The sequence below is a fragment of the Burkholderia sp. BCC0097 genome (assembly GCF_902832985.1).
Taxonomy (GTDB): Bacteria; Pseudomonadota; Gammaproteobacteria; order Burkholderiales; family Burkholderiaceae; genus Burkholderia; species Burkholderia orbicola.
Map to the genome: position 1 here is coordinate 510,245 of NZ_CADFDM010000006.1, position 57,671 is coordinate 567,915.

47 protein-coding genes (1 of these 47 cut by a window edge) are annotated in these 57,671 nt (G+C 62.8%); 26 read left to right on the forward strand and 21 right to left on the reverse strand.

The features are described 5' to 3' along the window. Positions 1-143 precede the first annotated feature (143 nt). Complete coding sequence (phnY, locus tag HWX07_RS22780; protein ID WP_175877757.1) at positions 144-1,598, reverse strand: phosphonoacetaldehyde dehydrogenase; 1,455 nt, start codon at positions 1,596-1,598, stop codon at positions 144-146. Positions 1,599-1,625: 27 nt separating this feature from the next. Continuing rightward, positions 1,626-2,864, reverse strand: coding sequence for a phosphonoacetate hydrolase (gene phnA / locus HWX07_RS22785; RefSeq protein ID WP_175877758.1), 1,239 nt, complete (start codon positions 2,862-2,864; stop codon positions 1,626-1,628). 218 nt (positions 2,865-3,082) lie between these two features. On the opposite strand from phnA, the gene HWX07_RS22790 reads away from it, so the two are divergent. The 7 genes from HWX07_RS22790 to HWX07_RS22820 all read left to right on the forward strand — a co-directional run bounded on the left by HWX07_RS22790 (position 3,083) and on the right by HWX07_RS22820 (position 10,770). Next, positions 3,083-4,138: a putative 2-aminoethylphosphonate ABC transporter substrate-binding protein gene (locus tag HWX07_RS22790; protein WP_175788760.1), complete on the forward strand. Its 1,056-nt coding sequence runs from the start codon at positions 3,083-3,085 to the stop codon at positions 4,136-4,138. Between the two features lie 97 nt (positions 4,139-4,235). Then, a complete protein-coding gene (locus HWX07_RS22795) occupies positions 4,236-5,327 on the forward strand; it encodes a putative 2-aminoethylphosphonate ABC transporter ATP-binding protein (protein ID WP_175877759.1) in 1,092 nt (363 codons plus the stop codon). Next, positions 5,324-7,051 carry a putative 2-aminoethylphosphonate ABC transporter permease subunit gene (locus HWX07_RS22800; protein WP_175877760.1) on the forward strand — a complete coding sequence of 576 codons (1,728 nt, stop codon included), beginning with the start codon at positions 5,324-5,326 and terminating at the stop codon, positions 7,049-7,051. The genes HWX07_RS22795 and HWX07_RS22800 overlap by 4 nt, the downstream gene beginning before the upstream one ends. Before the next feature lie 47 nt (positions 7,052-7,098). Next, the gene (locus HWX07_RS22805; protein ID WP_175877761.1) at positions 7,099-8,229 is read left to right on the forward strand and encodes a 2-aminoethylphosphonate--pyruvate transaminase; all 1,131 of its coding nucleotides are present in this window, start codon (positions 7,099-7,101) and stop codon (positions 8,227-8,229) included. 96 nt (positions 8,230-8,325) lie between these two features. Next, positions 8,326-9,714 (forward strand): FAD-dependent oxidoreductase, encoded by a 1,389-nt coding sequence (locus tag HWX07_RS22810; protein ID WP_175877762.1) that lies wholly within the window; start codon positions 8,326-8,328, stop codon positions 9,712-9,714. Positions 9,715-10,225: 511 nt separating this feature from the next. Next, positions 10,226-10,501, forward strand: a complete 276-nt coding sequence (locus HWX07_RS22815) for a DUF4105 domain-containing protein (RefSeq protein ID WP_175877763.1) — start codon at positions 10,226-10,228, stop codon at positions 10,499-10,501. After that, positions 10,498-10,770 (forward strand): hypothetical protein, encoded by a 273-nt coding sequence (locus HWX07_RS22820; RefSeq protein ID WP_124479649.1) that lies wholly within the window; start codon positions 10,498-10,500, stop codon positions 10,768-10,770. Before HWX07_RS22815 ends, HWX07_RS22820 begins: the two co-directional genes overlap by 4 nt. Positions 10,771-10,895: 125 nt before the next feature. Here the strand turns inward: HWX07_RS22820 and HWX07_RS22825 are convergent, their stop codons facing one another. Both HWX07_RS22825 and HWX07_RS22830 read right to left on the reverse strand, forming a co-directional pair. After that, positions 10,896-11,621, reverse strand: coding sequence for a phosphonate utilization associated transcriptional regulator (locus HWX07_RS22825; RefSeq protein ID WP_175877764.1), 726 nt, complete (start codon positions 11,619-11,621; stop codon positions 10,896-10,898). 208 nt (positions 11,622-11,829) lie between these two features. Then, a complete protein-coding gene (locus HWX07_RS22830; RefSeq protein WP_175877765.1) occupies positions 11,830-14,001 on the reverse strand; it encodes a phospholipase C, phosphocholine-specific in 2,172 nt (723 codons plus the stop codon). Between the two features lie 229 nt (positions 14,002-14,230). Between HWX07_RS22830 and HWX07_RS22835 the strand changes: the two genes are divergently transcribed. Next, on the forward strand, positions 14,231-15,166 hold the full coding sequence (locus HWX07_RS22835; RefSeq protein WP_175877766.1) for a LysR family transcriptional regulator: 936 nt from the start codon (positions 14,231-14,233) through the stop codon (positions 15,164-15,166). A 96-nt stretch (positions 15,167-15,262) separates the two neighbouring features. On the opposite strand, the gene HWX07_RS22840 is transcribed toward HWX07_RS22835, so the two are convergent. Both HWX07_RS22840 and HWX07_RS22845 read right to left on the reverse strand, forming a co-directional pair. Continuing rightward, a complete protein-coding gene (locus HWX07_RS22840; RefSeq protein ID WP_175877767.1) occupies positions 15,263-16,903 on the reverse strand; it encodes an L-lactate permease in 1,641 nt (546 codons plus the stop codon). 129 nt (positions 16,904-17,032) lie between these two features. Continuing rightward, positions 17,033-17,224 carry a hypothetical protein gene (locus HWX07_RS22845; protein ID WP_175877768.1) on the reverse strand — a complete coding sequence of 64 codons (192 nt, stop codon included), beginning with the start codon at positions 17,222-17,224 and terminating at the stop codon, positions 17,033-17,035. A gap of 97 nt (positions 17,225-17,321) precedes the next feature. On the opposite strand from HWX07_RS22845, the gene HWX07_RS22850 reads away from it, so the two are divergent. After that, on the forward strand, positions 17,322-17,639 hold the full coding sequence (locus tag HWX07_RS22850; RefSeq protein WP_175877769.1) for a DUF4148 domain-containing protein: 318 nt from the start codon (positions 17,322-17,324) through the stop codon (positions 17,637-17,639). 75 nt (positions 17,640-17,714) lie between these two features. Here HWX07_RS22850 and gshA read toward each other — a convergent pair whose 3' ends face one another. The 3 genes from gshA to ada all read right to left on the reverse strand — a co-directional run bounded on the left by gshA (position 17,715) and on the right by ada (position 21,851). Then, complete coding sequence (gene gshA / locus HWX07_RS22855) at positions 17,715-19,328, reverse strand: glutamate--cysteine ligase (RefSeq protein ID WP_175877770.1); 1,614 nt, start codon at positions 19,326-19,328, stop codon at positions 17,715-17,717. A gap of 475 nt (positions 19,329-19,803) precedes the next feature. After that, entirely contained in the window at positions 19,804-20,763 is a 960-nt protein-coding gene (locus tag HWX07_RS22860; protein ID WP_175877771.1) for an AlkA N-terminal domain-containing protein, read from the reverse strand. Continuing rightward, positions 20,760-21,851 carry a bifunctional DNA-binding transcriptional regulator/O6-methylguanine-DNA methyltransferase Ada gene (gene ada, locus HWX07_RS22865; RefSeq protein WP_175877772.1) on the reverse strand — a complete coding sequence of 364 codons (1,092 nt, stop codon included), beginning with the start codon at positions 21,849-21,851 and terminating at the stop codon, positions 20,760-20,762. Before ada ends, HWX07_RS22860 begins: the two co-directional genes overlap by 4 nt. 430 nt (positions 21,852-22,281) lie before the next feature. On the opposite strand from ada, the gene HWX07_RS22870 reads away from it, so the two are divergent. Beyond that, entirely contained in the window at positions 22,282-22,695 is a 414-nt protein-coding gene (locus HWX07_RS22870) for a VOC family protein (protein WP_175877773.1), read from the forward strand. A 41-nt stretch (positions 22,696-22,736) separates the two neighbouring features. Here the strand turns inward: HWX07_RS22870 and HWX07_RS22875 are convergent, their stop codons facing one another. The 3 genes from HWX07_RS22875 to speG all read right to left on the reverse strand — a co-directional run bounded on the left by HWX07_RS22875 (position 22,737) and on the right by speG (position 24,871). Then, entirely contained in the window at positions 22,737-23,291 is a 555-nt protein-coding gene (locus tag HWX07_RS22875; RefSeq protein ID WP_006477425.1) for a YaeQ family protein, read from the reverse strand. A 187-nt stretch (positions 23,292-23,478) separates the two neighbouring features. Then, on the reverse strand, positions 23,479-23,826 hold the full coding sequence (locus tag HWX07_RS22880; RefSeq protein WP_006477424.1) for a hypothetical protein: 348 nt from the start codon (positions 23,824-23,826) through the stop codon (positions 23,479-23,481). Between the two features lie 502 nt (positions 23,827-24,328). After that, positions 24,329-24,871 (reverse strand): spermidine N1-acetyltransferase, encoded by a 543-nt coding sequence (gene speG / locus HWX07_RS22885; protein ID WP_175877774.1) that lies wholly within the window; start codon positions 24,869-24,871, stop codon positions 24,329-24,331. Between the two features lie 151 nt (positions 24,872-25,022). On the opposite strand from speG, the gene HWX07_RS22890 reads away from it, so the two are divergent. The 6 genes from HWX07_RS22890 (at position 25,023) to HWX07_RS22910 (ending at position 29,272) form a co-directional block, all read left to right on the forward strand. Further along, positions 25,023-25,193, forward strand: coding sequence for a hypothetical protein (locus HWX07_RS22890; protein ID WP_006489933.1), 171 nt, complete (start codon positions 25,023-25,025; stop codon positions 25,191-25,193). Between the two features lie 114 nt (positions 25,194-25,307). Then, positions 25,308-25,556, forward strand: a complete 249-nt coding sequence (locus HWX07_RS22895; RefSeq protein WP_006477421.1) for a DUF2795 domain-containing protein — start codon at positions 25,308-25,310, stop codon at positions 25,554-25,556. Positions 25,557-25,667: 111 nt separating this feature from the next. Then, entirely contained in the window at positions 25,668-27,026 is a 1,359-nt protein-coding gene (locus tag HWX07_RS22900) for a sensor domain-containing diguanylate cyclase (RefSeq protein WP_175877775.1), read from the forward strand. A gap of 149 nt (positions 27,027-27,175) precedes the next feature. Further along, entirely contained in the window at positions 27,176-27,301 is a 126-nt protein-coding gene (locus tag HWX07_RS37190) for a hypothetical protein (protein ID WP_260525822.1), read from the forward strand. A gap of 370 nt (positions 27,302-27,671) precedes the next feature. Beyond that, positions 27,672-28,073: a hypothetical protein gene (locus HWX07_RS22905; protein ID WP_175877776.1), complete on the forward strand. Its 402-nt coding sequence runs from the start codon at positions 27,672-27,674 to the stop codon at positions 28,071-28,073. Then, a complete protein-coding gene (locus HWX07_RS22910; protein ID WP_175877777.1) occupies positions 28,070-29,272 on the forward strand; it encodes a hypothetical protein in 1,203 nt (400 codons plus the stop codon). The genes HWX07_RS22905 and HWX07_RS22910 overlap by 4 nt, the downstream gene beginning before the upstream one ends. A 5-nt stretch (positions 29,273-29,277) precedes the next feature. Here HWX07_RS22910 and HWX07_RS22915 read toward each other — a convergent pair whose 3' ends face one another. Beyond that, entirely contained in the window at positions 29,278-29,826 is a 549-nt protein-coding gene (locus HWX07_RS22915; RefSeq protein ID WP_175877778.1) for a GNAT family N-acetyltransferase, read from the reverse strand. Between the two features lie 677 nt (positions 29,827-30,503). On the opposite strand from HWX07_RS22915, the gene HWX07_RS37005 reads away from it, so the two are divergent. After that, positions 30,504-30,773 (forward strand): hypothetical protein, encoded by a 270-nt coding sequence (locus tag HWX07_RS37005; RefSeq protein WP_244130019.1) that lies wholly within the window; start codon positions 30,504-30,506, stop codon positions 30,771-30,773. Between the two features lie 289 nt (positions 30,774-31,062). Next, entirely contained in the window at positions 31,063-31,512 is a 450-nt protein-coding gene (locus HWX07_RS22930; RefSeq protein ID WP_175877779.1) for a hypothetical protein, read from the forward strand. On the opposite strand, the gene HWX07_RS22935 is transcribed toward HWX07_RS22930, so the two are convergent. From HWX07_RS22935 to mnmE, 4 genes are all read right to left on the reverse strand, one after another. Continuing rightward, positions 31,452-32,180 (reverse strand): hypothetical protein, encoded by a 729-nt coding sequence (locus tag HWX07_RS22935; RefSeq protein ID WP_175877780.1) that lies wholly within the window; start codon positions 32,178-32,180, stop codon positions 31,452-31,454. The genes HWX07_RS22930 and HWX07_RS22935 overlap by 61 nt on opposite strands. 59 nt (positions 32,181-32,239) lie before the next feature. Beyond that, a complete protein-coding gene (locus HWX07_RS22940) occupies positions 32,240-33,040 on the reverse strand; it encodes an HNH endonuclease (protein WP_175877781.1) in 801 nt (266 codons plus the stop codon). Between the two features lie 410 nt (positions 33,041-33,450). Next, a complete protein-coding gene (locus HWX07_RS22945; RefSeq protein ID WP_244130020.1) occupies positions 33,451-33,678 on the reverse strand; it encodes a hypothetical protein in 228 nt (75 codons plus the stop codon). A gap of 82 nt (positions 33,679-33,760) precedes the next feature. Then, positions 33,761-35,155, reverse strand: a complete 1,395-nt coding sequence (mnmE, locus tag HWX07_RS22950) for a tRNA uridine-5-carboxymethylaminomethyl(34) synthesis GTPase MnmE (RefSeq protein ID WP_175877782.1) — start codon at positions 35,153-35,155, stop codon at positions 33,761-33,763. Between the two features lie 346 nt (positions 35,156-35,501). On the opposite strand from mnmE, the gene HWX07_RS22955 reads away from it, so the two are divergent. Continuing rightward, positions 35,502-35,936 (forward strand): transcriptional regulator, encoded by a 435-nt coding sequence (locus HWX07_RS22955; protein WP_006489946.1) that lies wholly within the window; start codon positions 35,502-35,504, stop codon positions 35,934-35,936. Between the two features lie 113 nt (positions 35,937-36,049). Here the strand turns inward: HWX07_RS22955 and yidC are convergent, their stop codons facing one another. The 4 genes from yidC to rpmH form a co-directional block, all read right to left on the reverse strand. Further along, the gene (gene yidC, locus HWX07_RS22960) at positions 36,050-37,708 is read right to left on the reverse strand and encodes a membrane protein insertase YidC (RefSeq protein WP_175877783.1); all 1,659 of its coding nucleotides are present in this window, start codon (positions 37,706-37,708) and stop codon (positions 36,050-36,052) included. 8 nt (positions 37,709-37,716) lie between these two features. Then, a complete protein-coding gene (yidD, locus tag HWX07_RS22965) occupies positions 37,717-37,983 on the reverse strand; it encodes a membrane protein insertion efficiency factor YidD (protein ID WP_011546514.1) in 267 nt (88 codons plus the stop codon). A gap of 76 nt (positions 37,984-38,059) precedes the next feature. Further along, positions 38,060-38,521 carry a ribonuclease P protein component gene (rnpA, locus tag HWX07_RS22970; RefSeq protein WP_006489941.1) on the reverse strand — a complete coding sequence of 154 codons (462 nt, stop codon included), beginning with the start codon at positions 38,519-38,521 and terminating at the stop codon, positions 38,060-38,062. Between the two features lie 15 nt (positions 38,522-38,536). Beyond that, positions 38,537-38,671: a 50S ribosomal protein L34 gene (rpmH, locus tag HWX07_RS22975; protein ID WP_004198824.1), complete on the reverse strand. Its 135-nt coding sequence runs from the start codon at positions 38,669-38,671 to the stop codon at positions 38,537-38,539. Positions 38,672-39,092: 421 nt separating this feature from the next. Here rpmH and dnaA point away from each other — a divergent pair, with 421 nt between their 5' ends. The 7 genes from dnaA to HWX07_RS23005 all read left to right on the forward strand — a co-directional run. Continuing rightward, positions 39,093-40,670, forward strand: a complete 1,578-nt coding sequence (dnaA, locus tag HWX07_RS22980; protein ID WP_012327525.1) for a chromosomal replication initiator protein DnaA — start codon at positions 39,093-39,095, stop codon at positions 40,668-40,670. A gap of 170 nt (positions 40,671-40,840) precedes the next feature. Beyond that, positions 40,841-41,947 (forward strand): DNA polymerase III subunit beta, encoded by a 1,107-nt coding sequence (dnaN, locus tag HWX07_RS22985; RefSeq protein WP_006490996.1) that lies wholly within the window; start codon positions 40,841-40,843, stop codon positions 41,945-41,947. A gap of 191 nt (positions 41,948-42,138) precedes the next feature. Beyond that, positions 42,139-44,613 (forward strand): DNA topoisomerase (ATP-hydrolyzing) subunit B, encoded by a 2,475-nt coding sequence (gene gyrB / locus HWX07_RS22990; RefSeq protein WP_175877784.1) that lies wholly within the window; start codon positions 42,139-42,141, stop codon positions 44,611-44,613. 50 nt (positions 44,614-44,663) lie between these two features. Beyond that, positions 44,664-44,786, forward strand: coding sequence for a hypothetical protein (locus HWX07_RS37195; protein ID WP_279612776.1), 123 nt, complete (start codon positions 44,664-44,666; stop codon positions 44,784-44,786). Between the two features lie 631 nt (positions 44,787-45,417). Further along, positions 45,418-50,580: a DEAD/DEAH box helicase gene (locus HWX07_RS22995; protein ID WP_175877785.1), complete on the forward strand. Its 5,163-nt coding sequence runs from the start codon at positions 45,418-45,420 to the stop codon at positions 50,578-50,580. Further along, complete coding sequence (locus HWX07_RS23000) at positions 50,577-53,435, forward strand: helicase-related protein (protein ID WP_175877786.1); 2,859 nt, start codon at positions 50,577-50,579, stop codon at positions 53,433-53,435. Before HWX07_RS22995 ends, HWX07_RS23000 begins: the two co-directional genes overlap by 4 nt. Continuing rightward, positions 53,432-57,671 carry the 5' portion of a DNA methyltransferase gene (locus HWX07_RS23005; protein ID WP_175877787.1) on the forward strand. Its footprint extends 47 nt past the window's final position, so only the first 4,240 of its 4,287 coding nucleotides appear in the window; the start codon lies at positions 53,432-53,434; its stop codon lies off the right edge, out of view. The genes HWX07_RS23000 and HWX07_RS23005 overlap by 4 nt, the downstream gene beginning before the upstream one ends.

The window sequence follows — 57,671 nt, forward strand, 5'->3', positions numbered from 1 at the left end:
CGGCGCGCCTGCGCCGTTCGAGAGGTCCGCGAATTCTACCGATGCGTCGAGGCCCGGCAAAAACGCAAATCGGCTAACGATATGAGCCGATCGAATAACGCCCGCACCGGCCGCAACGCCGGCGCGGGCGCCTTACACGCCGCTTACCACGGCAACGAATACGTCTTCGTATTCGTGAAGCTCTTCATCGCTTCCTGCACGCCCTCCTTGTACCCGAGCCCCGAGTCCTTCACGCCGCCGAACGGCGTCAGTTCGAGCCGATAGCCGGGCACTTCGCGCACGTTCACGCTGCCGACTTCCAGCTCGGTGATGAAGCGCGTGATGTGGTCGAAGCGGTTCGTGCATACCGACGACGACAGCGCGTAGTCGGTGCTGTTCGACATCCGGATCGCTTCGTCGATGTCGCGAAAGCGCATGATCGGCGACACCGGCCCGAAGGTTTCATGCTTGACCAGCGGCATGTCGGGGGTCACGCGATCGACCACCGTCGGCGAATACAGCGCGCCGTCGCGCACGTTGCCGACCAGCAGCCGCGCCCCGCGCGCAATCGCGTCGTTCACCTGCTGCTCGCAGAATTTCGCGGCCGCTTCGTCGATCACGGTGCCCATGTCGACCGACGGATCGGACGGATTGCCGTACGACCAGGCGCGCGTCTTCTCGACGACGAGTTCCGTGAAGCGATCGGCCACCGCCTCATGCACGAGCATCCGCTTGATCGCCGTGCAGCGCTGCCCGGAATTCTTGTACGAGCCCGACACCGCGAGCGTGCTCGCTTCGTCGAGATCGGCGTCTTCCATCACGATGATCGGATCGTTGCCGCCGAGTTCGAGCACCGCGCGCCGGTAGCCCATCCGCGCGGCGATCGACTTGCCGATCGACACGCCGCCGGTGAACGTGATCATGTCGATCGCCGGGTTCGTGATCAGCTCGTCGGCGATCTCCTTCGGGTCGCCGGTGATCACCTGCAGCATCTGCGGCGGCAGGCCGGCTTCGTACAGGATGTCCGCGAAGCGATAACACGACAGCGGCACCTTCTCCGACGGCTTCACGACGATCCGGTTGTTTGTCGCGACCGACGGCACGATCTTGTGCGCGACCTGGTTCATCGGATGATTGAACGGCGTGATCGCAGAAATCACGCCGAGCAGCGGATCGCGCTGCGTGTACACGCGGCGCTTCTTGCCGTGCGGCGTCAGATCGCACGAGAAGATCTGCCCGTCGTCCTTCAGCACTTCGCCGGCGCCGAAGGTCAGCACGTCGGCCACGCGGCCGGCTTCGTACGTCGAATCCTTGATGCACAACCCGGCCTCGGCCGTGATCAGCGCCGCGATCTCGGCGGTGCGCGCACGCACGATGTCGGCCGCGCGACGCAGGATCGCCGCGCGATCGTGGCGCGTGAGCGTCGGCCGGTACGCGCGCGCGACCGCGAATGCGCGGCGCACGTCGTCGAGCGTCGCCTTCGGCACGGTGCCGACCAGCGTGCCGTCGTACGGGTTGCGTACTTCGATCACCGCGTCGCGGTAGATCTTTTCACCGTCGATTCGCAGTGCTTCACGATTAGGCGTGCGGACATCCGTCGATGCTGCAATGGCATTCATGAGTGTCTCCTGGCGGATGCGGCCGCGTCACTGCAGATGGTTGAGCGCGATGTCGATGATGTCGAAGTTGCGCAGCCGCGCGCGGCCCGTGACGTCGGTCGCGACCGGCTTGCTGAAGATCAGCGGCACGATCTGCTCGGAGATCCCGCCGTGCGAGCGCAGCGGCACGTCGAGGCCCGACAGGTCGTGCTTGATGCGGCGCGTGCCGAGCACGACGTCCTGCTTCGAGATCACGATCAGGTCGCCCATCCGCGCGGGCGGCAGCTCGAAGCGCGCGCAGCCCTCGACGCCCGTCAGCACGACCTCGATGCCGTCGACCGCGGCGAGCCGCGCGCGCAGCGCGTCGGTGTCGGCGGACGCCGGCACGTAGACGGTCGCGAACGAGCCGAGCGCGCCGTGGTGGACGACGTACGGATCGGTGATCGGCAGGATCACGCGTGCCGCATCGTGGCCGAGCCATTCGTCGAACAGCTCCTGCAGGTAGATCACGTTCGGCTCGCCGGTCGCGTCGTCGTGCTTCGCGTTCATCCCGTGATCGGCGGTGATCGCGACGATCGCGCCGAGTGCGTCGAGGCGCTGCAGGTAGGTGTCCATCATCGCGTAGAACGCGTTCGCGCCGGGCGTGCCGGGTGCGCACTTGTGCTGCACGTAGTCGGTCGTCGACAGGTACATCAGGTCGATCGGGCGCGTCTCGAGCAGGCGCACGCCGGCCGCGAACACGAATTCCGACAGGTCCGCGCTGTACACGCTCGGCACCGGCTTGCCGACCAGCTCGAGCACGTGGTCGATGCCGTTTTCCTCGACATTCGCCTCGTCGGCCTTTTCCGACGAGAAGCAGATGCCCTTGAGCCCCTTGCCGAGCAGGCGGCGCAGCTTGTCCTTCGCGGTGACGACCGCGACGCGCGCGCCCTGCTCGGCGAAGGTCGCGAGCACGGTGGGCGCGACGAGGTACTTCGGATCGTTCATCAGCACCTCGGCGCCGGTGTCGCGATCGTAGAAGTAGTTGCCGCTTATCCCGTGGATCGCCGGCGGCACGCCGGTGACAATCGACAGGTTGTTCGGGTTCGTGAAGCTCGGCACCACGCACTCGCCCTTGAGCGCCGTGCCGGGCTTCAGCAGCGTGCGCAGGAACGGCGCGACGCCGGCCTCGGCGGCTTCTTCCAGATATTCGTATGCGCAGCCATCGACGCAGACGACCACCACGGGCCGGCTCATCCAGTTGTAGCGGCGGCCGTTCACTTCCACGGATACAGGCGTTTCAGTCATGACGTTCATTCCTTTCAGGTCGAAGGGTGTGAGCCGTCGGCGCCCGCGCCGCGCCGAAGGGAGGTGTTTTCCATGCTTGACATTAAAATTGATGATTTGTAGATTGTCAACAACATGCAGAGAACAGAAAGCAAAACTCGAAAGCACGAGGAAGCACAAGAGGGCTGGTCTCCACTCATCCGCCGTGTGCCGCGGCGCCACAGTCAAGGGGTCTGAAGATGAACGAAGTGCCGGTAAACAAGCGTTTGAACGCATGGGCGGCGGGCGCGGCCCGTGTCGCGCTGGCTGCGGCGGTGGCGCTCGGCGCCGCGCAGGCAGCGCACGCGAAGACGTCTCTGCTGGTCTACACCGCGCTGGAAGACGAAGCGATGAAGCCCTACAAGGACGCGTTCGAGAAAGCGAACCCCGATATCGAGATCCGCTGGGTGCGCGACTCGACCGGCTCGGTCACCGCGAAGCTGCTCGCGGAGAAGAACAACCCGCGCGCGGACGTCGTGCTCGGCCTCGCCGCGTCGAGCCTCACGCTGCTCGACCTGCAGGGCATGCTGATGCCGTACACGCCGAAGGGCTTCGACCAGCTCACGCGCAAGTACAGCGACGCGAACACGCCGCCGCACTGGGTCGGCATGGACGTGTGGGGGGCGACGATCTGCTACAACCGCGTCGCCGCGCAGGCGAAGAACCTTCCGAAGCCGACGTCGTGGGAAGACCTGACGAAGCCGGTCTACAAAGGCGCGATCGTGATGCCGAGCCCGGTGTCGTCGGGCACCGGCTACCTCGACGTGACCGCGTGGCTGCAGACCTTCGGCGACGATAAAGGCTGGAAATTCATGGACGCGCTCGACAAGAACGTCGCGCAGTACGTGCACTCGGGCTCGAAGCCGTGCACGCTCGCCGGCACCGGCGAATTCCCGATCGGCATCTCGTTCGAGTTCCGCGGCCACGAACTGCAGTCGCAGGGCGCGCCGATCGATCTCGTGTTCCCGAAGGAAGGGCTCGGCTGGGACATGGAAGGCACGGCGATCATGAAGACGACGAAACAGCCGGACGCCGCGAAGAAGCTCGCCGACTTCATGGCGAGCAAGGAAGCGAACCAGATCACCGCGCGCTGGTGGGCGATCGTCGCGTATCCGGGCGTCGCGCGGAAGCTGGCCGGCATCCCCGACAACTACTCGGACCTGCTCGTGAAGAACGACTTCGTGTGGTCGGCGAAGAATCGCCAGTCGATCCTCGATACGTGGCAGAAGCGCTACGGCGCGAAAGCCCAGCAATAACGCCGCGACCGGCAGCGGGGCCGCGCCGCGCGCCGCCCCGCGCCGCCCTTTCCGTCGTCGAATCCGGCCCCCGGGCCGCCCCTCTCTGGAGGCGCGCATGGCACCTTATCTGAGCGTAGAACGCATCGAGAAGCGGTACAACGACACGCAGGTCCTCACCGACATCAACCTGAGCGTGATGAAGGGCGAGATGATCTGTTTCCTCGGGCCGTCCGGCTGCGGGAAGACCACGCTGCTGCGGATCATCGCGGGGCTCGAGACGCAGAACGCCGGCCACATCATGCAGGACGGCCGCGACATCTCGCGGCTGCCGCCGCAACTGCGCGACTACGGCATCGTGTTCCAGTCGTATGCGCTGTTCCCGAACCTCACCGTGTACGACAACGTCGCGTACGGGCTCGTGAACCGCAAGATGAAGCGCGACGCGATCCACGAGCGCGTGCACACGCTGCTCGCGCTGGTCGGTTTGCCCGACAGCCATCGCAAGCATCCGGGCCAGTTGTCCGGCGGCCAGCAGCAGCGCATCGCGCTGGCGCGTGCGCTCGCCACCTCCCCCGGCCTGCTGCTGCTCGACGAGCCGCTGTCGGCGCTCGACGCGCGTGTGCGCGTGCGGCTGCGCCAGGAAATCCGCGCGCTGCAGCAGCGGCTCGGCGTGACGACGATCATGGTCACGCACGACCAGGAAGAAGCGCTGTCGATGGCCGATCGCATCGTCGTGATGAACCACGGCGTGATCGAACAGATCGGCACCCCGCTCGAAATCTACCGGCAGCCCGCGTCGCCGTTCGTCGCGGACTTCATCGGCCGCGTCAACACGATTCCCGCCGAAGTCGCGCAGGACGGCACGCTGCGCGCGGGCGGCGTCGGCTTCGACTGCCGCCATGGCGCGCTCCGCCCCGCGCAGGGCGCGGCGGTGTCGGTCTACGTGCGGCCGGAGGACCTGCGCATCCGCGTGCCGGGCGAGACGGCCGACAACGTGCTGGCCGGCCGCGTCGAGAAGCTCGAATTCCTCGGCGCGTTCTGCCGCGTGAGCTTCCGGATCGACGGGCTCGACGGCCAGGAGATCGTCGCCGACCTGTCGTATCACGACGTCGACCGCACCGGCGTGCAGGCCGGCGCGCGCATCGACCTCGCGCTCGATCGCGAGCATGTCCGCGTGTTCCCGTGCGCGAAGGAGCGACTGCAATGAGCACCGTCCTGACCGAGCGCCGCCGCGGCGCGTCCGCCCCCGCCGACGTGCGGCAAGTCACGCACTGGCACGACCGCCTCGCGCAATTCGCGCTCGTCGCGATGGCCGCGCTGATGTCGCTGTTCCTGCTGCTGCCGCTCGCGCTCGTCGTGCAGAAATGCTTCGTCGACGCGGACGGGCGTTTCGTCGGCATGCACAACTTCGTCGAGTACCTGGAGGACAGCGGCGTGCTCCGCTCGATGCTGCATTCGCTGACGGTCGGCGCGCTCGTCACGATGATCGTCGTGCCGATGGCGTTCACGTTCGCGTACGCACTGACACGCTCGTGCATGCCGCTGAAGAACGCCGCACGCACGATCGCGCTGCTGCCGCTGCTCGCGCCGACGCTGCTGTCGGCCGTGTCGTTCATCTACTGGTTCGGCAATGCGGGGCTGTTGAAGCCGCTGCTGCACGGCCACTCGATCTACGGGTTGCCGGGCATCGTGCTGAGCATGGTGTACGCGTCGTTCCCGCACGTGCTGATGATCCTCGTCACCGCGCTGTCGCTCGCGGACGGCCGGCTCTACGAGGCTGCCGACGCGATGGGCACGCGCCGCATCCGCAAGTTCTTCACGATCACGCTGCCCGGCGCGAAGTACGGGCTGATCAGCGCGACGATGGTCGCGTTCACGATGTGCATCAACGACTTCGGCGTGCCGGTCGTGATCGGCGGCTCGTACAACGTGCTGTCGACCGACATCTACAAGCTGATCATCGGGCTGCAGGATTTCAACCGCAGCGCGGTCGTGAGCCTGATGCTGCTGTGCCCGGCGCTCGTCGCGTTCGGCGTCGACTACTTCATCCGCCGCCGCCAGCAGTCGCAGCTCGGCGCGCGCTCGACGCCGTACCAGCCGAAGCCGTCGCGCGGCTTCGACGCCGCGATGCTCGCGTACTGCGCGCTGGTGTGCGCGTTCTTCATCGCGGTGGTCGGCATCTCGGTGTTCGCGTCGTTCGTGAAGTTCTGGCCGTACCAGATGACCCTCGGGATGCAGCATTACGAGATGGGACTGATCGGCGCCGGCATCTTCGACGCTTACAAGAACAGCCTGCGGATGGCCGCGACGGTGGCGCTCGGCGGCACGATCGTCGTGTTCGGCGGCGCCTACCTGATCGAGAAGACCCGCGGTGCACGCTGGCTGCGCGGCTTCATCAGCCTGTGCGCGATCTTGCCGATGGGCGTGCCGGGGCTCGTGCTCGGCATCAGCTACATCTTCCTGTTCAACGCGCCCGGCAATCCGCTGAACGGGCTGTACGGATCGCTGTGGCTCCTGGCCATCGTCACGGTCGTCCACTACTACGCGTCGAGCCATCTCACCGCGGTGACCGCGCTCAGGCAGATCGACGGCGAGTTCGAGGCCGTATCCGCGTCGCTGAAGGTGCCGTTCTACAAGACCTTCCTGCGCGTCACGGTACCCGTGTGCCTGCCCGCGATCCTGCTGATCGCGCGCTATCTGTTCGTCAACGGGATGACGACGGTGTCGGCCGTCGCGTTCCTGTACTCGCCGGACACGCAGCCCGCGTCGGTCGCGATCCTGAACCTCGACGACGCGGGCCAGATGGGCCCGGCCGCCGCGATGGCCACGCTCGTGCTCGCGACCTCGTCGTTCGCGTGCGTGCTGTTCGCCTGCATCTCGCACCGCCTGCTGCGTCGCACGCAGGCGTGGCGCCATCCGCATCGCTGTTGATTCCCTGCCGTATCCCCGTGACGTCCCGACTTCATCAAGGAGACACCATGACGCTCGCCGCCCCGCCCATCCTGCTCACCCCCGGCCCCCTGACGACCTCCGACCGCACGCGCGACGCGATGCTGCGCGACTGGGGTTCGTGGGACGGCGACTTCAACGCGATCACCGCGCGGCTGCGCGAACGCCTGCTGCGGATCGTGCACGGCGAAGGCACGCACGAATGCGTACCGCTGCAAGGCAGCGGCACGTTCTCGGTCGAGGCGGCGATCGGCACGCTGGTGCCGCGCGACGGCCACGTGCTGGTGCCGAACAACGGCGCGTACTGCCAGCGCCTCGCGAAGATCTGCCGCGTGCTCGGCCGGCGGCTCACGACGATCGACTACCGCGAGGATCGCCGCGTCGATCCGGCCGACGTCGAGCGCGCGCTCGCGGCCGATCCGTCGATCACGCACGTCGCGCTCGTGCACTGCGAAACCGGCGCCGGCGTGCTGAACCCGCTGCACGACATCGCGCTGGTCGTCGCCCAGCACCGGCGCGCGCTGATCGTCGATGCGATGAGCTCGTTCGGCGCGATCGACATCGACGCGCGCACGACGCCGTTCGACGCGGTGATCGCCGCGTCCGGCAAATGCCTCGAAGGCGTGCCCGGGCTCGGCTTCGTGATCGCGAAGCGCAGCGCGCTCGAACGCTGCGAAGGCAACAGCCACTCGCTCGCGATGGACCTGTACGACCAGTGGGTCTACATGCAGCGCACGACGCAGTGGCGCTTCACGCCGCCCACGCACGTGGTCGCCGCGCTCGACGCGGCCGTCGCGCAATACGTCGACGAAGGCGGGCTCGCCGCGCGCGGCGGCCGCTATCAGCGCAACACCCACGCGCTGATCGACGGGATGCGCGCACTCGGCTTCCGGCCGTTCCTCGATCCGGCGATCCAGGCGCCGATCATCGTCACGTTTCACGCGCCGGACGATCCGAACTACGACTTCAAGCGGTTTTATCAGGAGGTCAAAAAGCGCGGCTACATTCTGTATCCGGGCAAGCTGACCGAAGTGGAGACGTTCCGCGTCGGCTGCATCGGCCATTTTGGCGAAGCGGGCATTCCAGGCGCCGTCGCCGCGATCGCCGACACGCTGCGCGCGATGGGCGTGCGCCGCGTGTCGGCCGAAGCGGCGGCCTGACGATGTGACGCGATGTACCCGGCCGCGTGCGCAGGTGCATGCGGCCGCCCGTTTTTCCGGCCGTGCGCCGCACGGCCCCTTATCGACGAACCTCCGATGCGACCTTTCTGGATCGAACAAGCGCTGTTCAACGACGGCGATCTCGCCCCCGCGCTGCAAGGCGCGACGCAGGCCGACGTGTGCATCGTCGGCGGCGGCTTCACGGGCCTCTGGACCGCGATCCAGGCGAAGCAGCAGAACCCCGCGCTCGACATCGCGATCCTCGAAGCCGACCTGTGCGGCGCCGGCGCGAGCGGCCGCAACGGCGGCTGCCTGCTCACGTGGTCCGCGAAATTCCTGACGTTGCGGCGCCTGTTCGGCGAAGCCGAGGCGATCCGGCTCGTGAAGGCGTCGGAAGCGGCCGTGCAGCACATCGCCGATTTCTGCCGCGCGCACGACATCGATGCCGAATTGCGGCTCGACGGCACGCTGTACACCGCGACGTCGCGCGCGCAGGTCGGCACGCTCGCGCCGGTGCTCGACGCGCTCGCCGCGTGCGGCATCCACAGCTACGAGCCGCTGCCGCCCGCCGAGGTCGCGCGCCGCTCGGGCTCCGCGCGCAATCTCGACGGCGTCTACTCGCCGATCGCCGCGACCGTGCATCCCGGCAAGCTCGTGCGCGGGCTGCGCCGCGTCGCGCTTGCGATGGGCATCCGGATCTACGAGCGCACGCCGATGCTCGACTTCACGCCCGGCCAGCCCGCCGTCGTGCGCACGCCGTCCGGCAGCGTCACGGCGGGCAAGCTCGTGTTCGCGATCAACGCGTGGATGGCGAGCCGCTTCCCGCAATTCGAACGCACGATTGCCGTCGTGTCGAGCGACATGGTCATCACCGAGAAATGCCCGGAGCTACTCGAGAAGACCGGGCTCGTGGACGGCGTATCGGTGCTCGATTCGCGGATCTTCGTGTACTACTACCGCACGACGGCCGACGGGCGGCTGATGCTCGGCAAGGGCGGCAACACGTTCTCGTGGCGCAGCCGCATCGCGCCCGTGTTCGATCGCCGTTCGCCGTACGAGGCGCAGCTCACGCACGGCCTGCGCGAATTCTTTCCGTCGCTTGCGGGCGTGCCGATCACCGCAAGCTGGAACGGGCCGTCGGATCGTTCGGTGACGGGCTTCCCGTTCTTCGGCCGCCTCGACGACGCGCCTAACGTGTTCTACGGCTTCGGCTATTCGGGCAACGGCGTGGGGCCGACCTACATGGGTGGGCAGATCCTGTCGTCGCTGGTGCTAGGCCTCGACAACGCGTGGACGCGCAGCCCGATCGTGCGCGGCCCGCTCGGCCTTTTCCCGCCGGAGCCGATCCGCTATGTCGGCGCGCACGTCGTGCGCAACGCGATTCGGCGCAAGGAGCGCGCGGAGGACGAGAGCCGGCAGCCGTCGGCCGTCGATACGTGGCTCGCGAAGTTTGCGAGCGCGGCGGGGAAGGCTGACAAGGCGTGACTGGCGAGTGCAATGCCGCGGGGGCAGGAAAGGCCAGCGGCTCGCCAGCACCATCACGTCGCCAGCTTCTGTCGAACCCGCACATCGACCGGACAACAAGTGAGAGAATCCCGCTAATAGAACAAGTCCAATCCCTGGTGCCGCGTTTGTTCCTAAACGAGATACTCCCCGTGAAAACAATCACGCATGGATAAGACAAGTCTCATATAAAATGGAACTTATAAAACAGCATACTGCATTACGTATTTTATTTTTGCCGTTTCAATATCTCGATTTTATTATATAAATCCGCATGATAGAATTTCAAAAATTCGACCAATAGAAATCCTTCTTTTCCTTCATGCACTCATCAACAACCATCGAAATTTTGATTAGCGACTCCCGCTCCGTCTCAAGAGGGTCACAGTTCGGACATGCCGCGATTGCAGTCGATGGAGTCGTATATGGTAGAGCGCACCCCGGATGGGACGTCGATAACATCCTGAACTATCTAAATCGCCAGCAGACCAAGATGCAACGCGATACGATCGGCTATCTCCTCCATACATCCAAGGATGAGAAAAAGATCATCGTTTCCGAGATAAAAAGACGACGACACGAAAACAAGCCATACTCTCTCGTCGACAATAATTGCTCATCGAACATAGCCGAAATACTTGGCAAGGCGGGAATCCTGGCTTACGACCCACGGTGGCAACTGCCGGGTATCATAGCCCCCGTAGACTTGATGACAGGTCTGCGCCATTCGAAACGCCTGATTGGAATCCGACGATATCCGAAGAAATGAAACGCCTCCTGCTATTGACCACACTCACTGTGATGATCAGCGCGTGCTCGAAATACAAAGATGAGGAATGGACGGCGCTTCAGGATATGCCTGCGTTTGCCGAACCAAACGACGACAGGACCCAACCGATCTTTACGATCAGGAAAGGCGAGTCTTGTGTTCCACTGACGGATCGTGTTGCCAAAATCTATGCATACACGCAAGTGGACTGCAAATCTGGTACCGGCTGGGTGCTGGATGATGCCTTCGATAAACGACACCGCAAATAATCACCTGCTGGCGATCATGGTATTTGGCCGGGGCCACGTCGATTTCGACCGAGGCTACGCCCGCCCGGCGTAACGAGCGGCCGGCCCGTAACCGAGCGGTGTGCGACGACACGCACCGTGTCCGTTCACGCGCCGGCCTTCTCCCGCGCCGCCTTGCCCGTCGCCGGCAACCCCTGCTCATGCGTGCGGCGCATCCGCGCAAGACCGTGCGCGACGTGCTCGCGCACGAGCGCGACGGCCTTTTCCTCGTCGCCGGCCGCGAGCGCCTGCACGATCTTGTCGTGCTCCGCCGCCGACACCGCGATCGCATCCTCCTCGGCCTCGATCGCCGCCTGGCGCAGCAGGCCGAGCTGACGCACGAGCCGGCGATAGGTATCGGTGAGGTGCGTATTGCCGACACCGACCACCATCGCGTCGTGGAACTGCACGTTCAGCTCGGTATAGCGCGTGACGTCGTGCGTCTTCGCGGCGTCCTTCATCGACTGGATGATGCCCTTCAGCACCTTCAGCGTCTCGGGCGAGCTGCGCTTCGCGAGCGCGCGCGCGACCGACTCGTCGAGCATCGCGCGCACTTCGTAGATCTCCTCGGCCTCGCGCAGCGGCACGACCCGCACGGTCACGCCGCGGTTCTTCTCATTGCGCAGCAGCCCGGCCTGTTCGAGCGCGCGGAAAGCTTCGCGCACCGGGCCGCGCGACACGTTCAGCTTGGTCGCGATATCGACTTCGTTGAGCTTTTCGCCGGGCGCATATTCGCCGGACACGATCGCACGCTCGAGCATGTCCTGGACGATCATCGCGAGCGACTGGCTTTGCAGGAGTTCGATGGCGCTGAGCGCGTTCGGGGCAGTCATGGTCGGGCAGGCAGCGAGGCTGTGGGTAAAAGCGAGGGCGCCATATCGGCGAATGATCGTTGTATACCCTCGGCCCCGCACATTGTCAACAGTTTTCAGTTTCCAAAATCTCATCCGCGTGCCGGAGTGCAGTGGACATGCAACCGGCACGCAGCGGTCACGCGCGGCGATGGAACTGTCCCGCTTCGCGCGACCGCCTGCGCCGCCGTCAGGCCGTGTGCTTCACCGGCCCCGGGTCGCTCTGACTCGGCCGGCCCGTCTCGACGTGGCCCGCGAAGCGGCGCACGACCTTGTCGTCGCCGCCGCGCAGCGTGGTCGCGGTGATCGTCAGATCGTACCAGCCGTGGCTCGACGACAGCTCGAAGTGCGCCTCGACGCGCTCGCCCGGCTCCAGCGTGTAGGTGCGCGCATGCGCATGGCTGTACGCGTTGTCGACCGTCACGCGGCACGCCGCGCGGCCGCTGTTGCGCAGTTGCAGGTACACGTGGCGATTGCGCACGTCGTAGCCGATCTTCGCTTCGGGGTTCGCGTGGCGACCGTCCGCGGCGAGCCGCGTGTTGCCCTGGAACTCGCACAGATAGCCGTTCGGGCCGTAGGCGGCCAGATGGTACTCGCCGCGCGCGGCCGAGGTGCTCCACGTATCGACGAAGCGGTCGCGCGCGGACACCGCGTAGCGGCGCGGCGGCGTCGCCGGGTTGCGGCGGTCGTACACGTAGAACGCGGCGCCCGCGTCGCCGGTGTTCGCGAAGTCGAGCGACACCGTGTCGTCATGCGCGCCCACCCGGCTGTGCACGAACAGTTCGTACGGCAGCGCACGCGCCGGACGCGTGCCGGGTTCCTGCGCCGGCATCGATTGCTGCGCGGGCACCTGGTACGCCTGGCCGGCGGTGGCGATGTGCTGCGGCACCGTGAAGCTCACCGTGCGCGTGTCGGGACGCGCGGAGAAGTCGAACGCCGACGTGAGGTCGCCGCAGATCGACCGCCGCCACGCGCTGATGTTCGGCTCCTTCACGCCGAAACGCGCTTCGAGGAAACGCAGCACCGACGTATGGTCGAACGTCTCCGAGCAGACCCAGCCGCCCTTCGTCCACGGCGAGATGATGATCAGCGGCACGCGCGGCCCGAGGCCGATCGGCTGGATGCCGCCCGGGTCGGCGCCCGGCACGAGCGGGCTCATTTCGCCCGGGTACTTGTTCAGGTCGAGCAGCTCGTCGCCGAGGTTCGACAGCAGGTTCGACGACACGATGCCCTGCCCGCCCACGCCGCTCGTGACCGGCGGCACCGGCGGCACGACGTGGTCGAACAGCCCGTCGTTCTCGTCGTAGTTCAGGATGAACACCGTCTTCGCCCACACCTCGGGGTTCGACGTCAGCGCCTCGAGCACCATGTTGATGTAGAACGCGCCGTCGGTCGGCGACGCCTGCGGGTGCTCGCTGTACTTGTACGGCGCGACGATCCACGACACCTGCGGCAGCCGGTTGGCCTGCACGTCGGCCTTCAGCTCGGCGAGCGTGTGGTCCGACGCGCCCTTGTCGACCAGCGGGCCGCTCGCGCCTTCCTTCACCTGGAAGCGCTTGAAGAACATCAGCGAGTTGTCGGTGTAGTTGTCGGTCGGGTCGCCCGGGATGCCCGTGCCGCCCTGGTACACCTTCCAGCTGATCTTCGCGTTCTCGAGGCGTTCCGCGTAGGTCGTCCACGTGTAGCCGTTCACGTCGTCGCGCTCACCGATGCCCGGGCCGTTCGGCGGGTTGCCGTAGACGTTGCGCGGGTCGACCGTGCCGGTCCACAGGTAGATCCGGTTCGGCGCCGTGTCGGCATGCGCGGAGCAGAAATACGAATCGCAGATCGTGAACGCGTCGGCGAGCGCGTAGTGGTACGTGAGATCCTGGCGCTTCAGGTAGCCCATCGTCAGCACGTCCTGTTTCTGGTTCACCCACTGATCCCACTGGCCGTTGTTCCAGGACAGGTGGCCGCTGCTCCAGCCATGGTTGGTGCCCGGCTGGAATTCGGTCGTCTGCTTCGGGTCGAGATAGAACGGCAGCACGTACGGCGCCGACGGATCGAGCCCGCGCGAATGGTAGTTCTTCGTGAACACCGACGCCGTCGGCTGTTGCCACACCGGTGCGCCGTTCGGCAGCAGGTGCGGGCGCGGGTCGTTGAAACCGCGCACGCCGCGCAGCCCGCCGAAGTAATGGTCGAACGAACGGTTTTCCTGCATGAAGATCACGACGTGCTCCACGTCGCGGATCGTGCCCGTGCGATAGGCGGCCGGCATCGCCAGCGCATTGCGGATCGCGGGCGGAAAGCCCGCGTAGGCGGCCATCGCGCCGGCCGACTGCGCGGCGAGGCGCAGGAAATCGCGTCGATTGTTCGAAGACATGAAGAGCACCTGTGGTCGGTGGGAGTGGGGGCGCCGGGCGAGCGGACCGGCGATCTGGCGTCGCCGTTATTACCCCGCACCGGCATGTCCCGGCCGTGACCGGTTCCCGCAGGTTTCTTGCGGTCACCCCCAGCTTTTTTTCGAAGTCTCGCACGGCGCGTCTTTCATCCGGCCGACATATGCCTGCGCTACGCTGACGCGCGATGAAGAGGGGGGGAGAAGCCGAGTCGTGTTCGATCAGCTGAAGGCGTTCCACGCGACCGTCCGGCAGGGCAGCATCACGCGCGCCGCGCGCCACCTGGGCGTGAGCCAGCCGACGATCGCCGCGCAGATCCGGCAGGTCGAGCAGGTGTACGGCGTCGAGCTGTTCTACCGCAGCGGCCGCAAGCTCGAGGTGACCGAGACGGGCATCGAGCTGCTGCCGCTCGTCGAGAAGATGATCGCGCTCGAGGCGCAGGCCGACATCATGCTGCGCAACGTCGGCGGCCTGTTCGAGGGCCATCTGCGGATCGGCGCGACGGGCCCGTACTACATCATGGATGCGGTCGGCCGCTTCTCGAACGCGCACCCGTCGATCGCGCTCACGTGCCGGATCGGCAACTCCGAGGAAATCCTGCAGGCGCTGCAGGAATTCCGCATCGATCTCGCGGTCTCGTCGCAGCGCAACGACGCCGACGGCCTCGAACGCAAGGTGATCTCGACCGATCCGCTCGTGCTCGTCGTGCACCGCCATCATCCGCTCGCGCGGTTCGATTCGATCGACGCGGCGCGGCTCGCCGACGTGCGGCTGCTGATTCGCGAGGAAGGGTCGGTCACGCGCCGCTGCACGGAGACGATCCTCGCCACGGCCGGCGTCACGGCGACATCGGTCGCCGAGATCGGCAGTCGCGAAGCGATCCGCGAGGCGATCCTGCATGGCGTCGGCGGCAGCCTGTTTCCGCTCGGCGAAGCTGAACGCCATCCGGACCTGCGCGTGATCGCGCTGCGCGGCGTCGACACGACGATCGACGAATACGTGTACTACCTGAAAGCGCGCCGCCAGAGCCCCGCGATCGACGCATTTCTCGCATGCATCCTGCCGGGCGGCGGCGAAGCGGCCGGCGCGGTCGATGCTGCTGACGCGATCGAAACCGGACGAACGATGCGGCGGGCGAGCGCGCGCTGAGCCGCCGCGCGTTCACCGCTTCCGCGCATTACCTGGCGCTTTTCCCGCGCCTTCCCTCGTTTTTCCTCGTGCCTTCCTTCTGTCGTTGCGCTCACCTCACTTCGGCAGCGCCGGAATCATCCAGGTCAGTACGTGCTGCTGCAGGAACACCAGCACGCCGAGCAACAGCGTGAGGATCACGCTGTGCCAGAAAGTGCGTGCGAACACGACACCCTCCTGCCCCTTCAGGTCCGTCGTCGACACGCCCGTCGCGATGTTCTGCGGCGAGATCATCTTGCCCATCACGCCGCCCGACGAGTTGGTCGCGGCCATCAGCACCGGATCGAGGCCGAGCTGCCGCGCGGCGACGACCTGCAGGTTGCCGAACAGCGCGTTGCCCGACGTGTCGCTGCCGGACAGGAACACCGCGATCCAGCCGAGCGATGCCGACACCAGCGGGAACAGCGCGCCGGTCGACGCGACGCCGGTGCCGAGCGTGTAGCTGATGCCCGAGTAGTTCAGCAGGTACGCGAGCCCGACGATCATCATCACCGTGACGATCGCGATCCACGTCTGCCGCCACGTCTTCACCACGCACTCGACGAACGCGCCGGGGCCGGTGCGCGTCAGCGCGGCCGTGATGATTGCCGACACGAGGATCGCGGTGCCCGTGCCGAGCGGCTGGAAGTCCCAGATCGCCGCATACGGCTTGTGGTACAGCGACACGTATACGGCGTTGTGCAGGCCCGGCCACTTGATCTTCACGTCGCCGATCGCCGCGATGTTCGCGTGCACCCACACGATCACGACCACCGACACGACGAGCCACGGCAGCCAGCCGCCGAAGCCCGCGCGCGCGGCGCCGGCGGCGGCCGGCACGCTGCGCGCGAGCGCGTATTGCGGATCGGGCTGCGGCTTCCACATCTGCAGGAAACCGATCGTCACGATCAGCGACGTGAGCGACGACAGCACGTCGGTGAGCTGGTAGCCGAGGAAGTTCGACGTGACGAACTGCGCGATCGCGAAGCTGCCGCCCGACACGAGCAGCGCGGGCCACAGCTTCGCGATCGAGCGCAGCCCGCCGTACGCGCCGACCACGTAGAACGGCAGCAGCAACGCGAAGAACGGCAACTGGCGGCCGACCATCTGCGCGAGCGTCGCGGGCGGCAGCGACGTGACCGCGCCGAGCACGGTGATCGGCACGCCGAGCGCGCCGAACGCGACCGGCGCCGTGTTGAACAGCAGCGTATAGGTGAGCGCTTCGAGCGCGGGAAAGCCGAGCGCGATCAACAGCGCGCTCGTAATCGCGACCGGCGTGCCGAATCCGGAGATCCCTTCGAGCAGACAGCCGAACGAGAACGCGACGACGAGCAGCACGAGGCGGCGATCATCGGGCAGGTTGTCGAGCATCCACTGCCGGAACTGGTCGAAGCGGCCCGACTTCACCGCGATGTTGTACAGCAGCAGCGCGTTGAAGACGATCCACATCACCGGCACGACCGCGAGCGCCATGCCGGCGCCGACCGCGTTGAACGCGAGCCCGGCCGGCATCCCCCACGCGCCGATCGCCACCGCCAGGCCCGCGACGAGCCCGGCGAGCGACGCCTGCCATGCGGGGCGGCGCAGCACGCCGAGCGCGATCAGCGCGACCGCGATCGGAATCGCGGCGACGAGGAACGACAGGAGCAGCGAGTGGGCGACGGGCGTCAACGGTTGAGCGAAGACGATGCCGGGCGGTAGGGCGTCGGTAGGGTTCATCGTGTCTCCAGAGTCGACCCGGTTCGCATGTCGATGCGCCGGGTTCGGGTCAAGGCGATGTCCTGCAGTCACGGCCACGATCAGGCGCTTGCTTACGCAACGACGTTGCGCGGCCAACCGATCGGTCGCTTAAAAGAGGTTAGGAGGCGCGACGCGCTTGTACAAGGGGGAGAAGCCCGATGCGGGCGAGCCGATGGGAGCCAGCCGCCGCGCGATGACCGGCAGATGGCGCGCGGCTGGCGCTTTCGACAGGAAACCCGTCGCGGCCGGTTCACCGGTGCGCGCAATGTTGCGCGGCAGGAAAAGGTGACTGCCAGCCACGACGATGTTTCGTTTGGCCTCCGAAGCCTAGACTGGCTGCATCGTTTCCGGCCGCGCCGGCGATGGCTCGGCACCGGAACCTCACGGAGCACACACGATGAAGACGATGAAACACGCGGCATGCGCATTCGTGCTGATCGGCGCGGCGTTCGCCGCTCATGCGCAAGCCGCGTCGACGCTCACCCGCGCGCAGGTCCGCCAGGAACTCGTGGAACTGGAGGCCGCCGGCTACCGGACGAGCCTCGCAAGCAGTCCCGACTTTCCGCGGAACATGCAGGCGGTCATGCAGCGTGCCGCGCAGGCGCGCGGTGAAGGCGGCGTTGCCGGTTACGGCAGCGACGGCCGGGCGACCGGGGAATCAGGCAAGCCGGCGCTGCCGCACGCAATCGACCGCGGCACGTATGCGCACCACTGACCGGCTCACCGACGGAACCGGATGGATCGCACGGCAGCGGCGCGGCACACGCCGCGCCGGCCGCATGCGCGATCGTCACACGCTGAAGCGGTTCAGCGTATAGGCGCGATAGGCGGCGACGAATGCGTCGAACGATCCGGCCTCCTTCGCTTCGAGTTCGGCCTGCTCGGCCAGCGACTTGGCGGCAAGCGCCTGCTCGGCGTGCAGCGTCTCGGCCGACGGCGGATGCGCGCGGAAATGCGCCGCATGCGCTTCGCTCTGCGCGAGCCCAAACGCGAGGAATGACTGGCCATTCTCGCGCATCGTGCGCAGCACGCGCGCCGACGGCGTGCGCTCCGGATCGGCGAGCTTCTCGCGTTGCGCCGCGATCGCGCGCGCATGCTCGTCGCCGCCGCGGATTTCGTCGAGCCGGCGGCCGACGATTTCGATATCGGCCATCAGTTCATCGGCCCACTGCTGCAGCGTGACCGATTGACCTTCGCGCGTCAGCGTGAGCCCCGGCTTGCGGCCGTCCAGCGTCACGCTGCCGAAGTTCGCGTTCGCTTCCTTGTACGCGTCGCAGTCGAGCGGCGCGCTTTCGTCGAGCGCGCAGGCGAGCAGGAACGCGTCGATGAAGCGCGCGGTCTCCAGCGCGATGCCGGTCGGCTCGAACGGGTCGATGTCGAGGCAGCGCACTTCGATGTACTGCACGCCGCGCGACGCGAGCGCATGCAGCGGCCGCTCGCCCGAATAAGTGACGCGCTTCGGCCGGATCGTCGAGTAGAACTCGTTCTCGATCTGCAGCACGTTCGTGTTGATCTGGATCCACTCGCCGTCGCGATGCGTGCCGATCGCCTCGTACGCCGGATACGGCTCGCTCACGGCCTTCGACAGCGCGTCGAGATAGCCCGGCAGCGTGTTGTAGTCGACGTGCAGCGCGGCCTGGGCCGTCGTGTTCGAGTAGCCGAGATCGCTCATGCGCAGGCTGGTCGCATACGGCCGGTACAACGTATCGGCGTCGAACGTGTCGAGCTTGTGCGGCTTGCCGCGCAGGAACTTCGTGTCGAGCACCGGCGACGCGCCGAACAGGTACATCAGCAGCCAGCTGCGGCGGCGGAAGTTGCGGATCTGCGCGAGATAGCGTTCCGACTGGTAATCAACGAGCGTCGCCGTCGATTCTTCTTCCTCATGCAGGCGCCGCCACACTTCCTCGTGCAGCGAGTAGTTGTAGTGGATGCCGGCGATGCACTGCATCGTGCGGCCGTAGCGATACGCGAGGCCGCGCCGGTACACCGTCTTCAGGCGGCCGATGTTCGACGTGCCGTAGTTGGCGATCGGGATCTGGTCGTCGGCCGGCAGCAGGCCGGGCATCGAATCGTTCCACAGGATCTCGTCGCCGAGCGATGCGTACACGTAGCGATGCAGATCGTCGAGGCGTTCGAGCGTGAGCGCGGCGTCGCGCTCCGCGGGCGTGATCAGTTCGATCAGCGCTTCGGAATAGTCGGTCGTCAGCGCCGGATGCGTGAGCGCCGAACCGAGCGCGCGCGGATGCGGCGTGAACGCGATCATCCCGTCGCGCGTCACGCGCAGGCTTTCCTTCTCGATGCCGCGCAGGCCGTCGGGCAGATGCTGCCGCGTCGGGCCCGAGCTCAGCGCGTCGAGGCGTTTCAGCAGCAGTTCGGACTGGCGGTGAGTCATGGTGTTCGACATGGAGACGCAAGTGCGTGACGGCCGCGCGCAGAACGCCGCGCGCGGCCGGCTGGATTGTTGGTCGCTTCGTTGGTAGCGGGCACTTTAACATCTCGCCGGAAGCCGCGCTTGAGGTGGCCGCGGGCACGGCGCGCGGGCCGGAGCGGGCGATCGGGCGGGGTGGGCGCGGCGGTCCCGGTCCGTATCACCGGTTCCCGACGAAGCCGATCGGCACGCCGGTCAGCGAGATTCGTCGGACGAAACGTGAGCGGCGAACGGGTGGCGGCAGGTGCAACCGCGCCGCTGGATCGATCGCGAAACGACGCGGGCGCAGTCATCGCACGCGCTACATTGGGCCGGCATCGGAAGTAGTGTAGAAGCGCCGCGACGGCGCCGCGTCACGTCCCCGGCGCTTGCCGCCTACCGCATGCCGGCACCGCGTGCGCAATGGGTTGCGGCGCCGCCTTTCTTGTTGCCGCACCCGGCCGCGGCGCGCTTATCCGCCGCGCGCGCCGCCTGCCCGATCGGCCACTTCGTTCCATAGATGCAACGCCGCATACGCACGCCACGGCCGCCAGCCTTCGGTGCGGTGCTTCTGGCTGGCGAGCCGGTCGAGTGCCGGGTCGCGCGCGGCAATCGACTGCATCAGCACGAGATCGGAGGCCGGCCACGCGTCCGGGTCGCGCCACGCGCGCATTGCGATGTATTCGACGGTCCACGGGCCGATGCCGGGCAGATCGAGCCACGCGCTGCGCAGCGTCGCGAGATCGGCATGCGCGCGATCGACCGGCACGTCGCCGGCCGCCACCGCGCGCGCCACGCCGGTCAGCGCCGCCACGCGCTTGCCGGGCATCCCGATCTTGTCGAGATCGCACGCGGCCAGCGCATCGGGCGTCGGGAAACGCCACGCGGGCGCGCCGTCGTCTTCATGGATCACGCGTTCGCCGGCCCGTTCGACGAGCCGGCCGACGATCGTCGTCGCGGCCTTCACGCTCACCTGCTGGCCGACGATCGCGCGCACGGCCAGCTCGAACCCCGACCACGCACCCGGCACGCGCAGCCCGGGCGCGGCCTCGACGAGCGGCGCGAACCACGGGTCGCGCGCGAGGCCGCCACCGATCGCGGCCGGATCGGCGCCGAGGTCGAACATCGTCGCAACGCGTGCGGCAAATGCATCGTCGACGTGACGCGCGACCGCCCCTTCGACGGTCGCGATTAGGCAATGCTTGCGCGGATGTTTCGTGACGGTGAGCCGGCCCGCATCGCCGTGCAGATCGACGATGCGGCGATACACGCCGTCGGCGACCTGCTCGACACCGGGAATCGCGCGCCCGCTGAAGAAGCGCAGCACGCGCGCCCAATCGTACGGCGCCTTGTAGCGCAGCTCCCTCTGCGCGGACGGCGGCACAAGGCCGCCGTTCGCGAGGGACGTAATCGTTGTCGTGTCGATGCTCAAACCGCACTGCCCTCCGTCTCGGCTTCGGCTTCATCGTGGTGAACATGACGCGCCTCGGCCGCGAGCAGCGTCGCCTTGCGGCGCACGCCCCAGCGATAGCCGGCGAGCGCGCCGCCCTTCTGCACGACGCGGTGGCACGGGATCGCGAGCGCGACCGGATTCGACGCGCACGCGGACGCCACCGCCCGCACCGCGCGCGGCGAGCCGAGCGCCTCGGCGATCTCCGAATAGCTGCGCGTTTCGCCGTACGGGATATGCGTCAGCGCTTCCCACACGCGCTGCTGGAACGCGGTCGGCGCGATGTCGAGCGGCAGGTCGAACGCCTGCCGCGTGCCGTCCAGGTACGCGCGGATCTGCGTGACGAACGGCGCGAGCCGGGCCGACGCTTCGACCAGTTCGGCGCGTGCGAACGTGTCGTTCAGCTCGCCGACGAGCGACGCCGCGTCGTCGCCGAACGCGATCCGGCAGATGCCTTGCTCGGTGGCGGCGACGAGCACCGTGCCGAGCGACGTCGACGCGGTCGCATAGTCGATCCGCAGGCCGGCGCCCTGGCGGCGGAACGCGGACGGCGCCATTCCCAACTCCCTCGGCACCGATGCATAGAGCCGCGACGGCGAGTTGAACCCCGCGTCCACGGCTGCCTGCGTGACCGGCTGCCCGCTTTGCAGCGCCTGCCGCAACGCGGCGCCGCGCTGAGCGGCCTGATATTGCCGCGGCGACACGCCGACCACGCGCTTGAAGAGGCGCTGCAAGTGAAACGGGCTCACGTGCACGGCACCGCTCAACTGCTGCAGCGTGAGCCGCTCGGCATGCGCATCGAGCACCGCGCATGCACGATTGACGATTTCCAGCTCGCGCGGCAGCCCTTCCGGCTGACACCGCTTGCAGGGCCGGAAGCCGGCCGCGCGCGCGGCCGCCGGATCGGCGAAAAAGGACACGTTCTCGCGGCGCGGCTGTCGCGACGCGCAGGTCGGGCGGCAGAACACGCCGGTCGTGCTGACGGCATAGAAGAACGCGCCGTCCGCATGCGGATCGCGCTCGGTCACGGCGCCCCAGCGGGCATCGTCGGTCGGATAGGCGGTTTTCATCTGAACCTCGCACTCTCTAGTGTAGATGGTGCCTACTCTAGCCATCGGCACATGCCGTCGCGCCCTGAATCTTGCTCTGTGATTCGTGCCGGCGAGTCGGGGTCGCATCGTTAAAGATCAAAGCCGACGAAACGCGCGCGGCGGCGGCTGCAACGCCGCTTTCGTCATCGTCCCGTCACCTTTTTGTTGCAGTGCGGATGCGACAAATCGCCGTCCTGACGTTTTTTTGCAATCGGAATATTGCGTCGCACCATCGCCGTGTGTATAGTTGGAACTGTCTCCTCCATGTCTCCTCCTGATATGGATTAAGCCCGTTCCGCTCCGCGTGAACGGGCTTTTTTTCGTCCGTCGATTGTGCCGCGTTCCGGCCGGCAGCGCAGGCGCGATGCGTCTACACTCGATGCTCGTCGACTGCGAAGGAGTCCCGCCCATGAAGCCCACCATCCGCGGAATCGATCACGTCGTGCTGCGCGTGACCGACATGGCGGCGATGACGCGCTTTTACTGCGACGCCGTCGGTTGCCATGTGGAGAAGGAACAGCCCGATCTGGGCCTCGTGCAACTGCGCGCCGGCGATGCATTGATCGACCTGCTCACGGTCGGCGGCCCGATCGACCGGCCCGACAGCGGCCCGCCCGGCACCGGGCGCAACCTCGATCATCTGTGCCTGCGCGTCGAGCCGTTCGATCCCGACGCACTGATCGCCCATTTCGCCGCGCATGGCGCGCGGCCCGGCGCGCCGGCCGAACGCTACGGCGCCGGCGGCTACGGGCCGTCGATCTACCTGTTCGATCCCGAAGGCAACATGGTCGAATTCAAGGGGCCGCCGCCCGCGCTCGGCTGAACGCGGCCGGCGCGCGGGCCCTGACGGGCCCGTACGGCCCCTTACGCGCCCTCGCGCGCCTTCAGTACGGTCCACTCGACCGCGACCGGATCGTGGTCGGCGCTCGAGATCCACGCGGTGCCGTCCTGCACCGTGCATTGCAGGCGCATCGTGCGCGCCGCGAGCCGCCCGAGCGCGGCCGCGACGCCGTCGGCGAGCGACAGCACCTGCACGTTGCGCAGTCGTTCGACCTTGCTGCGCACGCCCTGCCACCAGATATCCGACGTCTTGCCGCCGTAGGCGATCACCGTGACCTGCCCGGCGCGGCCGGCCGCCTTCGAGATGCGCCGTTCGTCCGGCTGGCCGGCCTCGATCCACACGTCGATCGCCCCCGTCAGATCCTTCTGCCACAGGTCGGGCTCGTCGACGTCCGACAGCCCCTTGCAGAATTCGAGCCGCTCGTGCGCGAACAGCGCGAACGCGACGATGCGCACCATCATCCGGTCGTCGGTTTCCGACGGATGACGCGCCACCGTCAGCGCGTGATCGGCGTAGTAATGCCGATCCATGTCGGCGATTTGCAGTTCGGCTTTGTAGATCGTGGATTTCAGCGCCATGCGGATGCGGCCCGGGCGGGCATTCGGTTCGGTCGGGCCGTGATGATACCGAATGCGCGCGGTCCGGCGCGCGTGATGCGCGATCCACAGCGCAACGGCCCGGCAGGCGCCGGGCCGTGATGGTTCGCGCCGCCGGCTGGTCGGCCGGCGCGCTCGCGCGTCGTGCGACTGCGCGGTAAATGGACGCTTACTGCTTGACGAAGCGCGAATCGGTCCAGAGGCCTTGCTGGTCGCTGTTGTCGGCGCTGACGAACTGCACGTCGCCCTGATCGACCGACACCACGCGGAAACGCTGGCCTTCCGGTACCGACAGACAGCGGAAGTCGTCGAAGTACTGCTGCTTCGCCTGCGACTTGCCGTCACGTTCGTGATTCAGTACGGAATCCAGATTGTCTTTCGACAGGCAGCCCCATGCGTTCTTCGTCAGCTGGATTTCCTGCTTCGGCTTGACGGCCGAATCGCCGCCGGCCTGCGCAATCGACACAGCGCAAAATGCGCCGACAAGGGCAAAAAGGACACCGGTACGCTTGATCATGTTCTGTCTCCAGGCTTGCGGGCACCAGGCTGGGTTAGCTATGTGTTTAAAGGTGATCGTGAACCCGCGTTTTTCACTTTAGAAGACCGGCAAACGATAGCAAGCACATTTGTTGTGCGACCGCAATAGCGGCGGATTGTCGCACCCCGTGCGCAGGCTGCTTTTCGCGAAATGGGCGCACCCGGCAAGTGCGGCCAAACTGCGCATCGGCCCGCGCCGCCGGGCGGAGAGCGTTACCAGGCAACGCTTTCAGCAAAGTTACAATGCGGCGATTGAACGGTTTGGATAATCCATTTCGCTATCCGGATCATTTTGATGCGATGCACATAAAGTCATCCGAAACGATTCGACTTTACCGCAGCGCGGAATCGCAAATACCTGATACAAGAAAAATGCCAGGTATAAGCGTATCCGTATTTATCCGTAGCTCCCCGCCTGTATTCGGCGCTTGCGAAGCCTCGTCGCAAGCGCTTTTACCGGTGTGGCGTTTACCCTGCTTTATTCAGGCGATTTGCTGCCGCTCGAAATAATCGCGCTGAAAGATGCACATGCGATAAGCGTTGTGATACGCGCCATTCCCGAAAAATTCCTCCTTCAATTCGGCCTCGTGCTGGAATCCGCATTTCTCGTACACGTGGATCGCCGCCGCGTTCGACGTATCGACGATCAGGTACAGCTTGCGCATGTTCAGCACCTTGAACGCGTACTCGATCGCGAGGCGCGTCGCCTGGCCCGCATAGCCGCGCCCCTGGCGCTGCGGCGCGATGATGATCTGGAACTCGCCGCGGCGGTGGATGTAGTCGAGCTCGATCAGCTCGACGAGGCCGACCAGTTCGTCCTGCGCATCGACCGCGACGAAACGGCGCTCGCGCTGGTCGTGCACGTGGCGGTCGTACAGCTGCGACAGTTCCGAGAAGGTTTCGTACGGCTCCTCGAACCAGTAGCGCATGATCTTCGCGTCGTTGTTGAGTTCGTGGACGAAGCGCAGGTCCTGGCGCTCCAGCGGCCGCAGCGCGAGCGTGTTGGTATCGTTCTGGAGTTGCATGTTCATGTCCTTTTTGAGGCCGGCGCACGTGCGGAACGCCCGCGCGGCGCGGCCGCGTTCAGGCCCGTTTCGCACTGTAAGAAATTGAACGCGGGCGAAGTTCAGAGCCTAGAATGGGAGCAAGGGTTCCTGCCACCGCAAGGAGGCTATCGTGATCGAGCAAGTCATCCTCGGAATTTTCCTCGTGCTGCCGCTCGTCATCGTGGCTGCGCTGTTTTCCGACGAACTGTGGCAGGAGCACCGTCGCCAGCATCCGCGCGACGAGAACGCGCCGCACATCGACTGGAAGCATCCGTGGCGCCGCGTGCGACGCGGACATTGACGTCGATCATCGCCATCCGCGACAAGCCCGGCCGGGGCGACCCGGGCCGCGTAACCTGCCGGACACACCCCTTGCGCTTCGATCCGATTCCCGCCCAACCCGCGAGACGCCGACGTGAACGACAAGCCCACCACTCCTCCGCACGATATCCCGAACGAAACGATCGACCTGCAGATCGCCGATGTGCTGGCGGCCGTCCGCTATCCGGCGAACAAGGATGCGATCGTCGATGCCGCGCGCGACGCCGGCGCCAGCAACGAAGTCCTGTCGATGCTCGACGGCCTGCCCGAACAGGACTACGCGGACGTCGACGCCGTCACGCACTGGGTCGCCGGCAACTTCGGCCCGGGGCTCGGCATTTGAGCGCCGACCAATAACGCGATAGGATCGGGCCGCACCGGTCGCGCCGCGATCGGCAGGCGTGCCGCCCGGCGCAAGATCGGGCGTTCGAGCACGCGTGTCCGGGGGGACTCCATGGAAGGCATCCTGATCCAGCACACGACGCAACGTCAGCTGTGGTTCGGCGCGCTGACGGCGCTCGTCATCCTGCTCACGCTCGGGATCGCCGCGCCGCACGCGAACGTCGCGCTGCCGGCCGTCGAGCCGTTCATGCCGATGTGCGCGCTCACCGTATTCACGACCGCGAGCATCGCCGCGTTCTTCCTCGGCGCGCAGTTCACCGTCACGCGCCAGCCCGTGCTCGGGGCGCTCGGCGGCGCCTATGCGTTCACTGCGCTCGCCGTCGCGCTGCAGCTGCTCACCTTCCCCGGCGTGTTCGCCCCGCACGGCCTGCTCGGCGCGCGCCCGCAAAGCGCCGCGTGGATGTGGGTCTTCTGGCATGCCGGCTTTCCGTGCTTCGTGATGGCCGCGCTGGTCGCACGCGAACGGCTGACGCGCGCCCCGGTCGGCGCGAAAGAGACGCGCCGCTGGACCGTCGCGCTCGTCGGCGGCCCGGCCATCGCGGCGGCGCTCCTGTGTGCGCTCGCGCTGAACGTGTCGCTGCCGCCGGCATTCCACCCGCCCCGCGACGCGGCCGTGCTGCCCGTCAACGGCATCGCGCTCGTCGTGTGGATCCTCAACGTGCTCGCGCTCGTGGCCGTGCTGGTCACGGGCCGGCTGCGCACGACGCTCGACCTGTGGCTAGCGATCGCGGTGCTCGCCTGCCTAACCGATACGACGCTGAACCTGCTGTCGACCAATCGCTTCACGGTCGGCTGGTATGTCGCGCGCGTGTTCAGCATGTTCACGCCCGGCGTGCTCGTGTGCGTGCTCGCGTGGGAAGTGACGATGCTGTATCAGCAGTTGTTCGAGGCGCACGCGACGCTGATCCGCTCTTCCGCGCGCGACGGACTCACCGGCGCGTTCAATCGCAGCCACTTCAACGATCATTTCCACACGCTGTTCCTGCAGGCGCGGCGGCAGGGCGAACCGCTGTCGCTGCTGATGGTCGACGTCGATCACTTCAAGGCGTACAACGACGCGTTCGGTCACGTGAAGGGCGATGCGTGCCTGATCGCCGTCGCGAATGCACTGGCCGGCGCGGTGCGGCGGCCGGCCGACATCGTCGCGCGTTACGGCGGCGAGGAATTCGCGATCGTGCTGCCGAACACCGGCGCGCGCGGTGCGCGGGTGGTGGCTGACGAAGTGCGCGAAGCCGTGCTGCGGCTCGACCTCGCGATGCCCGACTCGCCGGCCGGGCGCGTGAGCGTCAGCGTCGGCTGCGCGACCGTGTCGGCCGACGATCTGTCGACCCCCGACGCGTTGATCGAAGCTGCCGATGCCGCGCTGTATCGCGCGAAGGATGCGGGGCGAAACCGAGTCGTCGTCGCTTGAAACGTCTGCTGTTTGGCGAATTGTTACGGTCATTGTGACCGGAATAATCCGCCGTTACGGATTGCGGCGCGGGGATACGATCGCTTACAGCCTGGGCCGGGGCCGCTCGCTATGCTGGGTTTCATATTGAACCCGAGCAGGTGAACGCGATGAAGAAGGCCCTTTTGCTGATTGCCGGCGTCGCCGTGTTGTTGAGCGGCTGTATCGTGGTGCCTGATGGTGGCGGGTACTACGGGGATGGCGGGTATTACCACCATCATCGTCATTGGGATTGAGGTCTTTCGCCCGAGCAGTGCATTGTCATGCCGGATGTTCGAATTCGTTTCGGCATCCGGCCATGACGCCGCATGAGTGCCCATGCCGTTCGTACTCGACGACACGCCGCAGGCAACGGCAACGTACGGCTCAGTGTCCGCTCACTTCGATACAGAAGCTAGCAAATACGGCCATACCCTTACGCAGAAAGGACATAGCGAATAGAATCATATTTTGTGTACCATAAAAACTGATCTACATCGCACCTCGTCGTACCCCCCGCCTTTTCCCCAGCAAGTGGATCGACGGCATAATTTGCCCCAGATCGACCACTCGACCATGAATGCTTGCCTTCGTCGCTTCCGATAGCCGCAAGCTCCCCTTCCTTTCATGCAAACAACTCTAGACGGATTCGACTCTGCTGCGGCAGTCGTTGTGACGGTAACGCCAACCCTAGTCGGGAAATTGTTGTCGGGAGACAAGCTCGTCGAGTTTCGCAAGGTCTGGCCCAAGGCAAGAGTCCGGACTATCTGGTTTTGCGAGAAAGGAAGCCAGGGCCGCATTGCATTGCGGGCCGCCGTCAAGGAAGTTTTAACAATCCAAGCGGAGGAGGCCTGGGGTCAGTTCGGCGGTGTCTCAGGCGTCAACGAATCAGATTTTTTCAAGTACATCGACCGGAAACGGGACGTTCATTGCCTGATTCTGCAGGCAATCGAGATAGTTCATGATACATTCGTGCAAGATTTGGGGGTGATGCGCCCCCCACAAAACTATGCATATGTAGACCAATGAACTATCCATTTTCGGGGATCGTCGTCAGATATCTTCGGCATCAAGCTGCAGCGGAGATGCACACGGTCGAGCGGCCGATGCCTCCGCAAGATCAGTTGCATGTGAATCTCTGGGATATCGCGGACAAAGCCTATCTCGATATTGGGTTGATGATAAGTGAACCTGAGTCCATTAGTGAAATCTGGATAGATGTGCCATGGCGCGTCGAACCTCGGCAAGTTGTCGACCTTGGTCCAGGACTCGATGGAGACAAGATCCTTACTGCGATCTTCAATGAGGTTGCGTCATATTCCGGGGTCTCAGGACAACATTACGCAGTAGTCACGCTTGGCTCACATCCCAATCAAGACATCCCTTTCCTACTTGTTCGCTTGGATCAATCGAGAATTGTTTTCTCACAGATAGCGATCGACACTCATAGCGAGGTTACTCGCTTACAGATCCGTTGGCCGGCATTGAATTTTTCCGATCCAACACATGAAGGTCTTCGTCGATATATCCGCATAAGATTGACGCACGTCCATATGGATGCATTCTTTTCAACATTTCGGGCAAAAGATAGAAATCTTTTAAGCTCAAGCCCGATCACTCGGCTATTGGATTTTCGAGTAAATGTGCGTCGCGGCGTCCCCGACCAAGTTTTACTTGGCGAGCCGGCGCTGGAGTTTCCCAGTCTGAAGAAGGTTCACGTCTTCGCGATCGTACCGCGAGAAACAGAACTTCCCTTTCAAGGAGAAGGATACAAAGGTTGCCGGTCACTGGAGGACGAAGAAATCTGGAACGGTTACATTAATCTCCCACATCGTAGTCACGCAATGCATGGGGAGTCCGTCAAGGATTACCTTGGGTACCAGTGGACCGCGTCCAGCAAGGACGAGGACCCAGCTAAAGCCCTTGTGGCCTTAGGTAGATTTGTTCATGTCACTTCGTCGCGCTGGACCAACGCGCGATTTCTAGTTGTGGTGATGCTGCTAGGAACTCTTGGAAGTGCGATTTGGGACGAGGTAAAAGCCGTCTTTAATACTGCCCCGAAAGATCAAAGTTGGAAGCAGCTGCCGATTTTGGCAATTGTACCCCTAGGTGTATTGCTCATTCTTCTCATTACGGATCGAGCAACGGCAAGAGCATTTGCCAAGTTTATCAAGCAAATATGGACGAGTCGCACAGAGGCGATCTCGTCCTGGTGGCGTGCACTTTAATCCGGCTATTGACTGAGACCAGTGCCCGAGTTTGATTCAATGGCTCGCGCCACGCGAGCCTCGTCATTTGGGACAAGCAAAACTCCGTTAAAGGCATACTCGGTTCGTCCGGGCCGATAAATCCCTTTATGGGAAGCACCAAGTTCAAAGCCAAAATGATCAAAGAGGCGCTGGAAGACAGGAAGTCTCTCTTCCGCCACACTCAGTAAAGGCGCAGAAGTACCAAGCTGCTCAAAAGACTTTTCGAAGAGACGAACACCAAGTCCGTGACGATCCTCAAAGCCGGGGAGCACGCGAAGGCAGCACAGCTTTTTCTCCTCGTCAGCGTCCTTCAGAATCGCCAATGCAGCAAGTTGCCCTTGACGGTATTCGATCAAAATCGAGCGCTCACCAGTCTGCAGGCCTGGAACAACCCGCTCTACCAACCATTTATCGAACGCAGGATAAAAATCACGCAGATCTTGCACGCGAGCGCATACCTCGGACAACATCCCCGAAGTTTGTTCCGGTTCGCGGGCCAAGCTGACCGCGTCGATAACTTTGCTCACGTTCATCGTCATCCCCTCAGGAGGCGAAAGGTAAATGTAATTATTTTGATGATCGACATCACTGATCGTCAGGCGTTCCCTGCTCGACGTGCCCGCCCTATTTCCTTTTGCAGCGCGTCGCGGACAGGCTTCATATCCAGTACGAACGCAAATGCTCGCTGCCCGGACGACAAGTCTTCTAAGCGACCGCCATCGCGGAAATAGACATTATATCCGTCGGTTACGAAGTAGCGACACGACTCAATGCCTGTCGCAAACGCCCCGCGCTCTCGGTACGCGACCAAGCTCCTACGCAGCCCCAGCACCGAAACACCCTGCTTCAACAACTGCGAAAGCACTCGAAGCAACAGCACATCGCGATACGTGAACGCTCGACGCCTTCCGCGGCCGCGCTCATCGCTAGCGCTTGGTACAACAACATCATAGCGACATAGATAGTTGACCATGCTGAGGGTGAGTCCGGACAGCCGCGCGGCTTGCGCGGCTGAGAATGAATCAACGAGCGGACGTTGTGCATTCTTTCGCATGATTGAGAGTCTAGCTCTAAACTGCTAATTTTAAAAGAAAAAGTAGCGTCGCCGCGCCCCGCTCACTGAGGGCGAGCACGGAAAACCCCAGATGGCGCCGCCTGAAAAGGAACGCGGGGCGTACGATGTGTCCAGCCACCCTCGATGAGTTGCGCCATGAACATCTACCTCGACAACAACACCTTGGCCAACTTGGTCCAGGCTGGCATCGACCCTGTTGCGGCGTTGGCGGACAGCGAGTTCACGCTAGCGGTAACGCCGGACCTCGCCACTGAGTACCAGCAAGGCATCCAGAGCGACAACACAACAGCGGCTGAGAAGGAACTGTGCCGGCGGCTTCTCGCCGCTGCGACGGAGCGCGGCATCTTCGGCTTTGCCGGTGATGGGTCAAGCAATGGCTACTCAGGCTTCGATCACGGCTACTGAGCAGATGAAGGCACGGTGCAGACGCTGCGATCAATCAAAATGACCGAGCGGCCCGGCAAAGCGATCCCGAGGAACCGCACGGACGCGTTCTTGGTCGCACTATCGGAAGGTGCTGTCGTAATCACCAACAACTTGAACGACAGCCACTTCAAGCGCGCTCGGGCAGCAGGACAGCACGTCTATTCCTGGCCGGAAGTCTCCGGCGCTGTCGAAGCCCCCTCCGAGACAGCTCGAAGACTGTCTACCCTTCTCGTGCTCTCGTCCCAGCTCCCTAGCCAAACAAACTCCGATGATTCAGATCACCCTCGATTCAAACATCTATGACCGCCTAGAGCAGGATGCGGAGAGCGTCGAGTTGTTGCGCAACCTGATAGCTCAACAGGCAGTCGAGGTTCTGATGCCGCGTCAAGTAGCTGAAGAGCTATATAAGCGCCAGGCTGGCCTCCCCGATCTATTCCCTGTCAAAGCCATCGGCCACGCTGTCGCACGCCCAGGCGTGATGTGTGCCGGCGACTACTTGGGCTCCGGTGAAGTCTATGACGCTCACCGCGGCACATCCAATAGCGAAGCCGATGCCTTTATCGTTGATGTTGCGACTACGGCCGCCGATTGGTTCATCTCCGAGGACCGTCGCAGTCTACGGCGCTTTCCGACAGGGAAGCGCTGCATCTCTATGCGTTACGGTGACTTCTGCAAAAAACTTCGCGAACTCGTCGAGGAAGACGATCCTTCGCGTTGACGATTCTGCTGGAGCCTTGCGTTCGCCGTGCAGATTGCCTCGCCGAGCCATGTATAGAACTGCTCGAACGTAGTCAGGATAATTGCGAGATGCACCTCCACCGGAGGAATAGCTCTCGGGGGCGTTCCAAACACTACGCGATGCGCGTGTTCATGCTCGCCGAAAGAGCCTAGCACCCCACTCCAGTTTGGATGCGTGAACTCACAAAGCGACTCGTAAACTGCCATCAAACCCGGAACACCGATGCGCCGTTCCGTCTCATCGATCGCCTTCAACACATGAACTGCGGTGGGAGCCTCGTCCTGCATGTTCCTGGCGCCCACAACCGCTTTTGCTATCCGGTCGAACAGGATCTTCTCGTCTCCGGTGGCTTCAAATTTCTCAAAGACGCTTCGGAGGTACCCGAGTATCGACATCGTCTCTAACATCGAGCGTGCGATGATGGCGGCACTTAGCGAACGTGAGGCGTCATGGAGCGCAAAGGCATCATCCGCAAGCGCCACGATTCGATGCAATAACGCCTCTCGGACTACCAAGGCGTAAAACAACGACTTGAACATGATGCCCTGCTGCGCGGCATCGACTGATGAGGGCAACGACGCCCTCAATCGAGACGCCACTTCCTTTGCCTCTTGCAAAGCGGCGTCCACCTCGGCCCGATTCGTCATTCTGCCACCTCGTCAGGCCTCGGTTCCATGTTTCCCCAACCTGTTTGCACGTCTCGTACTCAATCCAATTTTCCATAGTGCATTTTTCGATGGCAGTTCGGACACAAGGCAATAGCGTTCTCAACCGTGTCCTCACCGCCGTCGGCCAGTCGCACTCGATGATGCACCTCTAGGTATGGACTGCCATCACTTTTCCTCGGGAAAGGTGCGGGCTTTCCGCATTCTTGACATTGTCCTTGCGCTATATCCAATACTTCCGCAACCACGTCCGGATTCCGAAGATAGGCATACGTGGAAATAGTAATCCTTTCAGGTAGCTTGGGCGCGACTTTTAGCCGTTTCTGTCGTGCGGCTTGCGAATCGTAACTTGACCTTCTTACCGCTTCATCAAAATCAACCTGAAGAGCGACAAGGTCGACTTCCGGCCTCGCCGCTCTCTCCTTAAATATGGCGATGAGATTATCCGCCTCGAACGCATTTGCAACCGGTAAGCGGGTTCTGATTGGATGGAAGAGGCGAGCCTCCTCCTCGCTGATGCCGTCCCTGACATCGGAGATCACGTATTCCCACCGGACGCCGCGCTCGTGCTGATGTGTCGATACCGATCCAAGCGGCGCACTAACATGCAGCCGGTACGTACTATCTCCCAGCACGCGTCCGGCTCCAACGTAGCCATAGCCACTTGCATAAGCAAGAACTCGGTCGCCCTCGTCCATCGCTCGCAATTGTTTCTCGCCCTCATCATCGGGCTCGCCATCAAAACCTGTCGTGATTACGCCGCGCCGAACATTCTCGGCCCACCATTCGTTGACATCTCCACCATTTTCGAGATTCCCGATATTGAAGCGATGGTACTTCATGTCACGCAACCCCCAAGGTAAAGAAACGTATAGTTCCGATATCGGCCTTCGAGTATGGATCTTGATCTCCTCGGGTCATAAAACCAGCACATTTCTACTTCGCTTCATATTGCAGCGGGTCCGACAGATACTGGTGCATCTGGTCATTTCGCCACACCGTACACCGCGGAGATAGTTGAATCGGCTGCGGTGCACGCCCGGTCAAGCAGAGCTTGCGCCACGTCTCACGGCATACACCCACGAACGGTGCGATTTGCCTCCAGCGCGAGTGGCCCACCTCGGGCAGCGTGTCGACGTGCTTATGCATGGCGCACCTCCGCACCTGCCAGCGCATCACGCCCATAAACCCGCTCCACCACGTCCCGCGCCCATCCCCACGACAAAGCCATGTCGACACGTCGGCGGCCGCCTCACAGTGCGATACGCCGGCTGCCTTCTACCGCTCCAGGTGTTCGGTCGCATATGCGTACCGGAGGCTGTGCGGGCACGCGCTCATCGGTCATGCCGACTTTGCGCACGACATAGTGATAGCGCTCCATCGCCCGTTTCAAATCTGGCTTGCGCACCGGCTTCCCGCCGTACTCGTTCGACAGTCCGATCGCACGCTCCACCAGCTCGGCGGCGCGCTTCCGATCCAACGGCAACTAGGCGACTAGTCCTAGCGAATACGAGGTTTTCAGAGGGATGGCTAGACGACCTTGGACAATCTTGGGCGACTGGTTATTTCCCGATACAAAACCTGCTGAAAATCACCCCCAGCAGATCATCCGACGTGAACTCCCCGGTAATCGCATTGAGCTGTTCCTGCGCGAGCCGCAGCTCTTCGGCAAACAGGTCAAGCGACTGCGCACGCTGCTCCGCGTGATCCGCCGCCTGCGCGAGATGTTCCTGCGCGGCCCGCAGCGCGATCAGATGCCGCTCGCGCGCCAGATACACCCCCTCGCCCCCCGCCTGCCACCCCGCAATCCGCAGCAACTCCGCGCGCAACATGTCGATCCCGTCGCCGCGCTTCGCCGACAGGTGCACCTCGGTCAGATCGCCTTCCGCCGCCGGATGCTCGACGCACGCCGGCACGCCGGTCAGATCCGTCTTGTTCAGCACGCGCACCACCGGCACACCGGCCGGAAACCGCGCGGCGATCGTCTCGTCGTCCGGCGTCATCCCCGTACGCGAATCGAGCAGATGCAGCACGACGTCCGCGCGCTCGATCTCGCTCCACGTGCGCGCGATGCCGATCCGCTCGACTTCATCCTCCGTCTCGCGCAGCCCGGCCGTATCGATGATGTGCAGCGGAATCCCCTCGACCTGGATCGTCTGCGCGACCTTGTCGCGCGTCGTGCCGGCGATCGGCGTGACGATCGCCAGCTCGGCGCCCGCCAGCGCATTCAGCAGCGACGACTTGCCGACGTTCGGCTGCCCCGCGAGCACGACCGACAGCCCTTCGCGCAACAGCGCACCCTGTCGCGCATCGCCGAGCACGTGCGCGAGTTGCGCGCGGATCTTCGCGAGCTTGCCGCGCGCGTCGGCCGCTTCGAGGAAGTCGATTTCCTCCTCCGGAAAATCGAGCGTCGCCTCCACCAGCATCCGCAGCGTGATCACGTCGTCGACGAGCGCATGGATCTGCCGCGAGAACGCGCCGTCGAGCGAACGCCCGGCCGAGCGCGCCGCCGCCTCGGTGCTCGCCTCGATCAGGTCGGCGACGGCCTCGGCCTGCGCGAGGTCGAGCTTGTCGTTCAGGAACGCGCGCCGCGTGAACTCGCCCGGCTCCGCCAGCCGTAGCCCGAAGCCGCGCCCCGCATCCAGGCAGCGCTGCAGCAGCAGCTGCATCACGATCGGCCCGCCATGCCCCTGCAACTCGAGCACGTGCTCGCCGGTGTACGAATGCGGCGCCGGGAAATACAGCGCGATCCCGCGGTCGAGCGGCGCGCCGTGCGCGTCGAGGAACGGCACGTAGCTCGCATGCCGCGGCGCGAGCTTTTGCCCGCACAACGCGTCGATCAGCGGCAGCGCGGCCGCCTCGCCGCCGCGCCCGAACGACACGCGGACGACCCCGATGCCGCCCCGGCCGGCAGCAGTGGCAATGGCGACGATCGGATCGGAATCGGTAGCGAGCATGGGAATCGGAAGAATCAGAGAAATCGGGTAATCAGCGAGTCGGTGGTGCGCCCGCGCAACAGTTCGGGCATCGGAACGCCGGCATTGTAGCGTGCCGGCTCAGATGCCACCGGCTGCGGCGCCCGATTCGGACTTGCCCGAATTTATCCCGCCGGGGATAAGCCGAGTATCAGTCCAGCGGGATGAGCCACCCGCCATTTCGGACAAGTATGTTTGCTGGAGCGGCTCGACACTGCGTCCCTCAATTTCATTGACCATCCTGACCAAGGTCGGGATTCGTCCGAATGAGATACGTTTATCTCTTATGGTTGTCTGAGACGCGGCAATGGAATTGCACAATCTCCCCATGCCGACATCCGAAGAAAAAGCCGCGTTCTCGGAACGCCTGAAATTCGCCCTGCGGCGCAGCCCGGAGAAGGTCACCGGCGCGACGGAGCTGGCGAACCGATTCAATCTGCGTCACCGCGGAACGCACCCCGTTTCGCCTCAAACCGCGCACAAATGGCTGACGGGCCGCACGATCCCGACGTCGGACAAACTCGAAACGCTCGCCGAATGGTTGCGCGTCGAAGTGCACTGGCTGCATTACGGGCCGTCGCCGAGCGTGATCGAACATCCGACGCCGCAACCGCTGCCGCGCGACGAACGCTACCCGCCCACGCCCGAGACGATCGAACTCGCATCGAAGATCGAGGCCTTGTCGCCGCATCAGCGCTACCTCGTGCAGGAACTGGTCGAGCAGTTCTACGGCGATCCGAAACTCGAAGCGAAGAAGGCCTGAGCGGCAACCGTCGCAATCACCGTCGCCGGGAAACAAAAAGCCGCATGGTCACGAACCATGCGGCTTTTTTGCGCGCATCGCGGGCGGCTGGCCACCCGCGAATGCAACGAACGTCAGGCCGGCTTCTTCTTGACGCCGCCGAGCTTGCGCGTGATGTAGTACTGCTGCGCGATCGACAGCACGTTGTTCACCACGTAGTACAGCACGAGACCTGCCGGGAAGAAGAAGAACATCACCGAGAACGCGATCGGCATGAACTTCATCATCTTCGCCTGGACCGGGTCCGGCGGCGTCGGGTTCAGGCTCGTCTGCACGAACATCGACACGGCCATCAGCACCGGCAGGATGAAGAACGGATCGCGCTGCGACAGGTCGTGAATCCACAGAATCCACGGCGCGCCGCGCATTTCGACCGATGCGAGCAGCACCCAGTACAGCGAGATGAACACCGGGATCTGGATCACGACCGGCAGGCAGCCGCCGAACGGATTGACCTTCTCGGTCTTGTACAGCTCCATCAGCGCGGCGTTCATCTTCTGCGGATCGCTCTTGAAGCGTTCGCGCAGCGCCTGCATGCGCGGCGTGATTTCCTTCATGCGCGCCATCGACTTGTAGCTCGCGGCCGACAGCGGGAAGAACACGGCCTTGATCAGCACCGTCAGCAGCACGATCGCCCAGCCCCAGTTGCCGACATAGCTGTGGATCTTCTCGAGCAGCCAGAACAGCGGCTTCGCGATGATCGTCACCCAGCCGTAGTCCTTCACGAGTTCCAGGCCCGGCGCGATGCCTTCGAGCATGCGCTCTTCTTCCGGACCGGCGAACAGGCGCGCCTGCACGTCGGCCGACTGGCCCGGCGCGATCGCGGCGACCGGCTGCTTCACGCCGACGCGGTACAGCGTCGGATCGATCTTTTCAGCGTAGATGTCGCGCTTCGCGCCCTGCTGCGGAATCCAGGCCGACGCGAAGTAGTGCTGCACCATCGCGACCCAGCCGTTGTCGGCGGAGTTCACGTAGTCGGCCTTGTTCTTGTCGAGGTCGCTGAAGTTGATCTTCTGGAAGTGCTTCGCGTCCGTGTAGACCGCCGGCCCGAGGAACGTGTGCGAGAACATCGGCGTTTCGACGGCCGTGTTGTCGCGCACCAGTTCCATGTAGACCGTCGGCGTGACCGGGGCCGTGCCGACGTTGTCGATCTTGGTGTCGACGCCGATCACGTAGCTGCCGCGCGTGAACGTGTAGGTCTTCACGACCTTCACCCCGCCCTTCACCGGCGATTCGAACGACAGCTTCAGCGTGTTCTGGTCGCCCGTCAGCGACGTCGAGCCGGGATTCAGCTGCGTGTAGACGTCGTTGTGGTTCGGGAAATCGCCGCCGAGCAGGCCCGTGCGTGCGAGATACGTGTGGCCGGCCGTGTGGTCGAACAGCGTGATGTACAGGTCGGGCTGCTTGCCGTCGCCCTGCTTCTTCAGCGTCAGCTTCGCGAGCGTGCCGCCGCGCGTGTCGATTTCGCCGTCGTACACGTCGGTCGAGAACTTCACGAGCTGCGCCTGCGCGGCCGGGGCCGTCGTCGACGGTGCGGCGCCGGCTGCAGCGGCAGGCACGTCACCTGCGGTCGTCGCGCCCGTGCCCGATGCGCCGCCGGCAGCGGCCGGGGCCGTGTGCGTGGCGCTCGGGAAGAACATCGACGGGCGTCCATGGTCCCGCTGCCAGTTGTCGTACAGCATGACAGCTGACATGAAGAAGATCACCCATAGGACGGTGCGTTTGATATCCATGCGTTGTCTCAGAGTCGATGGGACCGCGCGTCGGCTTCGCCGCGAGCGCGAGTGTCGGAGTTGGGCGGCGGGACGAGGTCGACGCCGCCCGCGGAAAACGGGTGGCATCGGCACACGCGCCTGACGGCGAGATACGTGCCGCGCGCGGCGCCATGATACTGGATTGCCTCGCGCGCGTAATCCGAACAGGAAGGATAAAAACGGCAACGGTTGCCGAGCATCGGGCTCACGGCAACCTTGTAGAAGCGCAGCAAGGCGATCAATACCGTTTTCATACCTTGGGCGGCGCCGTTCGACGCCGCGTCAAAACCGGCCGGGCGGGCGCGAACGCCGCACCGGGGCACGGATGCGTCACTCGGACGCGGGCTTCGACGCCCGGCGCGCGATTTCCCGGACTGCCCTGTCGAGCAGTTCGCGGATCTCGGCCGCGCACATCGCCGCGAGCGGGGCGGAAGCCGCGCTCGGCAGCGCTTTCTTGTCGAAGCGCGTGTGCTGCCGCAGCAGCAGGTCGTAACCTGCGAATTCGGCGCGGCGCAGGCGAAACTGATCGCGCGCCAGCCGCTTCACGAGGTTACGTGTTACTGCACGCGGCGCATACTTCTTGCCGATGACGAGCCCCAGGCGTGCGGGCTGACCGGTCGGCTTGCCGTAGATCACGAAGTGCGCGGAGCGCCGCCAGGGGCGCAAACGAAAAACGGATGAAAATTCATCCGTTTTCAGAAGTCGCGCAGCTTTCGGGAAGGCGGCTTTCGTCTGCGACGGATTCGCACCCGGCTCGACGGCACCTTCCGCAGGACTGCGGACGGCGGACACAGCGCGCAACCTGCCTTAGATGGCGAGGCGCTTGCGGCCCTTCGCGCGGCGAGCGTTGATGACCTTGCGGCCACCTGCCGTCTTCATGCGGACACGGAAGCCATGGGTGCGCTTGCGGCGCGTCACGGACGGTTGGTAAGTACGTTTCATGATGTTCTCACTTGTTCGAGAATGTCGAAATTCAGGGGACCGCGTGCCCTTAACCGGAGGCATTCGGGCGAACGCAATCGCCGGGAATACAGGATTGGTTTTCGCGGAACCCGCTATTTAAACCGTTTTTCCGTTGACGGTCAATACTTTACGACTCGCTCGCCTGTGCCGGGCCGCGCCGATCCGGCCCCGCGACCCACACGACCGGCCTGTGGATAAGTCCCGCTGTGGCCGCGTTTGGCGTTAGAATCTCGCCTTATCTCCAAGAATCCCGCACGCCGCTTCGGCTCGCGCCTGCCCCTCCAAGACTGTGACGCAGGCGTCCGAGGCACGCTCGCACGACCGCTTCGGGCCTTGTTGCGCGACTGCGACAAGGGCGCCGGCGAGCCGCGCTGTGCACGCAAAAAACGACAGTTACTTGATGAACGATTTCTGGCAACACTGTTCCGCACTGCTGGAGCGCGAGCTGACGCCCCAGCAGTACGTGACGTGGATCAAACCCTTGGCCCCGGTGGCCTTCGATGCGTCGGCGAACACGCTGTCCATCGCCGCGCCGAACCGCTTCAAGCTGGACTGGGTCAAGAGCCAGTTTTCGGGCCGGATCTCCGATCTGGCCCGAGAATTCTGGAACACGCCGATCGAAGTCCAGTTCGTCCTCGATCCGAAGGCCGGCATGCGCAGCGCCGCCGCAGGCGCCGCACCGGCCGCGCCACGTGCGCCGCTGACCCCGAACGGCCCGGCCGCGACGGTCGCCGCGATCGCCGCCAACCTGACCGCGAATGCCGCCGCCGCGCCCAGCGCGCCGGCCGACGTGCCGATGACGCCGTCGGCGGCCGCCGCCCACCACCTGAACGCCGACGACGCCGACATCGACCTGCCGAGCCTGCCCGCGCACGAAGCCGCGGCCGGCCGCCGCACGTGGCGTCCGGGCCCGGGCGCCGCGCCCGCGAACGGCGGCGAAGCCGATTCGATGTACGAACGTTCGAAGCTGAACCCGGTGCTCACGTTCGACAACTTCGTGACCGGCAAGGCGAACCAGCTCGCGCGCGCCGCCGCGATACAGGTCGCGGACAACCCCGGCATCTCGTACAACCCGCTGTTCCTGTACGGCGGCGTCGGCCTCGGCAAGACCCACCTGATCCACGCGATCGGCAACCAGCTGCTGCTCGACAAGGCCGGCGCGCGCATCCGCTACATCCACGCCGAGCAATACGTGTCGGACGTGGTGAAGGCGTACCAGCGCAAGGCGTTCGACGACTTCAAGCGCTACTACCATTCGCTCGACCTGCTGCTGATCGACGATATCCAGTTCTTCTCCGGCAAGTCGCGCACGCAAGAGGAATTCTTCTACGCGTTCGAGGCGCTCGTCGCGAACAAGGCGCAGGTGATCATCACCAGCGACACGTATCCGAAGGAAATCTCCGGCATCGACGATCGCCTGATCTCGCGCTTCGACTCGGGCCTCACCGTCGCGATCGAACCGCCCGAGCTGGAAATGCGCGTCGCGATCCTGATGCGCAAGGCGCAGTCGGAAGGCGTGAACCTGTCGGAAGACGTCGCGTTCTTCGTCGCGAAGCACCTGCGCTCGAACGTGCGCGAACTCGAAGGCGCGCTGCGCAAGATCCTCGCGTATTCGAAGTTCCACGGCCGCGAGATCTCGATCGAGCTGACCAAGGAAGCGCTGAAGGACCTGCTGACCGTGCAGAACCGGCAGATTTCGGTCGAGAACATCCAGAAGACCGTCGCCGACTTCTACAACATCAAGGTCGCGGACATGTACTCGAAGAAGCGTCCCGCGAACATCGCGCGGCCGCGGCAGATTGCGATGTACCTGGCGAAGGAACTCACGCAGAAGAGCCTGCCGGAAATCGGCGAGCTGTTCGGCGGGCGCGATCACACCACCGTGCTGCACGCGGTGCGCAAGATCGCCGACGAGCGCAGCAAGGACGCGCAGCTCAACCACGAGCTGCACGTGCTGGAACAGACGCTGAAGGGCTGAGCGCGCGCACCGCGCTTGATAATTCGGCCTCCGCCCCAATTTAAGGGGGGCGGTTCGGTTTTGAGGCACAATACTGGTTTGACCGCCCCGGTGGTGGCGGGCCAAGAGCCCGGCCGGCGGGGCGCTGCGTGGCTGCTGCGCTGCAGGCCGTTACTCAACGAAGGAACTCTATGCAACTGGTCAAGACCGAACGAGACACCCTCCTCAGGCCGCTGCAAACGGTCAGCGGCATCGTCGAACGCCGCCATACGTTGCCGATCCTCGCCAACCTGCTGATCACCAAGAACGGCCCGGACGTTTCATTCCTGTCGACCGACCTGGAGCTGCAGATCACCACGCGCGCCGATTTCGGCGTCGGCGGCGACCAGATCGCGACCACCGTCGCGGCCCGCAAGCTGCTCGACATCCTGCGCGCGATGCCTGACGGCCAGGTCACGCTGTCGCTCGCCGACAAGCGCCTCACCGTTCAATCGGGCAAGAGCCGCTTCGCCCTGCAGACGCTGGCGGCCGACGAGTTCCCGACCGTCGCGCAGGCGAAGGATTTCGGCGCCACGCTCACCGTCCCGCAGAAGTCGTTCCGCCAGTTGCTCGGCATGGTGCACTTCGCGATGGCGCAGCAGGACATCCGCTACTACCTGAACGGCATGCTGCTCGTCGTCGACGGCGACCAGCTGATGGCCGTGGCCACCGACGGCCACCGCCTCGCGTTCTCGTCGATGAAGCTCGAAGGCGGCACGTTCGGCCGCCAGGAAGTCATCGTGCCGCGCAAGACGATTCTCGAGCTGCAGCGCCTGCTCGAAGACATCGACGACACCGTCACCATCGACATCGCGCAAACCCAGGCCAAGTTCACGTTCGGCCAGGTCGAGCTCGTGTCGAAACTCGTCGAGGGCAAGTTCCCCGACTTCCAGCGCGTGATCCCGAAGGCGCACAAGAACACGTTCGAGATCGGCCGTGAAGAACTGCAGCGCTCGCTGCAACGCGCGGCGATCCTGACCTCGGACAAGTTCAAGGGCGTGCGCTGCATCATCGCGCCGGGCCAGCTGAAGATCATGTCGACCAACGCCGATCAGGAAGAGGCGCAGGAAGAACTCGAAATCGCCTACCAGGGCGATACCGTCGACATCGGCTTCAACGTCACGTATCTGCTCGACGTGCTCGCGAACCTGAAGGTCGACACCGTGCAGGTGAGCCTCGGCGACGCCAGCTCGAGCGCGCTGATCACCGTGCCCGAGAACGACGAGTTCAAGTATGTCGTGATGCCGATGCGCATCTGACGCGCTCGACATCGCGACACACACCAGGGGGCGGCAAGCCCCTTTGGCGTTTTTATGGCGAACCGACAACCCGCCCTTTTAGTGCCTTTTCGGCACTTGGGGCGGGCCAGGAAACTGGAGCGGCCCGGCGATTTCTCGCTGAAACGCACCGCGCCGCCACGAGAGTGGCCCCGCAGAACCGGAAGATATCCATGAGTGAACAGCACAATTCGCAACCCGATAACAGCAGCTACGGCGCCTCGTCGATCCAGATCCTCGAAGGTCTGGAAGCGGTGCGCAAGCGCCCCGGGATGTACATCGGCGACACGTCGGACGGCACCGGTCTGCACCACCTCGTGTTCGAGGTGCTCGACAACTCGATCGACGAAGCGTTGGCCGGGTACTGCAACGACATCCACGTGACGATTCACGCCGACAACTCGATTTCCGTGACCGACAACGGCCGCGGGATTCCGACCGACGTGAAGATGAACGACAAGCACGAGCCGAAGCGCAGCGCCGCCGAGATCGTGATGACCGAGCTGCACGCCGGCGGCAAGTTCGACCAGAACAGCTACAAGGTGTCGGGCGGCCTGCACGGCGTGGGCGTGTCGTGCGTGAACGCGCTGTCGAGCTGGCTCCGCCTCACCGTGCGCCGCGACGGCAAGAAGCGGTTCATGGAGTTCCACCGCGGCGTCGCCCAGGATCGCGTGCTCGAGGTCGTGGACGGCGTGGAAGTGTCGCCGATGCTCGTGACCGGCGACACAGAAAACCGCGGCACCGAAGTGCACTTCATGGCCGATCCGACCATTTTCGGCACGGTCGAGTATCACTACGACATCCTCGCGAAGCGGATGCGTGAGCTTTCGTTCCTGAACAACGGCGTGCGGATTCGCCTGACCGATCTGCGCTCGGGCAAGGAAGACGATTTCGCGTTCGCCGGCGGCGTGAAGGGCTTCGTCGAGTACATCAACAAGACGAAGACCAACCTGCACCCGACGGTGTTCTTCGCCACGGGCGAGAAGGACGGCGTGGGCGTCGAAGTCGCGATGCAGTGGAACGACAGCTACAACGAAAACGTGCTGTGCTTCACGAACAACATCCCGCAGCGCGACGGCGGCACGCACCTGACCGGCCTGCGGGCCGCGATGACGCGCGTCATCAACAAGTACATCACCGACAACGAAATCGCGAAGAAGGCGAAGGTCGAGACGACCGGCGACGACATGCGCGAAGGGCTGTCCTGCGTGCTGTCCGTGAAGGTGCCGGAGCCGAAGTTCAGCTCGCAGACGAAGGACAAGCTGGTTTCTTCCGAGGTTCGTGCGCCGGTTGAGGAAGTCGTGGCGAAGGCGCTGGAAGAGTTCCTGCTCGAAACGCCGATCGACGCGAAGATCATCTGCGGGAAGATCGTCGAAGCTGCGCGTGCGCGTGATGCGGCGCGGAAGGCGCGTGAGATGACGCGCCGCAAGGGCGTGCTCGACGGCGTTGGCCTGCCGGGCAAGCTCGCGGACTGCCAGGAGAAAGACCCGGCGAAGTGTGAAATCTACATCGTCGAGGGTGACTCGGCAGGTGGGTCGGCGAAGCAAGGGCGTGATCGCAAGTTCCAGGCGATTCTGCCGCTGCGCGGCAAGGTGCTGAACGTCGAGAAGGCACGCTACGACAAGCTGCTGTCGTCGGAGCAGATCGTCACGCTCGTGACCGCGCTTGGGTGCGGGATCGGCAAGGAAGACTACAACCTCGACAAGCTCCGCTATCACCGCATCATCATCATGACCGACGCGGACGTCGACGGTGCGCACATCCGGACGCTGCTGCTCACGTTCCTGTATCGCCAAATGCCGGACATGATCGAGCGCGGGTACGTGTATATCGCGCAGCCGCCGCTTTACAAGATCAAGGCGGGCAAGGACGAGCGGTATCTGAAGGATGACGTGGAGCTCAACGCGCATATGCTGCGGTTGGCGCTGCAAGGGTCGGAGCTGGTGCCGGGTGAGAATGCTGCGGCGATTTCGGGTGATGCGCTCGGGGAGCTGGCGCGGTCGTATCTGCTGTCGCAGAGCGTGATCGATCGGTTGAGCCGGTTGTATGACCCGGCCGCGCTGGAAGCCGTCATGGATGGCGTGGTGATCGATCTCTCCAATGAGGAGTCGACCGAGGCTTCGGCTAAGGCTCTGCACGCTGCGTTGCATGATGAAGCGCTGAAGAACGAAGTGCGTGTGGTGCCTTCGTATGATGCGGTTCGCGAACAGCGGGCGCTGCATGTCGAGCGTACGCATCACGGCAACGTGCGGGTCTCGGTCATCGACCAGGAATTCCAGCACACGGCGGATTATCAGCAGCTCGTCACCACTGCGAATACGTTCAAGGGGCTTATTGGGGAAGGTGCGGTCATCAAGCGCGGTGAGCGCAGCATGGCCGTGGCGGACTTCAAGAGCGCGATGAAGTGGCTACTGGCGGATGCGGAGCGGAACGTCTCCAAACAACGCTATAAGGGGCTCGGCGAGATGAACCCCGAGCAGCTGTGGGAAACGACGATGGATCCGGCAGTGCGGCGTCTGCTGCGTGTGCAGATCGAGGATGCGATTGCTGCGGATGGGATCTTTACTACCCTCATGGGGGATGATGTCGAGCCGCGGCGGGCGTTTATCGAGTCGAATGCGTTGCGGGCGGGGAATATTGACGTTTGATTTCAAACTACTGTCGAATGTCACGATAAGTGAAAAATTCGACACTAAAGATGAAAACTGAAGACGTATTTGATGGAAATTTTCGAGGAAAATTGGGTGCGGATCATGCGCCTTTCCTGGTGAAAATTTTCGAGAGCAAGGGCGAACCGCTCAGCTTTACAGTACGAAGTTGATGGGGTTGCCCCGTCTGCTCTCCGACAAACGTTCCAGCTCGTTGCATTTGAGATAGGAAGGGTATTTTTACATCAGGTGCAAAGATATCCTTCGCTAACAAAGCCGACCACAAGTCGGCTTTGTTGCTTTGAGATTCGGGCTTTTTCGTAGGGAGGCTAAGGCCGCAGACTTTCCACTGACGAGTGTCAGTGGTGACGGGGAGATCTATGATTGTCGTCCGGTACGGCGCTCAAGACTTGCAGAGCCAAACGCCCCTCAATAAACCCATCCCGTCAGACGATATTGACGCATCTGCCCGCCCACGAAATGTCAAAGCCCCCAATGAGCCGATAGCTGACTGGTAATCACGCGAGGTCTGGGGTAGGTCTAATATATTGAATCCTATGCCTCTGAGCGCTACGCAGCGTCATCGTATACTTGACGCCGCTACGTTGATAGATCGCACGCTGTATTGCAAACGCACGGACCGCTGTTGCTTGACGCAATTCGAGCGGAGAGTTCCGGTCATCACCCTCCGGCATCGTCGGGGCGGCTGGTACGGAAGATGCCAATAATGTGGCCTGGCACGAGTGTTTGACGGTCGGAAGGACCATAACAAAACTGGCCCGCAACAATAAGGAAGCAGATGCAGTGGACGTGCTAGGAACCCACTCCAGAGTTGTTGACGACTACGCTAAGTACATTCAGAGCTTCCTCAACATTCTTGATCCTCAGATCCGCTCGGCGGTGGAGGCACGTTTGTCCGAAGGGCGGCTCTGGCCTGAGCCGTTGCTGCAGTTCAACCCAGCGTTCGAATCCGCCGGCACGGTCGCCGAAGTCGCCGCTAAGGGCATCGTTCACCCGGACCTTGTCTCCGTTCTCAAAGGCTACTCGCTCTACAAGCATCAGGTCGATGCCATCCAACTCGGCACGGCCAGTAGGGATTTCATCGTCACGTCAGGCACGGGCTCTGGTAAGTCGCTAACCTACATCGCGACGATATTTAATGACTTGCTGGCCAAGCCGGTTGCAAGCGGCATCTGTGCGGTTATCGTCTATCCGATGAACGCGCTGATCAACTCGCAGTTCGAAGAGTTTCGCCGCTACAAAGAGAACTACGAGAAGGCGACGGGCCGGACCTTTCCTATCACCTTTGGTCAGTACACTGGCCAGGAGAAGCAAGACAAACGCGATGGCATGCGCGAAAGCCCGCCGAACGTCCTGCTTACCAACTATATGATGCTGGAGTTGCTCCTTACGCGTACTGCCGAGCAGACCATACGGGACAGCATCTACGAGCACTTGCAATACCTCGTCTTCGACGAATTACACACTTACCGCGGCCGCCAGGGCGCGGACGTGGCGATGCTCATCAGGCGTATTCAGGCTCAATGCAAGCGCAAGCTTGTCTGCGTTGGCACTTCCGCCACGATGGCGTCCGGTGGTGATCTTGGTCAGCAAAAGCAACAGATTGCCGACGTCGCGTCGGTGTTGTTCGGCAGACCCTTCTTGGCTTCACAGGTGGTGAACGAGTCGCTCGCGCCATCTCTTGGAGACAAGCTTGAGCGACCCGATGTCGCCGCACTCAAGAAGGCCGTTCACGCTGGTATCGACATTAAGGCCGGTCTTGATGTTTTGCGCACCAATCCACTTGGCAAGTGGCTGGAAAGCTGCATTGCGCTGGCTGAGGCGCCGACCGGCCTTGTCCGTGGCAAGCCGCGAACCCTGACCGAGGTCGTACAGCAGCTTGCTGCAGATGCAGGGGTCGACGCCCCTATTGCTAGGCAAGCTCTCGGCGATTTACTGCGTTGGATCAGCAACGTAAACCAAACGCTGCAAGGAGCAGGTCAGCGCTACACGGTGCTTCCCTTTAAGCTGCACCAATTCATATCGCAGACCGGCTCTGTATACACGACGTTGGATCAGGACGAGAACCGCTCGGTTACGCTAGAACCTGGCTTCTTCAAGAGTGACGAAGAAAATAAGAAGCCCATTTTCCCTAATGTTTTCAGTCGTTCCAGCGGTCATGCCTTCATCTGCGCCACGCGGATCGGCGACCGCCTGGTGCCGCGTGAATTCCGCGAGTCGAGTGATGAGGATGACGGCGGCCAGGACGGCTATCTGATTGTAGGTGACGACGTTTGGGATGAGCGCGATGATTTGGCTTTTCTGCCGGACACATGGCTCAACCGTGGCCGGAACGGCCCGGATACCCGAAAACGCGCATTCTTCCCTGTCCGTCTGTATTTCGACGAAACCGGTCGCTGTTCAGAGACCGAAACGCTCAAGTGGTGGGGGTGGTTTATGAGGGCCCCCTTGTTGTTCGACCCGACGGCGGGCGTCTTCTTCGACACTAAGACCAATGAGGGAACCAAGCTCACCAAGCTAGGCAGCGAAGGTCGCAGCACGTCCACGACGATCACAACTTTTTCGATCCTCAATCGCCTCAGCGACGCAGGTTACGATTTGCGCAGCCAGAAGCTCATCAGCTTCACCGACAATCGCCAGGACGCCGCTCTACAGGCTGGCCACTTCAATGACTTCGTTCAGGTAGTGCGCCTGCGCGCGGGCATTCATCGCGCGGTCGTAAGCGCTGGCGATGCAGGTCTCACGTTCGAGCGCCTTGGGCCTGCCATTTTCTCGGCATTGAAGCTTCCGTTTATCGAGTACGCGAACCGTGCGGACGAACCTGAGCTGCCCAATATCAAACGCAGCTATGACGAGCAGTTCCAGACCTTCCTGCTTTATCGTGCGCTTGGCGACCTACGACGGAGCTGGCGCATCGTTCTGCCCAATTTAGAGCAGTGCGCTCTACTCGACGTGGGTTATGTAGATCTGACCGAGGTTGCGGCCCAGGACAAGTATTGGAAAAACGTACCAATCTTGGACGAGCTAGAACTCGACGGGCGGGTGCTCTTCCTCACTGCGATCCTCGATTTCTTCCGTCTCGAGTACGCACTCCACAGCGAGAACTACCTAACCCACGCCAAGCTGCGCGAACATGAAAAGCTATTTCGCGAGAAACTGCGTAGCCCGTGGACCCTAGACCCCACCGAAACGCTGCGCGAACCCTTTTATATGCGCCTGGAGGCGCTGCATCGCAGCGCCAAAGTGGCATCCAAGAGCATGGGGCCGGCCAGCGGCTTGGGGAAGTTCATTAAGCTCTTCGTCAAGCAGCGTGACCTAGACGTCGAACTGCGCGGCGACCACTACGGCGTCTTCATAAGGACTCTGCTGGAGAAGCTCGAAGATGCCGACTATCTTGTTTCACAGCCTGCCAAGGGCGAGAACAACGAGAGCATCGCTCTCTACCGGTTGCGTATCGAGAAAATTCTATGGCGCCCAGGTGACCTGGAGACCGTCAAGGCTGATCTCATTAAGCGCCGCAGCTACAAGCAGCAAGCACCCAAGCCAAATCGCTTCTTTCAGGATCTGTATCAGCGCAACTTTGCCGCCGCGAAGCGGCTGCGGGCAGAGGATCACACGGGCCAGCTTGGCGTGGCCGAACGGCGCGACCGCGAAGAGCGTTTCCGCGCCGAATGGTTCCTCGATCCCGAAAAAAATATTCCCGATCTGCCTCGTATTCGCAGCCAATCGATCAGCGCATTGTTCTGCTCGCCGACCATGGAGCTGGGCATTGACATCGGTGGGTTGAGCGTTGTGCATCTGCGTAATGCACCACCGAATCCGGCGAACTACGCACAGCGTGCAGGTCGCGCGGGCCGGGGTGGGCAGGGAGCGCTAGTCTTCACCTATTGTTCAACTTATTCTCCACACGACCGCCACTACTTTAGTCGCCAGGTCGATCTTGTCGCTGGTGTCGTGCAGGCGCCGCGCTTGGACTTGGCGAATCGCGAGCTCCTGCAAACACACCTCAACGCCTTGGCGATATCCGAAGTCGGCCTGCCCGGACTTGAAAACAGCGAGAGCGGTCGGCCGTCCGTGACCCGTTTCATCGACGAAGAGAAGCACGAACTTCCGTTGCTTCCTGCGGTTCGCGCCGGTCTACAATTGGGCACGGAGACCAAAGACCGTATTCGCGCCAGCTTCCAACGCGTCATTCAGGACATCGAGTCCACTCTGAAGGAAAAGGCTGCGCACTGGTTCACCGACGTGTGGTCCGAGCAGACCCTGCAAGCGTTGCCCGATAACTTGGATCGTGCCATCGAGCGCTGGCGCATTCTTTATCACTCCGCGCGTAGTACGCTCGATAAAGCCACGCAGAAGATCCAGAGTGGTACTTTGAACCTGGGTAGCGAAGAGTACCGCAAGTACAAACGCGCCCAGGATCAGGCCACCCGCCAACTCGACCTGCTCCGCAATCAGGGGGGCGGATTCTCTGAGCTCTCAGAATTCTATCCCTACCGCTACCTGGCTGCCGAAGGCTTCTTGCCTGGCTACAACTTCACCCGTTTGCCCTTACGCGTGTTTCTGCCCACGGCCGACACGCACGGGGAGTTCATTTCGCGTCCGCGCTCGACCGCGTTGCGCGAATTCGGCCCACTGAACATCATCTACTACAGCGGCCGCAAGTATCAGGTTCGTCAGTTAGTTGTGCAAGAGCCGGATGCCGCACTGACCGAGGCTAAGGTCAGCACTAAGGCTGGCTACTTTCTTATCGGTGACCAGTTGCAGCTAGAAACCTGCCCAATCTCAGGTGTTAGTCTTGCAGACAATGCCAACAAGCTGCACTTGCATAACCTTCTCGAAATGGCTGAGTCGCGCGCCGAAGAGGTGGACCGTATTTCTTGTGAAGAGGAGGAGCGTGCCTCTCGCGGCTTTGAAATTAAAACTTACTTTAGCATCGACGGTGGTGACGTAGACCGGGTACAACGCGCCCGCCTCAAGGTGGCTACGGATGCGATGGTCAACCTGATGTTCGTACCTGCAGCGCGCCTGATTCACGTTAGTGGAAAGTGGCGCTCGCAGAACACCGATGGCTTTCCCATGGGGATGGTTAGCGGTGAGTGGCGTGCCTCCATGCCTGAGACGAACGACCAGCAGCGCGAAGATTATCGCCGCGTGAACCTCTGGACCTCGAACTTGGCTGACGCGCTCTACATCGTTCCTGTTCAGCCTCTTGGCCTCACGCCTGAGGGTGTCATCACGCTTCAGTATGCGCTCAAGCGCGCCATCGAGCAGGTCTTCCAAGTTGAGTCGAGCGAAGTTGGAGTCATTAGTGTTGGCGACCCAAAGGCACCCAATATCCTACTCTACGAGTCGGCCGAAGGGAGTCTAGGCATCCTCTCGCGCTTCGTCGAAGATATTGACGCTTTCCGCGTTGTGGTTGAGCAGGCGCGTAACCTATGCCGCTTCGACGCCTCCGACTACAAAGGTCCAGCCTCGTATGACGACTTGCTCAGCTACTACAACCAACGCGATCACCAAATCATCGATCGTCACCTGATCCAAGATGCCCTTGCCAAGCTAGCCCTCTGTGAGCTGGAGATTCAGACCAACAAGAGCTATATCAGTTACGAAGACCAATACGCTGATTTGCTGAGGAACATGGATCCCAGCTCTTCCACTGAACGTACATTTATCGAATACCTTCACGCTAACGGCTTGCGCTTGCCCGACGCTGCACAGAAACCAGTCGACGGTCTCTACGTACAGCCGGATTTCTATTACGAGCCGCGCATCTGGATCTTCTGCGACGGTACGCCACACGACGATCCTGCTGTACAGGCCGATGACGCCATCAAGCGCCAGGCCATCCTCGCTCGCGGAGACGAGGTCTGGGTCTATTACTACAAGGACAATTTGGCCGCTAAGGTGGCCGCGCGTCCGGACATCTTCAAGAAAGTGAAATGAATGTTGCCCTGCAACCCGGTAAGCTAGTCGCGCTACGTGGGCGCGACTGGGTCGTACTACCCTCGGAAGACCCGGAACTACTGGTCCTGAAACCCTTGGGAGGCTCCGACGACGAAATTGCAGGTCTATATCTGCCGCTGGGTGGAGAGCAGCCCCAGGATGCTCGATTCAAGGAGCCTGAGGCCGCTGACCTCGGTGACTTCGCCACGGCACGCTTGCTCTACGATGCCGCACGCCTAGCCTTCCGAAATGGTGCTGGGCCGTTCCGCTGTCTGGCCAAACTCTCGTTCCGTCCTCGCTCGTACCAGATGGTCCCACTCGTAATGGCATTGCGCCAAGAGCGTATTCGCCTGCTCGTGGCGGACGATGTCGGGGTGGGCAAGACCGTCGAGTCGCTGCTGATCATCCGTGAACTTCTCGAGCGGCGCCGCATCAAGCGCTTTGCCGTCGTCTGCTTGCCTCATCTGTGCGAGCAATGGCAGGCCGAGATCCGAGCCAAGCTCGATCTGGAAGCCGTAATCATCCGCTCCAGTACGCAAGCCCGGCTGGACCGTCAGATTCACGGCGATACCAGTGTGTACGACCACTATCCGTATCAAGTTATCAGCGTCGACTTCATAAAGTCCGATGTTCGGCGCGATGTCTTCATTGAGCAATGCCCGGAGCTGGTCGTCGTTGATGAGGCCCATACCTGCGCACGTCCGGCTGGCACCTCAGCGAGTCAGCAGCAGCGCTACCATCTGGTAAGTCGCATCGCTGCGAAACCTGACCAACACGTGATTTTGCTCACGGCCACGCCGCACAGTGGCAAATCCGAAGAGTTTCAATCACTGCTTGGTCTGCTTCATCCCGAGTTCGAGCTCATCGACCTGCCATCTGCCTCTCGCGCCGAGCGCACGGAGTTGGCGCGCCATTTCGTCCAGCGCAAACGCGGGGATGTCGAAAAATGGCTGGGCGAAGACACGCCTTTTCCCAGCCGTGATGCCTTCGAACTGAACTACAAGCTGTCGGCGCGCTACCTACAACTCTTCGGTGAGCTGATCGAGTTCTCGCGCAAGCTGATCTCGCCCGACAAAGACAGTCACCGCCAACGCGTTCACTACTGGACGGCACTGGGTCTGCTACGTGGCGTAATGTCAAGCCCCGCAGCTGGCATTGAGATGCTGAACACTCGCATGTCCGCACTCGCCAAGGTTTGGCAAATGGAAGACGGCGATGCTCACCTTGACGACGCTCCCAACCCGGTCGGCGACACCGAGTACGGCTACGAAGGTGACAACGCCCCCATCCAGATCATCGAACGCGCGGACTGGTCCGAGTACCAGCGCCGGCAATTGCGCGGTTTTGCCGAACGTTTGCAATCACTCGTCGGGCCGGACCATGACCGCAAGCTCGCTGCCACCGCCAAGGAAATCTCCGATTGGCTCGAGTTGCCCACGCCCTTCTGTCCGGTCATCTTCTGCCGTTACATCGAGACTGCCAAGTACGTCGGCGAGCATCTGGAACCACTGCTGCGCAAGCAGTTCCCGAAACTTGATCTGCAAGTCATCACCAGCGAACTGCCCGACGAGGTGCGCAAGCAGCGTATCGAAGCCATGGGGAGCTCCAGTCTACGCGTGCTCATCGCCACAGACTGCCTGAGCGAAGGCATCAATCTGCAGGATCAGTTCACTGCCGTCCTCCACTATGACCTGCCTTGGAATCCCAATCGCTTAGAGCAGCGTGAAGGCCGCGTGGACCGCTTCGGTCAAGTAGCGCCCGTGGTAAAAGCCTGCCTGCTCTACGGCGCTGATAATCCAATTGACGGTGTCGTGCTCGACGTGCTCCTACGCAAGGTACGTGAGATCAAACGCTCCACCGGCATCAATGTGCCGTTCCCCGAGGATTCGCAGAGCATTATCGACACCATCACCCAGGCACTACTTCTTAATCCTAATCGCCACATTGGCACCGAGCAGGGCGTGCAAGGTCTGCTCTTCGACTTCAGTGAGTTCCAGGAAGCCGCCACGGCCAAGATAGAAGTCACGCATAAACTGGACGAAGCTGCCGCGCGGGAGAAAGCCTCACGCAGTATCTTTGCCCAGCATGCCATCAAGGCGCACGAGATTGAGGCCGATTTGCGCGAAGTGGACGAAGCCATTGGTGATCCCAAGGCGGTGGAGAGCTTCGTTACCGGTGTACTGACCAACTTGATGGGCGTGCAGGTCACGCCCGTAGGCGCGGGCTACCGCGTTATTACTGCCAACCTGACGGCGACACTGCGTGAGACGTTACCTGACGGCGAAACACTGCTCGTCAGCTTCCGCTCGCCCACGCCCGAAGGCCACCTTTACCTGGGGCGGAACCACCCCTTTGTCGAACTGCTATGTCAGACGGTAATGGCTAACACCATCAATCGTCAGGACAAGCGTGCTGCCCGTGCCGCCGTGATTCGCACCCGTGCGGTAAGCGTGAAGACCTCACTGCTGCTCTTCCGTTGCCGCAATGTCATCGAGCAGTCGCGTAGCCATCATCAGATCGTCGCAGAAGAAATGTTGCTCTGGGGTTGGCGAGGAACGCCGCAACAGAGCGAGTTTCTGGATCACGCGGCGTCCAAGGCCTTAATTGCAGAGGCCCAAGCCACTTCCGAGCTGTCATCTCAGGCGCGCGCTAACTTCCTAGACAACGAACTGGGTCTGTTGGATGCACTGGGAGACGCCTTCACCGAGATCGCCGAAGCTCAATCCAAGCGCCTCGTTGAGGCCCATGAACGCTTCAGTGCACTCATGGACAAACAGCGCTTCCAAGTCGTCTATCCCGTGTTGCCGATGGACCTTTTAGGCATCTACGTGCTGCTGCCCGAGGTAGCACGATGAACTACTCCAGTATTCGCATCGAGGGCTCGATCCTCTCGCCTGATGTCCTGAGCCGCCTCGATGATTTAGCTGGCCAGCGGCCGGCTGACTTCGGCCTAGACGGCACCACCAAAGTTAAGGATGAAATCGCCCGCGCTTGGGCCGATGCGCAGGACTACTGGCGCATCTTCCAGCGCAGGCTTGAATCGCTGCGCCCCGAAAGCTCCGCTACCACCGAAACTCGCCAACAATGGGTACTGCCATTGCTGGGGCTACTTGGCTATCAGCTTGAGTACCAACCCAAGAGCGCTGAAGCAAACGGCAAGCTCTACCCGCTCTCGCACCGAGTGACTAATCGTGGTGGTACCGTGGTGCACGTAGTCGGTGCGCGTGATCCTGCCGGACTGGACCGCAAGCCCGATCCGCGTCCTGGCGTGCTGCGCATGTCTGCCCACGCGGTTGTACAGGAATACTTGAACCTGACCGATGAGCTGTACGCGCTAGTCACAAATGGCCGCGTGCTGCGCTTGCTGCGCGATAGCTCGCGCCTGGTCAAGCTCACCTACCTGGAATTCGATCTCGACCGGATCTTCGGAGATGGCCTGTTTGCCGACTTCGCGGTGCTTTTCCGCCTATTGCATGCGAGCCGCTTGCCCGTTAATTGTGACGAGGCTGAGCACAGCTGGATTGAGCGATACCACCAGGACTCGCTGGACGCTGGCTCGCGCATACGTGAAGGTCTCTCAAAAGCAGTGGAGCAGGCTATCCTCGACTTGGCCAATGGATTTCTGCAGCACAAGTCAAACGAGGCGTTGCGAGAACAAATAGTTGGTGGTCAGTTGAGCGCTGCGGATTTCTACAAGCAGTTGCTGCGCCTGATCTACCGCTTGCTGTTTCTGATGGTCATCGAGGAACGTGGTCTAATTTTTCCGCAAGGTACGCAAACGCGCCAACGTGATATCTACCAGCAGTTCTACAGCGTAACGCGGCTGCGTCGTCTGAGCGAGAAGCGCCACTTGGCCGACCGCCGCCATGCCGACCTATGGCCGGCGTTGCAAGCCAGCTTTCGCCTTTTCGAGGCTGGCGGCCCAGGAACCCAGCTAGGCGTACCGCCACTGGCTGGCGATCTGTTCAGCCCTCAGGCAATTGCAACGTTGGCCGGTTCCACGCTAGGCAACGACGCGCTGCTCGCGGCGCTACGCGCCTTGAGCCTGTACTCCCACCCAGATACTGGCCAACTCATCCGCGCCAACTACGGCGCGCTCAACGTCGAGGAGTTTGGCTCAGTGTACGAGGGCTTGTTGGAGTATGAACCAGTCATTTTGTCGGACGGTGTGCGAGCCAGTTTCGCCTTCAAGCACGGTGACGAACGCGCTAATACTGGCTCGCACTATACGCCCGATGAACTTGTACAGCCGCTCATTAAGCACTCGCTGGACTACTTGATTGCCGAACGATTGAAGGCTGCAAATCCACAGGCCGCGCTGCTCTCGCTGCGCGTGGCCGACGTGGCCTGCGGGTCCGGCCATATTCTGCTCGCTGCGGCACGACGCATCGGACAGGAGTTGGCCATCGTTCGCACTGGCGAAGATCAGCCATCGCCACTGGCACTACGCATGGCGATCCGAGATGTGATCCGCCACTGTATTTACGGTGTGGATCTGAACCCGCTGGCGGTAGAACTGTGCAAGGTGGCACTGTGGCTGGAAGCGCACGTGCCGGGCGAACCGCTAACCTTTCTGGACCACCACATCAAGTGCGGCAATGCCATCGTGGGCTACGTGCGGCACGGAGATATTGAGGCACGGGGCATTCCCAACGAGGCCTTTGCCGCAATGCCGAGGGACGACCGCGAGATAGCTACTCAGCTACGGCAACGCAACCGCGCGGAGCATGCGGGGCAGCGTTTACTGAGGTTTAACCCTGAAGTAGAACGGCAGCTCGACGAGGCACTGAAAGGCTGGCGCGGGCTCGAAGTATTGCCCGAACACACACCGGAAGAGGTCGAGGCTAAGCGGCGACGTTTCGATGCACTATCTCAGTCGGCCGAAGCGCTATGGCTGGAACAACTTGCGGCACTGCCGATCGCCCAATTCTATATTCCGAAACTGAAGAATCGGCCGGACCTGCATATCACGCAGGAAGAGTTCCGCGGTTACTGGAAAGGTGAGTGCAAGCCTCAGGGACCGGCGGTGGCCGAAGCGTGGTCAATAGCAGAAAGGAAGCGCTTTTTTCATTGGTTCTTGGCGTTCCCGGAAGTTATGGCCGGGGGCGGATTCGATTGCATCTTGGGAAACCCCCCATACCTCGGTGGACAAGATCTGAGCGGTAGCTACGGCCACCCGTTCTGTCACTATGTGAAGTGGGAGTATGCGCCAGCGGGTCTTAGCGATCTCGTTGTTTATTTCATTCGCCGGATCTTCAGTCTATTAAAACCGCAGGGCTTTATTTCATTTTTGACCACGAATTCTATCAAGGACGGCGACATACGGCGTGACGGTCTAGAGCAGATCATGGCAGCCGGCGGAACGATTAATCATGCTGTGCGCGCGATAAAGTGGCCTGGCAGTGCGAAGCTGGTGGTTGCGGCCGTTACGATTCGGAAGGGAACGTGGAATCAGCCACGTGTACTGGACGGGCGAGCAGTGGAAACAATCAGTGCCTTTTTAGATGATGCCATCGATGCTGGTGAACCGCGTAAGATTCAAATGAATGCAGCAAAGATGTTCCAGGGATCGATCTTCCTCGGCGATGGGTTCCTGATGGATCACAGCGAAGCTGAAAGGCTACGCAAGGACGACCCAAAGAATGCTAATGTTCTTTTCTCTATCATCAATGGACAGGAACTCAATAGCGATCCTGAACAGAAGCCAGGAAGAGCCATCATCAATTTCTTCGACTGGCCTATTGAAGAGGCACGGCTATACAGAGAGCCGTTCAACATTGTCGAGAGATTGGTAAAGCCGTTTAGGGCAACGCAGAAGCGAGACCGTTATCGGGACGTCTGGTGGTTATACGCGGAGCACCGCCCCGGTTTGATGAATGCCATTAAGAAAATTGACCGATGCTTCATCGCCGCTCGCACAACGAAGCATCTCAACTTCTTTGCGTCTCCGACCAGTCGAGTGTTCTCAGACGCGCTGTACGTCTTCGCTTCCGACAGATGGGACCACTACGCTGTCGTCCAATCCACGCTGCATGAAGTTTGGGCGCGGAAATACAGCGGCGCGTTGGAAACACGGCTTCGGTACTCACCGTCCGACTGCTTCGAGACTTTCGCGTTTCCTAGCGACCTATGGGAAACCGTGGACGCAAGCTTGGCCAATCTTGGCGAGCAGTATCACGAGCATCGCCGGCGCCTGATGCGCGAACTCTCGCTGGGTGTCACGGACATCTACAATCTGTTCCATGCCCGCGACCTGAACCCCGAACTAGTCGCCAAGGTCAGTAAGAGTCCTCTCGAGGTTGCCCACGAGGGCTTCGAAGGCCTGCTGAAGCTGCGTCGCCTGCACGTCGCTTTGGATAACGCCGTTCGTGATGCTTACGGCTGGGCCGAGCTGAATTTGGGTCACGATTTCGTTGAGGTAGAAACCCTGCCTGAAAACGATCGTGTGCGCTATACGCTTAGTTCCGAAGCGCGCAAGGAAGTGCTCAGGCGGCTGCTTGCACTGAACCACGAGCGTGCCAACCAAGAAGAGAGGCAAGCGGCAGAGAATGGCAAAACTAAGCGTCCCGTAAGGCGCGTCACTAAGGTCGTGCCGCCGACCGCGCTCGTCGGCGTGCCCTCCTTTGACACGATTCTGGCTGAAGCCGCGACGCTGCCGATTAGCGTTTGGGCCTCTGCAGGTACGGATCCAGCAACGAACGACACATTGGCGCTTGCTGCGGTGCTGAAGGCCTTTGCCATGCCGGCGGCGATGCAGCAAGTGCGACTGGCAGCCCTCATGTGTGCCGAGCCTAGATTGTTTGCGCGAGTTGCTCCGCAACCGGTGGCCGCCCAGTGGTGCCAGCTCATCGGCGACCAAGCCACGGTACTACCCGTCGGCATCGACGGGCTGGTGCCCGTCGCACGCACAAGCTTCGGGATGGCTGTAAAGAAGATGCGCGCCCGCGGCGAACTAGTGGAGGAGCCGCTTCTGGACACTTGGGCACCAGGCGATGGCCTGCAGTCTTATGACACTTCGGGTTGGGCTGACGGGCGGGCACGCTGGATCGTTGGCTGGCTAAAGGAGAAAGATATGGGCGAGCTGCTGCAAG

Excerpts from the sequence above, each read along its gene's own strand:
- phnY (WP_175877757.1), bottom strand. The coding sequence starts at position 1,598 with ATGAATGCCATTGCAGCATCGACGGATGTCCGCACGCCTAATCGTGAA.
- phnA (WP_175877758.1), bottom strand. The coding sequence starts at position 2,864 with ATGACTGAAACGCCTGTATCCGTGGAAGTGAACGGCCGCCGCTACAAC.
- HWX07_RS22790 (WP_175788760.1), top strand. The coding sequence starts at position 3,083 with ATGAACGAAGTGCCGGTAAACAAGCGTTTGAACGCATGGGCGGCGGGC.
- HWX07_RS22795 (WP_175877759.1), top strand. The coding sequence starts at position 4,236 with ATGGCACCTTATCTGAGCGTAGAACGCATCGAGAAGCGGTACAACGAC.
- HWX07_RS22800 (WP_175877760.1), top strand. The coding sequence starts at position 5,324 with ATGAGCACCGTCCTGACCGAGCGCCGCCGCGGCGCGTCCGCCCCCGCC.
- HWX07_RS22805 (WP_175877761.1), top strand. The coding sequence starts at position 7,099 with ATGACGCTCGCCGCCCCGCCCATCCTGCTCACCCCCGGCCCCCTGACG.
- HWX07_RS22810 (WP_175877762.1), top strand. The coding sequence starts at position 8,326 with ATGCGACCTTTCTGGATCGAACAAGCGCTGTTCAACGACGGCGATCTC.
- HWX07_RS22815 (WP_175877763.1), top strand. The coding sequence starts at position 10,226 with ATGCAACGCGATACGATCGGCTATCTCCTCCATACATCCAAGGATGAG.
- HWX07_RS22820 (WP_124479649.1), top strand. The coding sequence starts at position 10,498 with ATGAAACGCCTCCTGCTATTGACCACACTCACTGTGATGATCAGCGCG.
- HWX07_RS22825 (WP_175877764.1), bottom strand. The coding sequence starts at position 11,621 with ATGACTGCCCCGAACGCGCTCAGCGCCATCGAACTCCTGCAAAGCCAG.
- HWX07_RS22830 (WP_175877765.1), bottom strand. The coding sequence starts at position 14,001 with ATGTCTTCGAACAATCGACGCGATTTCCTGCGCCTCGCCGCGCAGTCG.
- HWX07_RS22840 (WP_175877767.1), bottom strand. The coding sequence starts at position 16,903 with ATGAACCCTACCGACGCCCTACCGCCCGGCATCGTCTTCGCTCAACCG.
- HWX07_RS22850 (WP_175877769.1), top strand. The coding sequence starts at position 17,322 with ATGAAGACGATGAAACACGCGGCATGCGCATTCGTGCTGATCGGCGCG.
- gshA (WP_175877770.1), bottom strand. The coding sequence starts at position 19,328 with ATGTCGAACACCATGACTCACCGCCAGTCCGAACTGCTGCTGAAACGC.
- ada (WP_175877772.1), bottom strand. The coding sequence starts at position 21,851 with ATGAAAACCGCCTATCCGACCGACGATGCCCGCTGGGGCGCCGTGACC.
- HWX07_RS22870 (WP_175877773.1), top strand. The coding sequence starts at position 22,282 with ATGAAGCCCACCATCCGCGGAATCGATCACGTCGTGCTGCGCGTGACC.
- HWX07_RS22875 (WP_006477425.1), bottom strand. The coding sequence starts at position 23,291 with ATGGCGCTGAAATCCACGATCTACAAAGCCGAACTGCAAATCGCCGAC.
- HWX07_RS22880 (WP_006477424.1), bottom strand. The coding sequence starts at position 23,826 with ATGATCAAGCGTACCGGTGTCCTTTTTGCCCTTGTCGGCGCATTTTGC.
- speG (WP_175877774.1), bottom strand. The coding sequence starts at position 24,871 with ATGCAACTCCAGAACGATACCAACACGCTCGCGCTGCGGCCGCTGGAG.
- HWX07_RS22900 (WP_175877775.1), top strand. The coding sequence starts at position 25,668 with ATGGAAGGCATCCTGATCCAGCACACGACGCAACGTCAGCTGTGGTTC.
- HWX07_RS37190 (WP_260525822.1), top strand. The coding sequence starts at position 27,176 with ATGAAGAAGGCCCTTTTGCTGATTGCCGGCGTCGCCGTGTTGTTGAGC.
- HWX07_RS22905 (WP_175877776.1), top strand. The coding sequence starts at position 27,672 with ATGCAAACAACTCTAGACGGATTCGACTCTGCTGCGGCAGTCGTTGTG.
- HWX07_RS22910 (WP_175877777.1), top strand. The coding sequence starts at position 28,070 with ATGAACTATCCATTTTCGGGGATCGTCGTCAGATATCTTCGGCATCAA.
- HWX07_RS22915 (WP_175877778.1), bottom strand. The coding sequence starts at position 29,826 with ATGAACGTGAGCAAAGTTATCGACGCGGTCAGCTTGGCCCGCGAACCG.
- HWX07_RS37005 (WP_244130019.1), top strand. The coding sequence starts at position 30,504 with ATGAACATCTACCTCGACAACAACACCTTGGCCAACTTGGTCCAGGCT.
- HWX07_RS22930 (WP_175877779.1), top strand. The coding sequence starts at position 31,063 with ATGATTCAGATCACCCTCGATTCAAACATCTATGACCGCCTAGAGCAG.
- HWX07_RS22935 (WP_175877780.1), bottom strand. The coding sequence starts at position 32,180 with ATGACGAATCGGGCCGAGGTGGACGCCGCTTTGCAAGAGGCAAAGGAA.
- HWX07_RS22940 (WP_175877781.1), bottom strand. The coding sequence starts at position 33,040 with ATGAAGTACCATCGCTTCAATATCGGGAATCTCGAAAATGGTGGAGAT.
- mnmE (WP_175877782.1), bottom strand. The coding sequence starts at position 35,155 with ATGCTCGCTACCGATTCCGATCCGATCGTCGCCATTGCCACTGCTGCC.
- HWX07_RS22955 (WP_006489946.1), top strand. The coding sequence starts at position 35,502 with ATGCCGACATCCGAAGAAAAAGCCGCGTTCTCGGAACGCCTGAAATTC.
- yidC (WP_175877783.1), bottom strand. The coding sequence starts at position 37,708 with ATGGATATCAAACGCACCGTCCTATGGGTGATCTTCTTCATGTCAGCT.
- yidD (WP_011546514.1), bottom strand. The coding sequence starts at position 37,983 with ATGAAAACGGTATTGATCGCCTTGCTGCGCTTCTACAAGGTTGCCGTG.
- rpmH (WP_004198824.1), bottom strand. The coding sequence starts at position 38,671 with ATGAAACGTACTTACCAACCGTCCGTGACGCGCCGCAAGCGCACCCAT.
- dnaA (WP_012327525.1), top strand. The coding sequence starts at position 39,093 with ATGAACGATTTCTGGCAACACTGTTCCGCACTGCTGGAGCGCGAGCTG.
- dnaN (WP_006490996.1), top strand. The coding sequence starts at position 40,841 with ATGCAACTGGTCAAGACCGAACGAGACACCCTCCTCAGGCCGCTGCAA.
- gyrB (WP_175877784.1), top strand. The coding sequence starts at position 42,139 with ATGAGTGAACAGCACAATTCGCAACCCGATAACAGCAGCTACGGCGCC.
- HWX07_RS37195 (WP_279612776.1), top strand. The coding sequence starts at position 44,664 with ATGAAAACTGAAGACGTATTTGATGGAAATTTTCGAGGAAAATTGGGT.
- HWX07_RS23000 (WP_175877786.1), top strand. The coding sequence starts at position 50,577 with ATGAATGTTGCCCTGCAACCCGGTAAGCTAGTCGCGCTACGTGGGCGC.